36 protein-coding genes, 1 other RNA gene, 1 pseudogene and 1 other annotated feature are annotated in these 50,912 nt (G+C 54.3%); of the genes and pseudogenes, 19 read left to right on the top strand and 19 right to left on the bottom strand.

The annotated features are described in order from the left end of the window. Positions 1-1,510: mechanosensitive ion channel family protein (locus tag NMC31_RS21760; RefSeq protein ID WP_253899059.1), on the top strand; the 1,510-nt coding region annotated here is incomplete at its 5' end. A gap of 69 nt (positions 1,511-1,579) precedes the next feature. Further along, complete coding sequence (locus tag NMC31_RS21755) at positions 1,580-2,767, top strand: OmpP1/FadL family transporter (protein WP_253899058.1); 1,188 nt, start codon at positions 1,580-1,582, stop codon at positions 2,765-2,767. Positions 2,768-2,961: 194 nt separating this feature from the next. On the opposite strand, the pseudogene NMC31_RS21750 reads toward NMC31_RS21755, so the two are convergent. From NMC31_RS21750 to smpB, 7 genes and pseudogenes are all read right to left on the bottom strand, one after another. Continuing rightward, positions 2,962-4,170, bottom strand: a pseudogene (locus NMC31_RS21750) (integrase domain-containing protein). A gap of 203 nt (positions 4,171-4,373) precedes the next feature. Further along, positions 4,374-4,737: a transfer-messenger RNA gene (ssrA, locus tag NMC31_RS21745) on the bottom strand. Positions 4,738-4,854: 117 nt separating this feature from the next. After that, on the bottom strand, positions 4,855-6,018 hold the full coding sequence (locus NMC31_RS21740; protein WP_149461742.1) for an HlyD family type I secretion periplasmic adaptor subunit: 1,164 nt from the start codon (positions 6,016-6,018) through the stop codon (positions 4,855-4,857). A gap of 7 nt (positions 6,019-6,025) precedes the next feature. Further along, entirely contained in the window at positions 6,026-8,209 is a 2,184-nt protein-coding gene (locus tag NMC31_RS21735; RefSeq protein ID WP_253899057.1) for a type I secretion system permease/ATPase, read from the bottom strand. Next, positions 8,206-9,612 (bottom strand): TolC family outer membrane protein, encoded by a 1,407-nt coding sequence (locus NMC31_RS21730; RefSeq protein WP_253899056.1) that lies wholly within the window; start codon positions 9,610-9,612, stop codon positions 8,206-8,208. Before NMC31_RS21730 ends, NMC31_RS21735 begins: the two co-directional genes overlap by 4 nt. Before the next feature lie 77 nt (positions 9,613-9,689). Further along, positions 9,690-21,383, bottom strand: a complete 11,694-nt coding sequence (locus NMC31_RS21725) for a BapA/Bap/LapF family large adhesin (protein ID WP_253899055.1) — start codon at positions 21,381-21,383, stop codon at positions 9,690-9,692. Between the two features lie 828 nt (positions 21,384-22,211). Further along, a complete protein-coding gene (smpB, locus tag NMC31_RS21720; RefSeq protein ID WP_015963347.1) occupies positions 22,212-22,694 on the bottom strand; it encodes an SsrA-binding protein SmpB in 483 nt (160 codons plus the stop codon). A gap of 149 nt (positions 22,695-22,843) precedes the next feature. Here smpB and NMC31_RS21715 point away from each other — a divergent pair, with 149 nt between their 5' ends. Both NMC31_RS21715 and NMC31_RS21710 read left to right on the top strand, forming a co-directional pair. Continuing rightward, positions 22,844-23,281 (top strand): type II toxin-antitoxin system RatA family toxin, encoded by a 438-nt coding sequence (locus NMC31_RS21715; protein WP_015963348.1) that lies wholly within the window; start codon positions 22,844-22,846, stop codon positions 23,279-23,281. Next, a complete protein-coding gene (locus NMC31_RS21710) occupies positions 23,271-23,564 on the top strand; it encodes an RnfH family protein (protein ID WP_253899054.1) in 294 nt (97 codons plus the stop codon). The genes NMC31_RS21715 and NMC31_RS21710 overlap by 11 nt, the downstream gene beginning before the upstream one ends. A 63-nt stretch (positions 23,565-23,627) precedes the next feature. Here NMC31_RS21710 and bamE read toward each other — a convergent pair whose 3' ends face one another. The 3 genes from bamE to nadK all read right to left on the bottom strand — a co-directional run bounded on the left by bamE (position 23,628) and on the right by nadK (position 26,744). Further along, positions 23,628-23,969 (bottom strand): outer membrane protein assembly factor BamE, encoded by a 342-nt coding sequence (gene bamE / locus NMC31_RS21705; protein ID WP_015963350.1) that lies wholly within the window; start codon positions 23,967-23,969, stop codon positions 23,628-23,630. Positions 23,970-24,118: 149 nt separating this feature from the next. Next, on the bottom strand, positions 24,119-25,780 hold the full coding sequence (gene recN / locus NMC31_RS21700) for a DNA repair protein RecN (RefSeq protein WP_253899053.1): 1,662 nt from the start codon (positions 25,778-25,780) through the stop codon (positions 24,119-24,121). 85 nt (positions 25,781-25,865) lie between these two features. After that, entirely contained in the window at positions 25,866-26,744 is an 879-nt protein-coding gene (gene nadK / locus NMC31_RS21695; RefSeq protein WP_015963352.1) for an NAD(+) kinase, read from the bottom strand. Positions 26,745-26,867: 123 nt separating this feature from the next. On the opposite strand from nadK, the gene grpE reads away from it, so the two are divergent. Together grpE and NMC31_RS21685 are read left to right on the top strand one after the other, a co-directional pair. Continuing rightward, on the top strand, positions 26,868-27,461 hold the full coding sequence (gene grpE / locus NMC31_RS21690; protein WP_253899052.1) for a nucleotide exchange factor GrpE: 594 nt from the start codon (positions 26,868-26,870) through the stop codon (positions 27,459-27,461). 307 nt (positions 27,462-27,768) lie between these two features. Continuing rightward, the gene (locus NMC31_RS21685; protein ID WP_253899051.1) at positions 27,769-29,538 is read left to right on the top strand and encodes a sensor domain-containing diguanylate cyclase; all 1,770 of its coding nucleotides are present in this window, start codon (positions 27,769-27,771) and stop codon (positions 29,536-29,538) included. Positions 29,539-29,568: 30 nt separating this feature from the next. Here the strand turns inward: NMC31_RS21685 and NMC31_RS21680 are convergent, their stop codons facing one another. Together NMC31_RS21680 and NMC31_RS21675 are read right to left on the bottom strand one after the other, a co-directional pair. Next, positions 29,569-30,855 (bottom strand): HlyC/CorC family transporter, encoded by a 1,287-nt coding sequence (locus NMC31_RS21680; protein WP_149461725.1) that lies wholly within the window; start codon positions 30,853-30,855, stop codon positions 29,569-29,571. 20 nt (positions 30,856-30,875) lie between these two features. After that, on the bottom strand, positions 30,876-31,667 hold the full coding sequence (locus NMC31_RS21675; RefSeq protein ID WP_149461726.1) for a cytochrome C assembly family protein: 792 nt from the start codon (positions 31,665-31,667) through the stop codon (positions 30,876-30,878). A 213-nt stretch (positions 31,668-31,880) separates the two neighbouring features. Between NMC31_RS21675 and ffh the strand changes: the two genes are divergently transcribed. From ffh to NMC31_RS21640, 7 genes are all read left to right on the top strand, one after another. After that, the gene (gene ffh, locus NMC31_RS21670) at positions 31,881-33,242 is read left to right on the top strand and encodes a signal recognition particle protein (RefSeq protein WP_149461727.1); all 1,362 of its coding nucleotides are present in this window, start codon (positions 31,881-31,883) and stop codon (positions 33,240-33,242) included. Positions 33,243-33,472: 230 nt separating this feature from the next. Then, positions 33,473-33,721, top strand: a complete 249-nt coding sequence (gene rpsP / locus NMC31_RS21665) for a 30S ribosomal protein S16 (RefSeq protein WP_041686193.1) — start codon at positions 33,473-33,475, stop codon at positions 33,719-33,721. Positions 33,722-33,739: 18 nt separating this feature from the next. Further along, positions 33,740-34,288: a ribosome maturation factor RimM gene (gene rimM / locus NMC31_RS21660; RefSeq protein WP_253899060.1), complete on the top strand. Its 549-nt coding sequence runs from the start codon at positions 33,740-33,742 to the stop codon at positions 34,286-34,288. A 30-nt stretch (positions 34,289-34,318) separates the two neighbouring features. Next, the gene (trmD, locus tag NMC31_RS21655; protein ID WP_015963360.1) at positions 34,319-35,086 is read left to right on the top strand and encodes a tRNA (guanosine(37)-N1)-methyltransferase TrmD; all 768 of its coding nucleotides are present in this window, start codon (positions 34,319-34,321) and stop codon (positions 35,084-35,086) included. A gap of 44 nt (positions 35,087-35,130) precedes the next feature. Beyond that, entirely contained in the window at positions 35,131-35,478 is a 348-nt protein-coding gene (gene rplS / locus NMC31_RS21650; protein WP_002914145.1) for a 50S ribosomal protein L19, read from the top strand. 132 nt (positions 35,479-35,610) lie between these two features. Continuing rightward, a complete protein-coding gene (locus NMC31_RS21645) occupies positions 35,611-36,009 on the top strand; it encodes a DUF2946 domain-containing protein (RefSeq protein ID WP_253899050.1) in 399 nt (132 codons plus the stop codon). A 57-nt stretch (positions 36,010-36,066) separates the two neighbouring features. Next, positions 36,067-37,437 carry a PepSY-associated TM helix domain-containing protein gene (locus NMC31_RS21640; protein ID WP_253899049.1) on the top strand — a complete coding sequence of 457 codons (1,371 nt, stop codon included), beginning with the start codon at positions 36,067-36,069 and terminating at the stop codon, positions 37,435-37,437. Between the two features lie 3 nt (positions 37,438-37,440). On the opposite strand, the gene NMC31_RS21635 is transcribed toward NMC31_RS21640, so the two are convergent. From NMC31_RS21635 to yfiR, 3 genes are read right to left on the bottom strand one after another with little or no spacing between them, the layout of a single operon-like run. Next, positions 37,441-37,923, bottom strand: coding sequence for an OmpA family protein (locus NMC31_RS21635; protein ID WP_253899048.1), 483 nt, complete (start codon positions 37,921-37,923; stop codon positions 37,441-37,443). 16 nt (positions 37,924-37,939) lie between these two features. After that, positions 37,940-39,160, bottom strand: coding sequence for a diguanylate cyclase DgcN/YfiN (gene dgcN / locus NMC31_RS21630; RefSeq protein ID WP_253899047.1), 1,221 nt, complete (start codon positions 39,158-39,160; stop codon positions 37,940-37,942). Beyond that, positions 39,153-39,686 carry a regulatory sequestration protein YfiR gene (gene yfiR / locus NMC31_RS21625; protein ID WP_495553254.1) on the bottom strand — a complete coding sequence of 178 codons (534 nt, stop codon included), beginning with the start codon at positions 39,684-39,686 and terminating at the stop codon, positions 39,153-39,155. Before yfiR ends, dgcN begins: the two co-directional genes overlap by 8 nt. Before the next feature lie 472 nt (positions 39,687-40,158). Here yfiR and aroF point away from each other — a divergent pair, with 472 nt between their 5' ends. The 3 genes from aroF to NMC31_RS21610 all read left to right on the top strand — a co-directional run bounded on the left by aroF (position 40,159) and on the right by NMC31_RS21610 (position 43,322). Next, positions 40,159-41,229 carry a 3-deoxy-7-phosphoheptulonate synthase AroF gene (gene aroF, locus NMC31_RS21620; protein WP_149461732.1) on the top strand — a complete coding sequence of 357 codons (1,071 nt, stop codon included), beginning with the start codon at positions 40,159-40,161 and terminating at the stop codon, positions 41,227-41,229. A gap of 9 nt (positions 41,230-41,238) precedes the next feature. Further along, positions 41,239-42,360, top strand: coding sequence for a bifunctional chorismate mutase/prephenate dehydrogenase (gene tyrA, locus NMC31_RS21615; protein ID WP_253899045.1), 1,122 nt, complete (start codon positions 41,239-41,241; stop codon positions 42,358-42,360). Between the two features lie 89 nt (positions 42,361-42,449). Further along, the gene (locus tag NMC31_RS21610; protein WP_253899044.1) at positions 42,450-43,322 is read left to right on the top strand and encodes an SMP-30/gluconolactonase/LRE family protein; all 873 of its coding nucleotides are present in this window, start codon (positions 42,450-42,452) and stop codon (positions 43,320-43,322) included. Here the strand turns inward: NMC31_RS21610 and pheA are convergent. The 4 genes from pheA to bamD form a co-directional block, all read right to left on the bottom strand. Next, positions 43,319-44,479 (bottom strand): bifunctional chorismate mutase/prephenate dehydratase, encoded by a 1,161-nt coding sequence (gene pheA, locus NMC31_RS21605; RefSeq protein WP_015963369.1) that lies wholly within the window; start codon positions 44,477-44,479, stop codon positions 43,319-43,321. The genes NMC31_RS21610 and pheA overlap by 4 nt on opposite strands. A gap of 31 nt (positions 44,480-44,510) precedes the next feature. Further along, positions 44,511-44,636: a sequence feature (Phe leader region), on the bottom strand. Then, the gene (gene pheL / locus NMC31_RS21600) at positions 44,588-44,635 is read right to left on the bottom strand and encodes a pheA operon leader peptide PheL (protein WP_199538682.1); all 48 of its coding nucleotides are present in this window, start codon (positions 44,633-44,635) and stop codon (positions 44,588-44,590) included. (Overlaps the previous feature by 48 nt.) Positions 44,637-44,743: 107 nt before the next feature. Further along, complete coding sequence (raiA, locus tag NMC31_RS21595; RefSeq protein ID WP_015963370.1) at positions 44,744-45,082, bottom strand: ribosome-associated translation inhibitor RaiA; 339 nt, start codon at positions 45,080-45,082, stop codon at positions 44,744-44,746. A gap of 268 nt (positions 45,083-45,350) precedes the next feature. Continuing rightward, entirely contained in the window at positions 45,351-46,094 is a 744-nt protein-coding gene (gene bamD, locus NMC31_RS21590; protein ID WP_149461735.1) for an outer membrane protein assembly factor BamD, read from the bottom strand. A 131-nt stretch (positions 46,095-46,225) separates the two neighbouring features. On the opposite strand from bamD, the gene rluD reads away from it, so the two are divergent. The 3 genes from rluD to clpB all read left to right on the top strand — a co-directional run bounded on the left by rluD (position 46,226) and on the right by clpB (position 50,636). Beyond that, complete coding sequence (gene rluD / locus NMC31_RS21585) at positions 46,226-47,206, top strand: 23S rRNA pseudouridine(1911/1915/1917) synthase RluD (RefSeq protein ID WP_253899043.1); 981 nt, start codon at positions 46,226-46,228, stop codon at positions 47,204-47,206. Continuing rightward, positions 47,203-47,934, top strand: coding sequence for a purine nucleoside phosphorylase YfiH (gene yfiH / locus NMC31_RS21580; RefSeq protein WP_253899042.1), 732 nt, complete (start codon positions 47,203-47,205; stop codon positions 47,932-47,934). Before rluD ends, yfiH begins: the two co-directional genes overlap by 4 nt. Before the next feature lie 128 nt (positions 47,935-48,062). Beyond that, positions 48,063-50,636 (top strand): ATP-dependent chaperone ClpB, encoded by a 2,574-nt coding sequence (gene clpB / locus NMC31_RS21575; RefSeq protein ID WP_253899041.1) that lies wholly within the window; start codon positions 48,063-48,065, stop codon positions 50,634-50,636. Positions 50,637-50,912: the final 276 nt, after the last annotated feature.

Here is a 50,912-nt window from a genome sequence, read left to right as displayed (position 1 = left end):
TACGGTATATATCTTCCATCAGCCGATCGTCATGCTACAGGCTAAATTTGGCCTTACGACTCCGGAAGAACGGGTTTTACGTATTAGAAATACACTGCGAAATTTCACCCAGGAGGACGTTCAGGAGCCGCTTAAACTTGTGCCAGTCATACGTTATAACCAACCCGGCAAACTCATTGTGATGAACGACAAGCCTGTGATGCTATTGGCCCAGGGCGATCTTGATGAGGGGGACGATCTCACGCTTGATCAGGCTGCGAATCGAGTCCTGGCGCGAATGGAGGCACAGAGAACGGCATTACGTGACCAGTATAATAGTCGATGGTTGGCGCTTTCTGCGGTGAAATCTACGGCTGGTTTGCTTGCCCTGGTCGCATTTTGGTATGGATCTTATCGGTCATGGCGCTGGGTAAAACGCCTGTATCGGCGTCGGATTCTGGAGAACAGAAGCTGGATCCCCCAGAGCTGGCGACGCTTCATTGGCGCTATCGAAACGCGACTTTATGCGCTATTGACCATTTTACTTGGCATCATGGCGCTCTATGTTTGGTTGAGCTGGGCATTCAGCCTGTTTCCCTGGACTCGCGTCTGGGGGGCCTCCCTGGGGGATTGGTCCGTGCGTGTCCTCCAGGAGATTGCGATCTCAATGGTTTCTGCCCTGCCAGGGTTAATGATCGTGCTGATTATTTTCCTTCTCACTGCATTTATTTTGAAATTGCTTAAAGCCGTACTTAACCAGGTGGCGGAAGGGCGTTTACAACTACCAGGTATTCATCCGGAAACGGTTGGTGCAACCCGTAAACTCATCTCTGTGGTGGTCTGGCTTTTTGCGCTCTCTGCGGCATATCCCTTCCTGCCAGGAGCCAATTCATTAGCGTTTAAAGGTATCAGCGTCTTTTTTGGTCTGATGCTGACCCTGGGTTCTGCCGGGGTGATGAACCACGCGATGAGCGGGCTTGTGCTGATTTATTCCCGCGCGTTACGAAAAGGGGATGTGATTCGCGTGGCCGATAACGAAGGGCTGGTGAGTGAAATTGGCATGCTGGCCACCAAAATAATTACCCGCGAAAATTACGTGGTCACGGTGCCGAATGCGGTAGTAGTGAGTGGCAAAATTACCAACCTGAGCGCACAGAATGATGGCGGCGGCATCAATCTTACGGTTAGCGTGACTATCGGTTATGACACGCCCTGGCGGCAGGTGCATGCCATGCTAGAGCTTGCCGCCAGGCGAGCACTGGGAATCGACCAGGATCAACCTCCGCTGGTACGTCAGCTTAGTTTGATGGACTGGTACATCGCCTATGAATTACAGGTACGCCTGATACCCGGTCAATCATTAGCAGCAGCACGCAACGAACTTCATAGCCATATTCAGGATGTGTTTAACGAGTTCAACGTGCAAATTATGTCGCCGAATTTTGTCATGCAACCTGAGGGTTCCGTCACTGTTGCAAAAGAGAATTGGTACTCGGCTCCAGCTGTTCCTCCTGATGGCAATAAAAAATGAAAAGGCATAATTGATTTCAGCCTTTCGACAAGGGAACAGCATTTCGTAATGTAAATTGATAGGTGATACATGAAAAAATTGATACTGGTTTGCTTTGGGCTTGTTATTTCACAGACCACCCAGGCGAGCGCACTCTACTTCTATGAAATTGGCACAGAAGATACAGCTCTTGCAGGTGCTGGACAGGCCGCACGCGCGCAGGATGCGTCTACCATTGTAACCAACCCCGCAGGGATGACCCGGTTGCCAGACCATATGTTTACGGGAGGAATCCAGGCTATGGATGGCGATGTGTCGTATTCACTGGACAATGAGTCAGGACGCAAGAGCCCCGGGGATATCATGGGCTTTTTCCCGAATGCCAGTGCGTTCTATGCGCAGAAACTCAATGATGATTTCTATGCAGGTATGGGGCTTTACGGCAACTACGGTCTGGGGATTGATTTTGGTAACTGGGCAGGGGACAGGTTGATCAAGAAAAGTACCATGGTTGCGATGACGCTCAGTCCTTCATTGGCTTACAAATTAAGCGACAGAGTGTCTGTCGGTGGTTCGGTAAATATAAACTACGGGTTCCTGTCATTAACACGTAATATTGATGATAACGATGAAAAGGAAAAGGATCACGACTGGGCAATGAGCTATCGCCTGGGCTTGCTTATGCAACTGACCGATCTGACTCGGGTGGGTATCGCATGGACAAGTAAGACCGAATACGATTTTGATATTGATGGTAAAGCTCGCTTCCCAAATTTACCTAACGTTGAGTATGAGCTTCCTGTCTCAGCGCAAGTACGCGCACCTCAGCAAATAATGTTAAGCCTGGTGCATGATATTAATAAACAATGGTCGGTCATGGGCGATCTTGGTTGGCAAGACTGGAGCCAGTTTGGCGCCCCACAGATTACGGTGACAGGCCAGGAACTGGATAAAAAGAGCCGACTGAAGGATTCCTGGCATACCGCTCTTGGAGTTCAGTATCGCCCTTCTGAACAATGGCGCCTCAACGCAGGTGTTGCATATGACAGCACCATATATAACTCTCAAAGTAATGTTGCACTCACATTACCAACTGGCGATGAATGGCGTTTTGCCACAGGAGCACAGTATCAGATTACGCCGCAGAGCAATATTGGCGTCGCCGTATCTTACTTGCATATGCAATCATCTCACGTTCAGTCACCGGCTCTCTACAGTGGCGGTTACAGCAACCCATATTTATGGTTTGCCAATTTAAATTATAGTTATCAATTCTAATGGAGCGACTGGATAAAAAGGTATGAACTTGTGTGGATGTTCTTTCATAGAGTTTTTCTGGAACAATATTTTTCATACCAGTTCCCCCCTTACTTACGTAAGCAAGCCTAAGGTAGGAATGTCAGCTTCTCGCTCAAAGCTGACTATCAGACTTGATTATGTATTGTCAGTGAAACCGTCAGATTAAGTCTGAGCTAATACAGTTCAGATCTGAGTTGATACACGTTATGGATGAAAGTTGATATTATCATAGGTCGCCGTTGCTCAAGATAGTCACTGCGGTTGTAAGCTCGAGGTACCTCATTTTTGTCAACAGGAGCCAATGCTGCTTCAATAACATCAGGCGGAAATCCTTCCTCATTGAGTGCCGTACTAGCGATAGAACGTAAACCGTGTGATACGAGTACGCCTCCTAAGCCGACACGTTTGAGCGCTGCATTCACTGTTTGACTATTCATCGGCTGGGTTGGTTTGATGCGACTGGGAAAGATAAGCTTCCGGCCACCACTGAGTGACTTCATCAATTCCAGAATAGTGAGAGCTCCATCAGATAATGGAACTGTATGGTCCCGATTCATCTTCATTCGAGCTGCTGGAGTTTTCCACTCGCTAGCATCAAAATCGATCTCATCCCATCGAGCTTCAGCAGCTTCGGCAGGGCGGGTGATGGTGAGAAGCTGCCACATGAACAGGCATCGTGTGGACAGGCTGCTACTTGCCGTGCGCATAGTCTGCATTAGTTGTGGTAGTTGATCCGGGCGGATACCAGGCATGTTTTTCTTCTGCGGTTTCTCGAACGCTTTTCCGATATTTACACTGGGAACTGCATCAATCAAGCCTGTGTTCTGCGCATAAATCATGACTTCGTTAATACGCTGACAAAGGCGGCGAACAGTCTCTAATGCACCTCTTGCCTGAACCGGCTGAATTGCTTTAACCAGAGTATGAGCCTTAATCTCAGTGACACTGATATCACCGATTGCCGGGAAAACATCTCTCTCAAGCGAGCGCCAGATATCGTCGGCATAGTCCTCTGTTACGCTGGCTTTCTTCACATTCCACCAACGTTCGGCGACTAACAAGAAAGTGTTGGTTTTGGCCTCTTGTGAATTTCTGATCTGTTCTTTCTGATGCTCCTGCGGATCAATGTTTTTCGCCAATAAAACTTTATATTCGGCTCTGAGTTTACGTGCATCAGAAAGCGAGACGGCAGTGTAGGCTCCGAAGCTCTGTTTGGTTCTCTGCTTGGTTAGAGGCCGATAGTAACGGAATTGCCTGAGCTTACTGCCGCTGGACTTGATTAGCAGAGTAAGCCCATCACCATCATACAGCTAGTAATCGGCATCTTTAGGTTTGGCGGCTTTGATTTCCGTATCGGTTAACGGCTTGGTTTTTCTTGCCATGGGGAGTCTCCCTGCGTTTAGGCCCAACGAAAACAATAGAGCTTTTCGTTGGGCCTATCAATGGGCCTAAAAGGTTCGGATTTAATTAGTTTTCTTCGGACTTCGCGGGACAAATTGAAGGCGCAAAAAAGCCCGCAGGGCTTGCGCCGTGCGGGCTCTTAGGACTTCATCGGATGACTCTGGTAATCACCGATGGAGAATTTTGGTGGAGCTGGCGGGAGTTGAACCCGCGTCCGAAATTCCTACATCCTCGGCACTACATGCTTAGTCAGTCTTTACATTCGCACGCCAGCTGCGGACAGACACGCCACTAACGAACTAGCCTGATTAGTTTTAACGCTTCAACCCCAGGCAGGGCTTCCACGCGATCTCTTTTGGGTTTGACCTCTCTTTGATCCCCGTCTTAAGAGCGGAAGCTAGGGAGAGAGGGCTCAGAGCAGGTTATTAAGCTGCTAAAGCGTAGTTTTCGTCGTTTGCGACTATTTTTTTGCGGCTTTTTACGAGGCAAACCGCCCCTCGGCATGCACCTTGGGTTTCGCAAATCCCGTCGAATCCAGAATCAGCCCCAATAGTGTTGCAGCAAGTATAACAGAGTTGCTATGCGCTCTGCCACCCCCCTGCATAAATACTCTCTGCCTGCATCTCAAACAAAAATCCATTGCCAACAGGCAGATAGTCGTTCATTTATCGCTCACGCAGCGCCTCTTTCGCCCGGTTAAACGGTTTGATCAGGTAGTCGAGGATGGTTTTTTCACCGGTTTTGATATCCACGGTGGCGATCATCCCCGGCACGATGGAGAAATGGTGTCCGACTTTGTTCACCAGATAATCCTGGTGGGTGCGGATGAATACGCGGTAGTAGAAAACTTCCGGCTTGGCTTTGTCCTGGATGGTGTCCGGGGAGATGGTCTCCACTTCGCCCTCCAGCCCGCCGTAGATGGCATAATCATAGGCGGTGATTTTCACCAGCGCGCGCTGGCCGGGGTGGATAAAGGCGATGTCGCGCGGCGAGAGACGCGCTTCAATCAGCAGGCGGTCGTCGACCGGGACAATTTCCATCAGGTCACCGTTAGGCGGGATGACGCCGTTCAGGGTCGTGACCTGGATATTTTTCACGATGCCGCGCACCGGCGAGCGGATGGTCAGACGGGTGACGGAGTCTTCGCGGCCTTTGATGATGGCCAGCAGCATATCGACTTCGGCGTTCGCTTTGGAGAGCGCTTCTCGGGCCTGCACGTAATACTGCGAGCGCAAATCGGTGAGTTTCAGGCTGAGGTCGCTGCGCTGGCGCTGTAGTCGCAGCACTTCCACGTGGCTTGCCGCGCCGCTTTTTTCCAGCCGCTGGGTGATGGCCAGCTCTTTGTTAACCGAGACCATCGCGTCTTTAATCTCTGCTTCCGAGTCCGCCAGCTGCGCGCGGCGCGAGCGGTAGAGCCGGGTTTCACTGGCGAGCAGATCGGGCCAGGCTTTCAGTGAGTCGGGGAAGACGAGAGGCTGGTCGTTCACCTCGGCGTAAAGGCGAACGCTGGAGGCCAGCGATGCGCGATAGCGTGCGGCGCTTTCGCCCACGTTGGACTCTGAACGCGTTGGGTCCATGCGGGCGACGATTTGCCCGGCCTGCACTTTGTCGCCTTCACGCACGGAAAGTTCCGCCAGAATGCCGCCGTCGAGCGACTGTAAAACCTGCTCGCGCGAGCTGGGCACCACTTTCCCAGTACCGGTCGAGACTTCATCGAGCGTGCCAAACCATGCCCAGATGCCGAGCAGCACGAATAACACGGTGCTGATAATAATGATGCGGCTGGCCCCGGAGAATTCCCGTTCGCGGCTGATGTCCGGGTCATCCATCACCACATCATGCTGATTGGTTTTCATTTTTCCACTCCCGTCCGGTTGCCGGTGTGCCAATACGGTTGCCGCCCAGCGCCTGCGTTTTGGGCGCATCCATCACCACTTGCCCATCTTTCAGCACCACCACACGCTCCACCAGTTCCAGCACCGGTACGCGGTGAGTGGCGACAATCAGCGTGCGGTTGCCGAGCCACTGATTCAGCCGTTGAATGAACTCGCGTTCGGTGTGGTCGTCGAGGGAGGCGGTGGGTTCGTCGAGCAGGACGATATTGGGCGAGCGCAGCAGCATCCGCGCCAGCAGAATCGACTGCCGCTGGCCGCCGGACAGGCCCGCGCCGCCTTCCATAATCGGGTGGTCGAGACCTTTCGCCAGTTGGCGTACAAAGCCCGCTGCGCCGCATACTTCCAGAGTGGCAAAGATGTCGTCATCGCTGGCGCGCGGCGCGCCAAGCATCAGGTTCTCGCGCAGGGTGCCGAAGAACAGGCGCGCGTTCTGGCTGAGCATGCCGACGTTGCGGCGTAAATCGGCCATATCAATCTGCGCAATACTCAGGGAGTCGAGCCGCGCTTCGCCGCTAATCAGTTCCACGCCGCCCGCCATTGCCTGAAGCAGGGTTGATTTCCCCGCGCCGTTACGCCCGAGCAGGGCGATGCGTTCGCCCTGTTGAATCTCAAGGCGGCCGATTTTAAGCGGCACGTTCTGGTCGTCGTTGTGATAACGAAACTGTGCGTTTTCAAAAAGATAGTGGCCGTGGAAAATATCGCGATGCACCACGCTGTCGTCGCGCTGGGTCTCCGTGGGGAGCTGCATAATGCTGTCGAGGCCCGATTTGGCGGCTTTCACTTGCTGCCAGCGCGCCAGCACGCCGCACAGGTTTGCCATTGGGGCGATCATCCGTGAAGCCAGCATCGACGCGGCAACCACCGCACCGGTGGTCATTTCGCCCTCGATAACCATCGGCGCGCCGAACAGGATCACCGCGCTGTAAACCAGACTTTGTACGGTGATCCCCCAACTGATCAGCCCCTGGGAGATCTGGCGGGTGCGCAGGCCGGATTCGGCGGTAATGCGAATATAGCTGTTCCACTGTTGCAGGAAGCGGTTCTCGGCCTGCATCAGTTTGATATCTTCCAGCCCCTGAACGCTCTCGACCAGCACCGCGTTGCGCAGCGTTGATTCATGCGCGGCCTGGTTGGCGAGCACCGCCAGCTTTTTCTGCAACAGAATACCGGGCAGCACCATCATCACGGCGGCGACGGGTGCGATCCACGCCAGTTGCGGCGAGATGATCGCCAGTACGATCACGAACAGGAAAAAGAAGGGGAGATCGACGATCGTCGAGATCGTCGACGAGGTGATCATCTCGCGGATCTGCTCCAGTTCGCGCAACTGCGAAATAAAGCTGCCGGTCGATCGCGGGATAGCGCTATTACGCAGGCGCAGCGCGTGGCTGAACACCCGGTCAGAGACGCGCATGTCGGCGCGTTTACCGAGCACGTCCATGATGTGTCCGCGCGCCACGCGCAGCAGGAAGCCAAAAATCACCGACAGCAGCACGCCGAATGCCAGCACATAAAGTGTTGGGTAAGACTGTGCGGGGATCACCCGGTCATAGACCTGCATCGAGAACACAATGCCGCCGAGCGACAGCACGTTTACCAGAAAGGCGGCGAACATCACCGGGCCGTAGGGGCGGATGTCCTGTAAGACCAGCGATTTCAGCCAGTCGGGGCTGAAGCGGGAAATATAGTTATCGACCCGACTATCACGCATCGCGGATAGCGGACGCAGGGCGGCAAGGTAATCAATTTTCCCAAGCAACTCTTCCATCGACAGGCGGTTGATGTGCGAGGTGTCATCGACAAACCGCACCTCGACGGTGCTGTCGCCATCGAAGCGTTCGACGATCACCAGCTCGCCGTTATTCAGCGCAGCGACAACCGGAAGACGCCAGCTGTTGAGAGTTTGCGTGTTGGCTTCCAGCAGGCGAAATGACAACCCACCCTGACGAGAGAGTTGGGTCAGCGCGGGAAGCAGGCTTTTGTCATGAAACCACGGGGCATTAGCCTGAATAGTGCCCGGCGAGCAGGCGATGCGGTAGTGGTTGGCGATATGGCTTATCGCCAGTGCCCAGCGTTGCAGCGTCTGTTCGGTTAAAAAGGTGTCGGCGGTATCGGCGTTGTTCATGGCTGGATCTCCACTGACTGAATGCTGCGATTTTCCAGGCGGAACGCGTTGCGCAGGCGTCCGGTGTTGTAGAGGCAGTTCAGCTCAAGCTGATGAAGCTGATTCAGGGTTTGCAGCTCGGAAAAGCGCGCCTGATACACTTCCTGCTCGGCGTTCAGTACGTCCAGCAGTGGGCGTGAGCCCAGCTCCAGATACTGTTGTTGGTAGAGTTCGCGGGTGCGTGCGCTGTATTCCTGCTGACGGCGCTGTACTTGCAGCGAGCTCATCAGGCTCATCACCTGACTTTGAGACTCCAGCAATTTTTGCCGCACTTCCAGACGCACGCGCTGGATGGTCGATTGCGCCGCGCTCAGCGCATAGTTGGCAGCATTGCGTCGGGCGGTCATTGCGCCGCCCTGGTAGATAGGCATTTCCACCTTTACCCACGCCGAATACTGCGTGCGGTCCAGCACTTCATGGCTGGGGTATTTGTCGTTCAGATAGTGTTGAACCTGCGGTTCCAGTGAGATGGTTGGCGTCATTTGCGCATTGGCGTAATCGACATTGGCCTGCGCGACGTTCGACTGCGCCCACGCCGCCAGCACCGACGGTACCAGGCGGTCGTCCGGTTGCGCGATATTGCAGCTTTGCGCCAGTTTCTCGGGGAAGTCGTTGCTGATGCCGTTGAGGGTATTCCAGCCAAGCCAGCTCATCAGCGTGGCCTCGGCGCTGTCACGGGTCGCTTGATATTGAATCAGCTGTGAACGTGCGGATTCAATACGCGCATCCGTTTGCACCGCGTCAGACTGCGACGCCGCACCTTCATCGCTTCGCTGGCGAATCAGCCCGCCGATGTGGTTGAGCGCGGTGAGCTGCTCTTCGGCGACATCCACCATTTGTTGCCAGGTTTGCACCTGCACCATGGCGACGGCGGTGCTGTAGCCCACGTTATCAATACTGACCAGTACGTTCGCCTGCTCCTGCGCGACGCCCGCGCTTTCGGCGCGCACCTGGCTTGCTACTTTGCCGAAGTCATAGAGCATCTGGGAGAGCGATACCACCAGCGACGGGCTGAAACCGTGGTCGACATAGTTATTGGCGTAGCCGTTGTTCATGCCTGCGCTTATCTGCGGATAGTATTTTGATTTAGCGACATCGACCTGCTCATTCTGCGCGAGCAGTTTGCCCACGGCTTCCTGAATAGAAGGATGCCAGCTTACCGCGCGATCGACGGCGTTATTCAACGTTAGAGTACCCGGCGCGGCAGGGTCGAGCGGCAGATCCACTTTGCCGGATAACGACGGTAGCTCCTGTTGTTCGTGCAAGGTTTGCGAAGAGATAAACCGTGGCGTCTCTTCGGCATAAAGGGAGGCTGAACAGAGGCAGCTCGCCAGCCCCCATGCGATAGGTGTTAACTTTCCCATTGTCGATCCCTTTTAAAATAGCGCAGGTGTATTTGTTATTACCCCGGGCGTCTTTGCGCCCGGGGTTTTGTTAACTATCAGGTCACAATGTGGTTCTGTTCGATCAGCTCATTCAGGGTGGTTTGTACGTTCTCCAGGGTGATTAAGGTGGTTGAACTATGGGCCGTACCCGTACCATCACGGTCAATCGAGATAACCGTGTTATTGCCGCTGGTGGTCACACTCAGGTAGTTACCGAGTGACGATTCCTGACCGTTCCAGCCAACCAGCAGGTCGCCAATATCGATTTTATCGCCCTGAGCGAGCGAGAAGTTGTCCCAGCGATCGGCCCCGTTACCTCCTCTGTTATCGGCATTATTCAGCAAGTCATAAATTAAAGTGTCACCGTAGGCCGAGCCGTGGATCACATCTGACTGCGACGTGCTGGTGAACTGCGGGTTCATGTTGATCGTTAAGGTTGCGCTGTCTGAATGGCCTTTTTGATCGTTCAGCGTGTAGGTGAAGGTCTCCTTCGTGGTGATATCGCCCGGATGCAGCCCCGCTTTCAGGGTATAGGTGTACGAACCGTCAATGGCGATGCGCAGTGAGCCGTAGGTACCCTGAATCGTCGCTGCACCGTTGCTGTCAACGGTAGGGTTGAGCGTTTGCGTGCTGTTATTCCCGCTGACGGTCAGCACGGTTTGCGCGGACGCTATCTGATCGACCGCACCTGCGGAGTCGTGGCCGTTGTAGATGTTGCCGGTCACCGTGTGCGTATTGTTGTTGATCAGGAAGTTATCCAGATCCCAGACGTTGGCGTTGATCGTTGGCGTTACCGTTACCGAACCCAGCAGTGCAGCGGAGCTGAGGTGGGCGTTAAATACCAGTGTGTAGCGTCCCGCATCCAGTTCCAGCCCGCCAAGCGTCAGCGTTCTGGAGTTGGTCAGGGTGTACTGGCCCTGAGCAATCGGCGTGCCCTGGTAGATAAGCGTTGATCCTTCGTAAATTGCCCAACTGTTCACACTCAGGTTGATGTTGGTCAACTGATTGATGGCGAAGGTTACCGAGATGCTCTTCAGCGCCGTGCCTTCTGCAACGTCAAAAGTCGCACTGCTGGAGGCGTCGGTAGTTCGTGCGGCAATGGTTGCCGAGCCCGCGCTAATTGCCGGAGATACTGAAGAGTACTGCGCCGTATCCAGGACCATCGCGCTACTGGTGTCATTTACCGCATCGACCGGTTTCGCTGTCGGCTGCACGTTCAGCGAGGCTGTGCTGGTATCGCCATTGGCCGCGGTGACCGTATATACGAAGGTGTCTGGTGTTTTGATGCTGTCGGCACCAAGACCGGATTTCAGGGTGTAGGTGTAATGCCCCTGCGCATCAATGGTCAGCGTGCCGTACAGGCCGTTAATGGTCGTGGTGCCATTGGCTGCCACCGCCACGCCGTTCACTTCGGTAACATGGCCGTTTGCCGCACCGGCATCGTTATCCAGCACCTCGCCCGTGGTGCTGGCGCCCGCGCTCTTCACGCTGTAGGTGTGGTCGGCGTTAACGCTCAGCGTAAAGCCGGTTGCCACGGTCAGGCCGGAAACCGCATTCAGCGTGAACAGATATTTACCATCTGGCAGGGTGATGACCAGATCCTGCGCCGTGGAGCCGCCCAGCAGCGCCGCCTGGAGCCAGCTCGGGACGTGACGATACTGCTCGTAATTACCGGTTTCCGGATTATAGCGATAGACATACAGGTCAAAGACCGCGCCAACCGCTACGCCACCGACGCTGGCGCCCAGTGAGAGCGTGCGCGTAGTACCAGCATCCACGTTATAGATAATCGGGTTCTGCATGTTGTTCAGCAGGCCGACGTCAATCACGTTCCCCAGGTTCAGCCCGACGAGCGTAAAGCCGGTGGTGGAACTCGGGCCGTTATTGATTGCGGCAACCGAGGTATCAAATTGCAGGCTGGCGCTGTCATCGGCGGCGGTGACTGAACTTGGTGGTACGGTGGAGCCCAGGGTGATAACCAGGTTGGCCGAGGAGCTGTTCGCCCCCTGGGTGATGGTATAGACGAAGCTTTCTGAACGTCCGACCACGGAAACGCTGTTGTTGGTCAGCGTATAGGTGTAGCTACCGTCCTGGTTGATATGCAGGGTGCCATATTTACCTGCGATATCCGCGCCGCCCGCGCCCACAACTGTCGTCACATTATTGGCGTTGGTGATGGAAGTGACCTGTGTGCCCGCCGGGGCCACATCGCCACCGTTATTCGGGTCGACATCAGTGATGACGTTACCGTTTTCAGTGGCACCGGCAGTCACCGTCCCCGCGCTGGTTTTCACCAGTGACACATCCAGGCTGGTGTAGGAACCCACCGCCAGCAGGCTGGTGTTGAAGCTGATAACGCGATACTGGCCGCCATCAAGATTATCCAGCGCCAGACGTACCCCAGAGGCCCCCAGCGTCAGCAGGTTGGCGAACTGCGGCAGAGAGGTATCGATGACGGTAACCCAGGCCTGCAGGTTGGTGTCATATTTCTGAACGGCAATTTCAAGCGAGTTCAACAGTGACAGTACGGCCCCGGTCGCCGCCGCTTCAATCACGGCGCTACCGCTGCCGCCTGCATCGATATTAAATGTCACCTGCGCGGTGTCATCACCCAGAACAGACGCCACGTTCCCCAGCGCGCCCACCAGCAGGAAGCCGTAATCGCTGTGTTCTTCGCTGGTCACCGTCGCGGTGGTATTCAGTTCCAGGTTCACCACGTTATCGCTGGCGGCGACAGGCAGTGTAGGCGCGGTCGCCAGACCCTGCGTTGAGCTGTTGCCTGCGGCATCGGTGGCAATTGCCGATACCTGCTCGCCGTTGATCAAGCGTGTTGGCAGGCCAAGCGTCCAGTTGCCGTTCGCATCGGTTGTGACGGTTAGCGGTGTCGCCTGGCCCGGTACGGTAACGCTTACGGTGCTGTTGGCTTCCGCCGTGCCGCTGACCGTAAAGCCATCAGCGCTGACGGTCGCCGTTGGCGCACCTGGCGCGAGGGTATCTACTGTAATGTTGATGGCGGTCGACGGGCTACTGGTGCCGTTCGGGTTGGTTGCCGTGGCGGTGATGGCGTGCAGCCCCTCCGTCAGCGGCGTGGTTGGCGTGTAGCTCCATACACCAGCATCATTGGCAACCACGGTCGCCAGCAGTACGCCGTTGTTGTAGATGTTAACGGTCGCCCGCGCCTGCGCGGTGCCGCTGATATCCGGTCGGCTATCGTTTGTGCTCTGGTTATTCCCCACGTTCCCCTGGATCGTGCCGACGTCATCATAAATCGTGGTGATGACTGGCGTGGCAGGTAAACCGGTGAACGGCGCGGTGACGTTTGCCGGTTGGCCAGGGTTACCCGCGACGTCAGTTGCGTAAGCCTGCAACGTCTGGCCGCTGGTCTGGCTTGGGGTCAGGATGGCGGTAAAGTTGCCAAGTCCGTCGGCGACGCCGGTGCCCAGTACGGTGCCGGTGGAACTCAGAATGGTGACGGTGCTGCCCGCTTCCGCATGGCCCGTTACCTGAGTACCGGTAGCATTTACGACCAGGTCTGTCGGTGCCGCAGGCGGCGTAAGATCGACATTCACGGTGGTGACCGTCGAGGCGGCGCTGGTATTGCCTGCCACATCGGTCGCTCTGGCGGTGATGGTATGCGCGCCTTCCGTCAGCGTCGGCGTAGTAAAGCTCCAGTTGCCCGCGCCGTCGGCCTGAGCGGTACCAATCACCACGCCATTATCGAAGATGCTAATGGTCGAGTTGGCTTCTGCGGTACCGGTGAGCGTCGGTGTGGTGTCATCGGTAGGCTGCCCGATTCCGACAGTCCCCGTAACGCTGCCCTGGTTATCCGTAACGGTAGAGATAACCGGCGCGTTTGGCGCGGTGGTATCGACCTTCACATTCCACGCGCCAGAGACGGCTCCGGTATTCCCTGCTGGATCGGTTGCCGTTGCGGTGAGATCGTGTGAGCCAGTGGTCAAATCCCGCGGCGGCGTGAAGGTCCAGGTGCCGCCCGTCCCAACCGTAGTGGTACCCAGCAGCGTGCCGTTGTCATAGACGGTGATGGTCGCACCTGCTTCACCGGTTCCGCTTAAGGTCGGACGCGCGTCATCAGTGACCTGTCCGTTGGTTAATGGCCCGGTTACCGTGCCGACATCATCCGCCGCTGCGGTAATGGCTGGCGCAGCAGGCGGCGTAAGGTCGACATTCAGCACAAAGTTGCCCGACGCCGGGCCGGTGTTGCCTGCGGCGTCTGTCGCCGTGGCAGTGAAGATATGGCTGCCTTCCGCCAGCGCCGGATTCGGCGTAAAGGTCCAGCTATTGTTGCTGCCCACCACGGCGGTGCCAATGATATTGCCGTTGTCGCGAATGGTGATGGTCGCACCCGCTTCACCGGTACCGCTCAGGGTTGGCGTGGTGTCATCGGTTGACTGATTGGTCAACAGCGGCGACTGAACGGTGCCAACGTTGTCCGCGGCCTGAATAATAACCGGCGCGGCAGGCGGCGCAGTATCGACAATCAGCGTAAAGGCGGGAGATGTTACACCAACGTTGCCCGCCGGATCGGTGGCGATGGTGGTGAAGGCGTGGCTACCGTTGCCTAACGCCGTCTGCGGCGTGAAGGACCAGTTGCCGTTTTCGTCGGCGATAGCGGTGCCAATTTGCACGCCGTTATCGAGTACTGCGACGCTGGCAAAGGCTTCCGTCGTCCCGTTCAGCGTCGGGGTGTTGTCATCGGTAGTATTGCCGCTGACCAGTGGGGCGGTAATACTGCCAACGTTGTCCGTTGCATTAACGATAATCGGTGCAGCAGGGCCTGCGGTATCGACGACGAAGTTAAGCGCCGGCGACGGGGCGCTCACGTTCCCGGCGCTGTCGGTGGCGGTGACGGTGAGTTGATGATTACCATCCGCCAGGTCGGCGGTGGGGGTAAATGTCCAGTTGCCGGAGGCGTTGGCTTTCACGCTGCCGATGACGTTGCCGTTGTCCAGAATCTGTACCGTAGCATTGGGCTCTACGGTGCCGCTCAGGGCAGGGCGGTTCTCATTGGTTTGCTGGCCTTCGGTGATGGCTCCCGTGGTCGGGGCAACGCTGTCCTGGGCGGTAATGGCCGATGGCGCATCAGGTGCCGCCGTATCGACTACGACGGTAAACGGTGCGGTGGCGGTGCTGCTGTTCCCGGCGACATCGGTGGTGGTCAGCGTAATGGCGTGTGGGCCTTCCGACAGCGGATCTGTCGGCGTCCAGGTCCAGTTTCCGGATGGCGGGACCAGAACGGTGTCTACCTCGACGCCATTGTCAAAGATCGTCACCGTAGAGCCCGCTTCAGCAGTGCCGCTGAAGGTGGGCTGGGTATCATTGGTGGCCTGGTTGTTCAGCAGAGGTCCCGTTACCGGACCCTCATCATCGGTCACACCCGTCAGCACCGGGCGGTTTGGCGCGACGGTATCCACAACCAGCACAAACGGAGCGCTTGGCGCGCTGGTGTTGCCTGCCCCATTGGTGGCGGTCAGCGTCAGGCTGTGGTTGCCTTCTCCCAGCGGCGTCGTTGGGGTGAAACTCCATGCGCCACTTACTGCGGTTGTACGGCCAATTTCGACGTTATTATCATAAATGATAATGACCGATCCCGTTGCTGCCGTGCCGCTCAGGGTTGGCAGTGTATCGTCGGTGCGGTCATTGTTGTTAAGTTCACCGGTAACCGTGCCAACGTTATCCAGCACGGTGTCCAGCGTAGGCGCTGTTGGTGTAGCGGTATCAATGGTGACGGTCCAAGTGTTGGACTCCGCGGCGGCGTTACCTGCCGCATCGACAGCGACGGCGGTAAAGGTGTAGTTACCCGGTTGCAGGGCGGTGCCCGGCGTGAACACCCAGTTACCCTGGGCGTTAACGGTGGCAGAACCGATTAAATCATCGCCATTATAGATATCGACACGGGCGCTGCCCGTTGCCGTACCGCGCAGCGTTGGTTGGGTATCATCCGTTGCGCCGCCGTTCTGTATCGGCCCGGTGACGGTGCCGACATCGTCAGTAATGCTGGTGATGGTGGCGGCCGCAGGTGGGGTGACATCAACAATCAGATTGATCACTGAGGATTCCGCACTGAATTGACCGCCGATTTCCGCGTGGGCGGAAAGGGTATGTGGGCCTTCAGTCAGTGGCGGATTAGGCGTATAGGTCCATGCGCCATTCTCATCCGTCTCAATGGGGTCTGACAATTGCCCATCAATGGTGACATAAACAATTGAACCCACCGCGGCAGTACCGGTAATCACCGGAGACGGGTCATCGGTGCTGTCACCACTACTGAGCGAACCTTGTTGCGGGCCAACGTTATCTTCAATGTTGATGATGATTGGCACAGCCGGCTCGGTCGGCGGCACGACGCTAATTTGCGCCGGTGGACTGTTATTCCCCGCCTCATCCTGAGCGGTGACGCTGATCAGGCTTCCACTCGCCGGGACAGGAGAGAGGGTGGTTTGGAAGTAACCCAGTCCGGTGGTATCCGCTGTACCGATTACGTTTCCGTCTGCGTCGCGAATGGTGACAGTACTGTTTGGCTCGGCTTGTCCTGTAATGGTTTCTCCATCGTTACCAAGCTGAATATTGGTTGGTGCATCCGGCGCGTCGGTGTCGACGCGCAGGGTAATGCCATCGGATTCAGGCCCGACATTGCCCAGGTCGTCGACGGCCTGGAAGGTGATGACGTTATCACCATCTTCGAGCGCATTGTCTACGTCCGGCGTAAAGGTCCACTGCCCGGTGCCGTTAACGTCCGCGCGGCCAATCTCAACGCCGTTGGCGAAAATAATTACTACGCCATTCGCTTCGGCGGTGCCGGTGAAGGTAGGGCGATTGTCGTCCGTCAGGCCGCCACCTTTTAACTCGTTGTTAATACTGCCAACATCATCGGTAATGCTGTCGATTACCGGCAGATCCGGGCCGGTAGTATCTACCGTCAATGTGAAGTTACCGACAGGTTGGGTCGTGTTACCCGCGGCGTCTGTCGCGGTGAGCGTAATCGTATGGGGCCCATCGGTGAGCGCCGTTGGCGGCGTAAAGGTCCAGTCGCCGTTGACATCGGACGTGGTGGTGCCCACCGCCACGCCGTCCACCAGAATGGTAATCAACGTATTGCCATCGGCGGTGCCGGTCAGCAGCGGCGTGGAATCCACGGTGCGATCGCCGCTATCTAGCGGAACGGTAGTTGTATTGGTGTTATCTTCCACGCTGACCAGTACAGGATCTGCAGGCGCGGAGAGATCGACCCGGATTTCAAACTCATCCGACGGATCGCTGACGTTACCTGCCGGATCGGTTGCCGTCACATGCAGTTGGTAGGTTCCCTCCGTTAACGCGTCATCCGGCGTCAGGCTCCAGCGGCCATCTTCGCCCACAACCGTTGTGCCCAGCACCGTATTGCCATTGTAGAGGGTGATGGTATCGCCTTCGTTACCGGTGCCGCTGAAGGTCGACTGAGGATCGTTAGTCTCATCACCAGAGGCCAGTGGGCCGGTGTATTCATCCACGTTGTCCGTCACTTCACCAATCACCGGTTTGGTCGGCGCATCAACGTCAATATTGATGGTGAACGGTGGGGAGGCCGGGCTGACGTTACCCGCGGCATTGGTGGAGGTCACGGTGAAGATATGTTCCCCGCCTTCCAGCGCCGTTTCAGGGGTAAAGTTCCAGACGCCGCCTTCTACCGTAGCGGTGCCAATCTCTTCGCCATTATCGTAGAGGGTGATTGTTGCCCCTTCTGGCCCGGTACCGTTCAGCGTCGGCCGGGTGTCGTCGGTCACCTGATTATTGGCCAGGTCACCTTTATACAGGCCGAAATCATCGGCAATGGAGGTAATCGCCGGGGTGACGGAGGCGCTGGTGTCGACCGTTAAATTAAACGGTGTTTCCACCCCAACGTTGCCTGCACCATCGACGGTAACAAAACGCAGATCATGCTCACCTTCTGCCAGCGGGAGGGTCGGCGTCAGAGACCATTCACCGTTACTGCCAACCGTTGCCGTGCCGAGCAGCGTCTGTCCATCATAGATTTTGACCTGCGTATTGGGCTCCGCCGTGCCGGAGAAAGTTGGGCGACGGTCATCGGTGGTGTCACCGCTATTCAGTACTCCCTGATAGGTTCCAACATCGTCGGTGACCAGAATAATACTCGGCGCATCCGGTGCCTCAGTATCAACGGTGAAGGTGAAGGGGGTGTCGTTTGCAATCGTATTCCCGGCAGCATTTTCTGCGCTCAGGGTCAGGTTATGCGGGCCTTCTCCCAGAGGTTCAGTCAGCTGTAAAGTCCAGGTGCCGTTGGTATCGACAACAGCAGTGCCCAGCAGATTATCGCCTTCGAAAACAGAGATCGTCGAGCCGACCGCGCCCGTGCCGTTAATCTGCGGCAAATCATCGTTGGTGGACTGTCCGTTGTTCACAAAGCCAGTGCTCGGGTCTTGATCGTCCGTCAGGTGCGTGATAACCGGCAGCGTCGGTGCGGCGGTATCGACGATGATGTTGAAGGCGTCCGATTTATCGCTGGTGTTGCCGCTTTCATCGGTGGATGTCAGGGTGAAGGTATGGCTACCGGGGCTCAGATCGCTTTCTGGCGTGAAGGTCCACACGCCCTGATCGTCAGCCACGGCTTCGCCAATTTTGACGCCATTGTCGTAAATGGTGATCGTCGCGTTCGCTTCCGTTTCGCCGCTGAAGGTCGGACGCGGATCGTTCGTGGTATTCCCGCTGGTGAGTGCGCCTTCGCCTTCCGGCACATCATCAATAACATTGCCGAAGACGGGAATCGACGGTGCAGTGATGTCTGGCGCATCGACCGTCGCGCTATCACTGTCGTTCCCGGCGTTATCCGTGGCGATTGCCGTCAGTTGCTCGCCATTTTTTTGCGGGGTAGTCAGTACTACTTCGAATTTACCATCGCTGCCTGCGGTGGCGTTGCCCAACGGGTTGCCGCCAGCATCAGTAATAGCGACGGTGCTGCCAGGCTCTGCCGTACCGGTCACTTTTGTTCCGTCCTCGGAAACCAGCAAGTTATCGGGTGCATCCGGTGCAATCAGGTCAGGGGCCTGAATGCCGCTCGGCGGACTGGTATTACCGGCGCTGTCGGTGGCGGTGACGGAAAGAATCTGATTGTTATCCTGCACAGGCGTCAGTGTGATGCTGAAATTGCCATCGCCATCTGCGGTATCTGAACCGAGAATATTCCCGTTCGCATCTTTGATGGTGACGGTGCTGTTGGCTTCTGCGCTGCCGGTTACTGTGCTGCCATCCTCAGAAATGATTAACCCTGTTGGCGCATCGGGTGCGCTTAAATCGACGGTGAAGGTTTGTTGCCCGGCTTCGAGGCTCACGTTGCCTGCGCTATCGGTTGCAGTGGCCGTCAATGTGTAGACGCCATCGGTCAGCGGCGTACTCACTGTCAGAGTCCAGTTACCCTGTGCATCGGCCTTCACGGTGCCGAGTTCAATGCGTTCGCCATTGAGCGTCGCCCACAAGGTCACCGTGCTTCCGGCTTCCGCTCGTCCGCTAATCGTCGGCGTCGAGTCGTTAGTGATCCCACCGTTCGCGACGTTGACGTCATTGCCCGTAACCGAAGAGTATGTCGGGGCGTCGGGCGGCGTGGTATCCACTTTGAGGATGAAATCAGGTGATTTGCCGCTGATGTTGCCTGCGGCATCTTTTGCTGTGGTATTGATGACCCAGTTGCCATCCGTTAACGGCGTAGAAGGCGTGAAACTCCAGTTGCCCGACTCATCCGCCTTGACGGTGCCAAGAACGGTATTATTGCCATAAATAGTGATGGTGCTGTTGGGCTCCGCGCTGCCCCGGAAAGTCGGCGTGGTGTCATCAGTCGATTGACCACTGGTGATTTTGCCGGTAATGGTCGGATGATCGTCCAGAACTTCAGCGATAGCGGGGGCGTTCGGCGCGGTTTTATCTGGCGAAAGCGCGGTTGCCGGGTCACTGACATTACCCGCTTTGTCTGCCGCTGTGGCGCTAAGTTGTTCGCCGGTGATTTGCGCGGGGCTGAGCTTAATCGTAAAGCTGCCGTTGCTGCCTGCGGTACCCGTACCGATAATCGTTCCATCGGCATCTTTAATGACGACTGTACTTCCCGCTTCCGCTTTGCCGCTAATGGATGCGCCATCGGCAGCGGTGACCAGATCGGTTGGGGCGGCAGGCTTGATGGTATCGACGGTAAACCCAAATCCGGTTACGGCGCTATCCGGCGCAGACGCGCCCGTCGCCACGATGGAATGGTTGCCATCCTTCAGCGGCGTTGTTGGGGTGTAGCTCCAGTTGCCGTCGCTGCCGACCTGAACGGAGCCGATTTTTACACCGTTATCGAAAATATTGATGGTGGTTCCGGCTGTACCGCGTCCGCTGAAGGTCGGCCGTGAATCATCGGTACTCTGCCCCGAAGTGAGCGCACCGGTGATGGAACCCACGTCATCAACCACGCTGCGCAGCAGGTTAACGGGTTCTTCAATCACGTTGGGGGCGGTGATATTCGACGGCGAACTTTGGTTACCTGCGGCATCGGTTGCTGTTACTGAGAGACGCTCGCCATCGGTTTGCGGCGAGGTCAGGGTTATCGTGAAGTTGCCGTTACTGTCGGCTTTCCCGGTCCCCAGCACATTGCCTTCGCTGTCGGTGATTTTTACTGTGCTTCCGGCTTCCGCTTTCCCGGTAAGCGTCGTACCTTCGGCGTTTATGTTCAGGTCACTCGGTGCGCCCGGTGCGGTGGTATCGTGCGCGGTGACGCTGGTGGTGGGGCTGGTATTTCCGGCGGGATCTTTCGCTTCCGCCGTAAGATGCTCGCCGTTGGTCTGCGGTTTGTTCAGGTCAACGGTAAATTTCCCATCACTGCCGGCGGTGCCAGTGCCAATAACGTTGCCATTGGGGTCGCGGATGGTGACGGTGCTACCGGGCTCGGCATTCCCGGTGACGGTTTTACCATCGTTTGAAACGGCAACGTCGGTTGGCGCATTGGGCGGTGTGGTATCCGGCGCGGTGATTGGGGTGGATGGCCCGGTGTTATTCGACGGATCTTTCGCCTCAACCGTCAGGTGTTCACCGTTAGACTGCGGCTTATCCAGGCCCACGGTGAACTTGCCGTCATCACCGGTTTTGCCGGTACCGATGATGTTACCGTTTGGATCGCGAATGATAATGGTGCTGCCCGGTTCGGCGTTGCCGGTGACCGTTTTGCCGTCCGGGGAAATCGCAAGATTCGTTGGCGCATCGGGCGGGGTGGTATCAACGGGCGGTTGCGGATTGCCCGGGTCGGTTCCGCCATTGCCGCCATCATCATGATGATGACTGCCACTGCCGTTACTGTTGGATGCGGCGATGCCAATCCCTGCAGCCGCCGCAGCCCCGCCCAGAATCCACGCCCAGGCGGCTCCACCGCTTTCGTTGCCGCTTTCTCCGGCAACCAGCAGTTCATCAATGCTGCTGATTTGCTGGAAGTGGAATGCGCCATCCGTATCCTGCACCCACCACAACGCGCCGTTGGCATCTTCCAGGACAAGCTGGCTCTGCCCTAAATCTGAGGTGACGTAGAAGTTTTTTACCGTCACGGTTTCACCGTCTTTCAGGGTGATAACCAAATCCTGATTGGTACGCTGCATCGAAGCAATATCGGCGCGATCGACCTTAATTTTAACAATCGATGGGGCGGTCAATGTCACACTGTCGGTTTCAGCCGTGGTGGCGACGGTAGTCATTTTTGAAATAATCGATACAGAACGCATGGTGTCACTCCATTCGAGGTGAACAGGTTGATCGCAATGGCGATATTCGGTTATTCAGCAGCTCAGGACTTTCACGCCGGCATATTTGTAGTGATATTCAACTCGCCAGAAATAAAGACAAAGCGGTAGCGCTCACTATCGAAATAGTGATTAGGAATATTCTTAAAATATGAACAGGCGAATAATTAAATAATTTCTATATGAAATTTAATTCCTTGCTCTAAAGGGTCTTTTAAATGTTGAGGTACTGATGTTGATATAGCCAGATATAAGATAATTCGCAAACGATGGATAAACCGAAAGCTTGCTAACTATCAGTTAAACCAGCATTTTATGAAAGGTTAATAGCGCTTTAGTTCGTGTGGTTTTTGGCATGAAAAGCAGGTTGACCATTTTTTAACACCATGAATTTGTATGTTTTTATATTTTCTCTGCCGCAGAGTGACAGTTTGTGATTTTAGGTAAGTCACCGGAAACTGGTGCAAAAAAACCGACAAAAAGCTGGTTTTAGGAAATGTCTGAATTCATATTCCAGGGCTTTTTCATTATTAATTTGATGAAATTCCTGAGTGGAAAATATGATATATCCGTGATCGCGCGCGTAATTGATGCCTGAGCGGGATTATTTTTTATTGATGGTTAAGAGATTTAACAATATAAAATATATTATGAAATTACGTTATGAATTAATCAGAACAGAGAAGTTGCTGAGAAGAATATATTCTTTGAAGGGGGCGAATTAACTGTTGTGATTCAGGAAGGTACATTGGCGGGGGAAGTTTTATGACAAACACCCGTACCTTTCCAGGCTACGGGTGTATAACGTTTTTAGCGCCCGGCGTTTTTCATGATGCGAGCTTTGTCCAGCTTCCACTCGCGATCTTTCACATCGTTACGCTTATCGTGTTGCTGCTTACCTTTTGCCACGCCGATTTTGACTTTGCACCAGGCATTCTTCCAGTACAGTGACAGGGCAACGACCGTGTACCCGTCGCGGTTGATCTGGCCGATAAGGGTATCCAGTTCACGCTGATTCAGTAACAGCTTACGGGTACGCGTGGGGTCGCAAACGTAGTGGGATGACGCGACCGTCAGCGGCGTGAAGTTTGCGCCAAAGAGGTAGGCTTCGCCATCTTTCAGGATCACGTAGCTATCGCCAATGTTGGCTTTACCGGCACGCAGGGATTTTACTTCCCAGCCCTGCAGCGCGAGGCCCGCTTCGTACTCTTCTTCAATAAAGTAATCGTGGCGGGCGCGTTTGTTCAGCGCAATGGTGGCCGATCCAGGTTTGTGTGCTTTTTTCTTAGTCATAATATCCTGAAGTCATCGCAGTTCGTACACATCTGCCTCAAGCTCCCGCGAGGCGCAATGCGCTATCTTAGCACGAGTTGCCGCGGAACGTTTTTTTTAACCGTAGATAAATGATACTATTTAGCCCGAGTTCGAACATGGAAATTGCTATGCCTCAGATTAGCCGTACTGCGCTGGTGCCCTATAGCGCGGAGCAAATGTATACCCTCGTCAACGACGTTAATGCTTATCCTGATTTCTTACCTGGCTGCACCGGAAGCCGCGTGCTGGAGTCGGGCCCGACGCAAATGACGGCGGCAGTGGACGTGTCGAAGGCCGGTATCAGCAAGACGTTCACGACGCGGAATATCCTTACCAGCAACCAGAGCATTTTGATGCAACTGGTGGATGGGCCATTTAAAAAACTGATTGGTGGCTGGAAGTTTATCCCGCTCAGTCAGGATGCCTGTAAAATCGAGTTCCATCTTGATTTCGAATTTACCAATAAGCTGATTGAGATGGCGTTTGGTCGTATCTTTAAAGAGCTGGCGCTGAACATGGTTCAGGCATTCACGATGCGCGCCAGAGAGGTTTACAGTGCCGGGTAAGATTGTGGTTGAAGTGGCCTACGCGCTGCCGCAAAAACAGTATTTGCAACGTGTGACGCTGGAAGAGGGCGCCACCGTTGAGCAGGCGATTCTGGCGAGCGGCATTCTGACGCTGCGTGACGATATCGATCTTGCGAAGAACAAAGTGGGTATCTATAGCCGCCCGGTGAAATTACAGGACGCAGTGCAGGATGGCGACAGGGTTGAGATTTATCGCCCGCTGATTGCCGATCCGAAAGAACTGCGTCGCCAGCGAGCGGAGAAGTCAGCCGGCAAAGCCTGATGCCACACTTCAGCCGCCAGAAACAAAAAAAGCGCTCAGTGAGCGCTTTTTTATTGCCTGAACTTACTCGCCGGTCAGCGCAGGTTTGTTATCAATGTTGGTCAGCACACCGCTGCTATTGAAGGTGAGCGTCAGCGTCTGCTGCGTCACTTTTTCATGACCCGGCTGCTGGCGGAACACGTAGAACCAGGTATTAGTGCCGAATGGATCGGACATCATAGGCGTACCTAATGCATAAGCGACCTGTTGTTGGGTCATGCCGATGCGGATTTTTGAAATATCGTTAGGTGCCAGATAGTTTCCCTGATTGATGTCAGGACGGTATACCACTCGCTCCAGAGTGGAACAGCCTGCGGTCAACATCAGAAGAACCGCTGCGGCAGCAGTCAGCGTTTTACAGCGCATAGTGATTTCATTCCTTTTCGGGCCCGAGCAGTACGCGGCTCATATGTAATATGCCGATGATAATAGACCTGACGTCAGTTTAAAACCTTTTGCTGCCAGGTCACACGGCGTTTTTATTGTGAACTCAGACTCCTGGGATGCGAAAAAGTTTACGCTGCCAGCAACTCTTTCGCGTTTGCCAGCGTGTTTCGCGTGACTTCGCTGCCGCCGAGCAGGCGTGCCAGCTCCTGCAAACGCGCGCGTTTATCCAGCGGCTGCATGTGCGTTTCAGTCATTTCACCGTCGGTTTCTTTGCTGACAAAGAAGTGGTGATGACCACAACCGGCCACCTGCGGCAAGTGAGTGACACACATGACCTGCGTGGATTCGCCAAGCTGACGCAGCAAGCGCCCGACAACGGCGGCGGTCGGGCCGCTGATACCCACGTCCACTTCATCGAAGATGAGCGCCGGGGTTTCCATTTTACGCGCGGTAATCACCTGAATAGCCAGCGCGATACGCGACAACTCACCGCCGGAGGCCACTTTAGCAATAGGCTGGAGCGGCTGGCCCGGGTTGGTGGTGACGCGAAACTCAATGCGGTCTGCGCCGTCGGCCGTGAGGTGCTGTTCTTCAAAGCTGACGTCGATAGTAAAGACGCCGTGCGGCATAGAGAGCGCATGCATGCTGTCGGTGATAAGACCCGCCAGTTCCTGTGCGCTATTGAGGCGCAAAGTATGGAGATGACGCGCGGTTTCCAGCGCCAGTTCATGGTGGCGAGCCACCGCGTGTTTTAGGGTTTCCAGCGAGTCGCTTTGATCGTCAAGCTGCTGCTGCTCATCAAGCAGCGACTGATAGAAGTCGGGCAGCGCTTCGGGTGAAATATGGTGTTTACGCGCCAGCGCGATTTGCCGCGACAGGCGTTGTTCCAGTTCATACAGGCGATTCGGGTCGAGATCGAGGCGGTCACAGTAGTGACGCAGTTCATCGCTGGCTTCGCTTAGCTGAATGGACGCTTCTTCCAGCATATCGAGTACGCTGGCGAGTTTGTTGTCCATGCTGACCAGCTCAGTGGTGAGCTGTTTTGCGGTGTAGAGCTGGCTTAGCAGGTTGGCGTCTTCACCGTCGGCCAGCAGCGCCAGCGCATGCTGGCTGGTGGAGAGCAGTTGCCCACTGTTCGCCAGACGCTTGTACTCTTCGTCGATTTGCTCGTATTCGCCCGGCTGCGGGTTGAATTCGATTAGCTCTTTAAGCTGATAATGCAGCAGTTCGGCGCGCGCGGCGCGTTCCTGACTTTGCTGCTGATGCTGCGCTAAATCGCGGCAGCTTTGATGCCACAGATGATAATGCTCAGCCATCTGGCGCGTAAGGGTGGATTCGCCGGCATAGCCGTCGAGCAGGGTTTTCTGATGTTCGGGTTTGACCAGAAGCTGGTGCGCGTGCTGACCATGGATTTGAATCAACAACTGGCCCAGTTCGCGAAGCTGCGACAGCGGTACGGCGGTGCCATTGATAAAGCCGCGTGAGCGCCCGTCGCTGCTGATAACGCGGCGTAGCAGACATTCGCGGCCATCTTCAAGCTGGTTTTCTTCAAGCCAGCGCAACGCGGCGGGCGTGTCTTTCAGGGCAAAGCGAGCACAGAGGTCGGCACGGCTGGCGCCCGCACGCACCATGTCGCCTTCCGCGCGGCCACCCAGGCACAGACCGAGGGCATCGATAGCAATAGATTTACCGGCCCCGGTTTCACCGGTGATGGCCGTCATGCCACCGTTAAAGTCGATTTCAAGTTCACGAACGATTGCAAAGTTGCTGATGGTCAGTTGTGCCAACATAGCTGCTTTCCTGTATGAAAAACCATAACTGTGTTTTCATACAGTATAAACTGGTTTTTTATACAGTAAAGTGCTGTCGGCAAATTTAAAACAATTTTTTTGACCAGCCGAGCTTGGTGCTTAATGTATTGAAATAGCTGTAATCTTTCGGGTGTATCAGATTCAGGTGATAATCACTGCGACGAATCAATACATCTTCCCCTTCCTGAATCGGCAAGGCAATCTGGCTGTCACAGCTGATCTCCAGGTCATTACGGCGATGCGAGAAACGCAGTCGGATGGTGCTGCTGCTGTTAATCACCAGCGGACGCGCCGAGAGCGTGTGCGGGAACATGGGCACCAGGGTGATGGCATCCAGCGATGGCGTCAGAATTGGGCCGCCTGCCGAAAGGGAGTAGGCGGTAGAACCGGTCGGCGTCGAGATAATCAGGCCATCGGAGCGCTGCGAGAAGGCAAAGGTTTCATCAATATACACCTCGAACTCAATCATATGCGCCACTTTGCCCGGATGCAGAACCACTTCATTAATGGCGGTGCTGATGCGCTTTTGGCAATCCTGCTGGCATACCTGCGCTTCCAGCAGGAAACGTTTCTCGGTGATGTAATTGCCTTCCAGTACGTCGGCTAATTGTTGATGGGCGTTGTCCGGGTCGAGGTCGGTCAGGAAGCCGAGGTTGCCACGGTTAATACCGATCACTTTAATATCGTAGCGTGCCAGGGTGCGCGCCGCGCCCAGCATATTGCCATCGCCGCCCACGACCACCGCAAGACAGGCCTTCTGGCCAATTTCTGCCAGCGTGCCGGTTTGTACGTTCTCTAGCTTCAGCTCTTTAGCAATCTGGCGTTCAACAATCACTTCGTAGCCTTTGGTGCTCAGCCAGCGATAGAGCATTTCATGAGTGGTCAGGGCGGTCGGATGGCGAGGGTGCCCTACGATACCGATACACTTGAAATGATTGTTCATTTTCTGAAGGTCCTTGTGCCGAAGATTGATGACAATGTGAGAGCTTCCCTTGAAACGCGGAATCTTATCCCCATAATAAGCCAAGTTAGCGAGATGATTGCGAAAAAAAACGCGGAGAAATTCATGAGCAGTAAAGAACAGAAAACGCCTGAGGGGCAAGCCCCGGAAGAAATTATCACGGAACAGCATGATGACGTTGAAGCTGTAGAGTCTGACGCGTCTGCTGAGCAGGTGGATCCGCGCGATGAAAAAATTGCGAATCTGGAAGCACAGTTAGCGGAATCCCAGACGCGTGAGCGTGACGGTGTGTTGCGTATCAAAGCGGAAATGGAAAACCTGCGTCGCCGTACTGAACTCGACATCGAAAAGGCGCACAAATTTGCGCTGGAAAAATTCGTCAACGAACTGCTGCCGGTACTGGATAGCCTGGACCGCGCGCTGGAAGTGGCGAACAAAGACAATACCGATATGGCGGCGATGATCGAAGGTATCGAACTGACCCGTAAATCCATGCTCGATGTGGTGGGTAAATTCGGCGTTCAGGTCGTTGATGCGATCGACGTGCCGATGGACCCGAACGTACACCAGGCGATTGCGATGGTGGAATCTGAAGACATCGCGCCGGGTAAGGTACTGATGGTAATGCAGAAAGGCTATACGCTGAACGGACGTACCATCCGCGCGGCGATGGTTTCCGTCGCGAAAGCGAAAGCGTAACCGCCCAGTCGCACTGTTCCAGAAGCCCTCTTCATGAGGGCTTCAGATCGATGACAAAGTGCGATTTGTTCTTGCCGGATGCGGCGTAAACGCCTTATCCAGCCTACAAAATAATGCAAATTCAATATATTGCCGAAACCAGGTAGGCCTGATAAGCGTAGCGCATCAGGCAATGTTGCGTTTGTCGCCAGTCTCAAGCCCTCCTCGTGAGGGCTTTTTTACTTTCGAAGGCTTAGGCCTGATATTTGTCCGCCGTTGCGGGCGTTTTATACTGCCTCTTCACAGGCTCACATGAAGAGGGACATTTATGCTGGAGTCGGATGTAAAGACCCGTGCGCTTCCCCCCGATGAGGTGGGGGTTTTAGTACGTCAGGATAAAACGCGCGACGATGTTCTTCGTCATTTCTTGCAACTCACCACATCACTTTTCCATATGCCAGCGGGTTACATTTCTGTGCTGGATGACAAGACGCGCAATGTGATTGTATCGCATCAGATTTCGATGGCACCGAAGCCAAGACAGTTCACATTCTGCCAGTATGTTGTAGATACCCAAAAGCCGGTCATTGTCCCCGATACGCTGCAGGATGCACGTTTTTGTGAGCACCCAATGGTGGTGGGCGACCCTGGGTTACGCTTTTACGCGGGGATGCCGCTGACCTTTAAAAATGGCTGCACAATGGGAACCTATTGCGTGGTCGATACGGTTCCTCGCGATTTAACCTGCGAAGAGTTGACCTCATTGACCTTCATTGCAGAACTGGTTTCCAGCTTTATTGAGTCATGGCTGGATGTCGCATTGACCGATCTCAATAGTGGCCTGCCAAACATGCATCAGTTGATCAATGATTTGCAGGATGAATCGTTTGCGGAAGAGTGCCCCGGCAATTCGTTGATGGTGATTGAGTGCATTGGTGTGACGCAATCTGATGATATCGCCCGGGTGATGGGCACCAGTCGGCTTAACACGCTGGTGAAGGATATTAGTCAGGCACTGCTGCGGGTGTTGCAACTTTCGCGGTGCGAAAAGCTGTATATGCTGAGTGCCGGGCGCTTTGCGCTCTATTCAAAACCACTCACACCGTCCGATCGCCAGCGTCGTGAACAGCAGTTAATGGCCCTGCAGGCGCATCTCTCTGATGCTGTCACTATTGATTTAAAGATTTATGTCGGCGAAACGGCGATTACATTGCCTATCTGTTCCGGACATGAAATTCTGCGTCAGGCTGAGAGCGCGCTGTATGAAGCCCGGCACAACCGGCTACGTTGGGGTATTTATAATCAGGACGACGATTGCCGTCGTAACGAAGACTTTTATCTGCTCAACGACCTGACCGAGGCTATTCGTAAAGATCGCGGGCTCTATCTGGTCTGGCAACCGAAGGTGTCGCTTCCTTCCGGGCACCCCGTCGCGCTTGAGGCTCTGATCCGCTGGAATCACTCGGAGCGCGGGATTATTCCCCCAGGAAGTTTTCTGCCGCTAATTGAGAACACCAGCCTGATGGTTGAGCTCACCGATTGGGTCATTGATCACGCTATTAGCCAACTGGCTGAGTGGAAAAGGAAAGATATTACATTACCTGCCTCGATTAACATCAGCGTGCTGGATCTCAAGCGCGAAAACTTTACCCGGCGCTTGCTGGAGAAAATGACACAGGCTGGGTTGATGAACAGCATGCTGGGTGTTGAATGTCTGGAAACGGAAAAACTGTTGGCCAGTTCTCAGGTGCTGGAAGAGTTACGTTTGCTGCGTAAGTATGGTTTTACGGTCTCACTGGATGATTTTGGCGCGGGTTACAGCAACCTCAATTATCTGCTGCGTATTCCGCTCGATACAATCAAGCTGGATAAATCACTGATTGACGATCTACTCAAAGAGCCTTCGCGACGCGTCATTGTGCGTAACGTTATTCGCATGCTGAAAGAGCTGGGTTACCGGGTGCTGGCGGAAGGGGTGGAAGATGAATCTACCGCGCGGATTATCAGTGACTATGCCTGCGATGAGGCGCAGGGCTATTTCTTTGCGCGTCCTAAAACGGCGGCACAACTGGAAGCGTGGCTGGAGAAGTGGATGTAACAACGGCCCCGAGGGGCCGTTTTAGTGTTATCAGGACTGCACGCTCTCTCGCAAGGGCTTCACTGGCATTACCTTGACCTGTTTGATCATGTTGTCCTGTACGTCGAGAATATCAATATCGTACTGGTCAATGCGCACGCGAGTACCGGCCGCCGGGATCTCTTCCAGCGCTTCGAGGATCATGCCATTAATGGTACGCGCTTCGTCTTCCGGCATATGCCAGTTAAAGGCTTTGTTGAGTTCACGGACGTTGGCGCTGCCTTCAATGATGACCGAGCCGTCATTCTGCGGCGTCACTTCTTCCGCCAGGGTGGGGGACATCGATGTGGTGAAGTCGCCGACAATCTCTTCGAGAATATCTTCGACCGTTACCAGCCCCTGAATATCGCCATATTCATCAACCACCAGGCCGACTTTCTTTTTATTACGCTGGAATTTTACCAGTTGAACGCTGAGCGGCGTGCCTTCCGGCACATAGTAAATTTCATCGGCGGCGCGCAGCATCACCTCTTTAGTGAACTCTTTTTTCTCCTGCATTAAGCGCCAGGCTTCGCGCACGCGCAGCATGCTGATGGCATCGTCCAGCGAGTCGCGATACAGCACGATGCGTCCGTGTGGAGAATGGGTGAGCTGACGAACAATCGACTTCCAGTCATCGTTGATGTCGATACCGACGATTTCATTGCGCGGCACCATAATGTCATCGACGCTCACTTTTTCGAGATCCAGTACCGACAGCAACATGTCCTGATTGCGGCGCGAGATTTGCGATCGTGATTCATTCACCAGAGTACGCAGTTCATCTTTGCTCAACGAGCTGCTCATCACGGTGTCGGTTTTTATCCCCATCATGCGCATCAGCAGGCGGGTGATCATATTGAGCAGCCACACCAGCGGCATCATCAGAATTTGTAACGGGGCGAGCAGGACACTGCTGGGGTAGGCCACTTTCTCCGGGTAGAGCGCGGCAATGGTTTTTGGCAATACTTCAGCAAATACCAGTACCACAAAAGTCAGGACACCGGTGGCAATCGCCACGCCCGCATCGCCATAAAGACGCATCCCGACAATGGTGCCCAGCGCGGAGGCCAGAATGTTGACCAGGTTATTGCCAATAAGCACCAGGCTAATTAAGCGATCTGGTTTACGCAGCAGTTTTTCAACGCGCTTCGCCTGGCGATTGCCTTGCTTGGCAAGATGGCGCAGACGATAGCGGTTGAGCGTCATCATGCCTGTCTCCGAACCGGAGAAATAGGCGGAGATGACCACCATAATGATCAGTGTGACGATCAGTGTGGTGGTGGAGATATGTTCCAAAAGGTGTTCCTTAGTTGTGTCTAGCCGACAAGCTGTTGAATGACCCGGCTACCGAAATAGGCCATGGTCAGAATGCCCGCACCAGCGACGTTAAACCACACGACGCGGCGTCCACGCCATCCTTCATGATAGTGGCCCCACAGCAGCACGATGTAGACAAACCAGGCCACGATAGAGAGCACGGCTTTGTCGATGTTTTCCATGCTAAAGAGGTTATGCATGTAAAACAGGCCGGTGCACAGGGTCAGTGTAAGCAACACCACGCCTACCTGCGTGATATGAAACATTTTACGTTCAATGCTCATCAGCGGCGGCATTTCGTGGCTGAAGGCCAGCTTTTTGTTTTTCAACTGGTAGTCAATCCACGCGAGTTGAAGGGCGTAGAGCGCGGCGATAATCAGCGTCGCATAGGCAAACAGCGACAGGCCGATATGCACCATCATGCCCGGCGTGGCCTCCAGATGGGTGATGTATTCATTTGGGACAAAGGTCGCAAACGCCAGATTAATTAACGCAAAAGCGTACACAATCGGCAATAGCAGCCAGCCACGATTGCGTGAGGCGACAATTGTCATCACCGTACAAATCATCAGACTGACCAGCGAACCCACATTGAGCAGGCTCAGATTTTGACCATTCTCGCCGCCGGGTAAAATGCGTGCTTCCAGCGCGAAAGCGTGGCAGATCAGCGCGATAACGGCAGAAAGAATAGCCATACGCCGCCAGCCGCTGTTTTTTTGCAGCAAACCGGGGATGATCAGCGCCAGGCTGATGGAGTAGGCGACAAGCGCGAGCAGGGCAAAAACGGGCATAGAGTGTGTCGGCAATCGTCAATAGAGTGTAAGAAGGGCAGTATATACGCAAAATCAATCGAGTTGTATCAAGGCGCGGGGCGTTGGGTAAAACATCGGGCGCTTTGCGCTAAACCGCGGCATCACAACTCGGGCGCTGTCGTGTTATACTCCGGCAAATTTCTAATTTTGTGTCGCACAGCGACCAACCGTTTCCACCTTAGGCGAGAGACAATGTTTGATAATTTAACCGATCGTTTGTCACAGACGCTGCGTAACATCAGTGGCCGTGGCCGCCTCACCGAAGACAACGTTAAAGAGACGCTGCGCGAAGTGCGCATGGCGCTGCTGGAAGCTGACGTCGCGTTGCCGGTGGTGCGTGAGTTTATCAACCGCGTAAAAGAGAAAGCGGTTGGTCATGAAGTTAACAAAAGCCTGACGCCGGGTCAGGAGTTCGTCAAAATCGTCCGTAACGAACTGGTTTCGGCGATGGGTGAAGAGAACCAGACGCTGAATCTGGCCGCACAGCCGCCAGCTGTAGTGCTGATGGCGGGTTTGCAGGGGGCCGGTAAAACAACCAGCGTCGGTAAGCTCGGTAAATTCCTGCGCGAGAAGCACAAAAAGAAAGTGCTGGTGGTGTCTGCCGACGTTTATCGCCCGGCGGCGATCAAACAGCTTGAAACGCTTGCTGAACAGGTTGGTGTGGATTTCTTCCCGTCTGATGTCGGCCAGAAACCTATCGACATTGTTAATGGCGCACTGAAAGAAGCGAAGCTGAAATTCTACGACGTGCTGCTGGTGGATACCGCCGGTCGTTTGCACGTAGACGAAGCGATGATGGACGAAATCAAACAGGTGCATGCCGCGATTAATCCGGTTGAAACCCTGTTTGTTGTCGATGCCATGACCGGTCAGGATGCCGCAAATACCGCGAAGGCCTTCAACGAAGCGCTGCCGCTGACCGGCGTGGTACTGACCAAAGTCGACGGTGACGCTCGTGGCGGTGCGGCGCTCTCTATTCGTCACATCACCGGCAAACCGATTAAATTCCTCGGTGTCGGCGAGAAAACCGAAGCGCTGGAGCCGTTCCACCCGGATCGTATCGCTTCCCGTATTCTCGGCATGGGCGACGTGCTGTCGCTTATCGAAGATATCGAAAGCAAGGTTGACCGCGCGCAGGCTGAGAAACTGGCCTCCAAACTGAAAAAAGGCGATGGCTTCGACCTGACCGACTTCCTGGAACAGCTGCGTCAGATGAAAAACATGGGCGGCATGGCCAGCCTGATGGGCAAACTGCCGGGCATGGGCCAGATCCCTGACAACGTAAAAGCGCAGATGGATGACAAAGTGCTGGTGCGTATGGAAGCCATCATCAACTCCATGACCCTGAAAGAGCGCGCGAAGCCGGAAATCATTAAAGGTTCCCGCAAACGCCGTATTGCTGCAGGTTGCGGCATGCAGGTTCAGGACGTCAACCGCCTTCTGAAACAGTTCGACGACATGCAGCGCATGATGAAGAAAATGAAGAAAGGCGGCATGGCGAAGATGATGCGCGGGATGAAAGGGATGATGCCCCCAGGCTTCCCAGGCCGCTAATACGCGTCATAATTCGAGCCGCAGATGCGTTCGCTCACCCCGGTCACGTACTAATGTACGCTCACGGGGATTTGCTAACTTGCCGCCTTCCTGCAACTCGAATTATCTAGCGTATTGTAGTTTTGAATTGATTTTTGCCCAAAAATGAGTAAAATTTTCGGGCTTTTAATATGACACCGGGCCCCTTCCCTCGATGGGGCCCGGTTGTTCTATTCACACAAGAGGATGTTATGGTAACTATTCGTTTAGCTCGTCACGGCGCTAAAAAGCGTCCGTTCTACCAGGTTGTTGTGACTGACAGCCGTAATGCACGTAACGGTCGCTTCATCGAGCGCGTTGGTTTCTTCAACCCGATCGCTAGCGAAAAAGAAGAAGGCACTCGCCTGGATCTGGATCGCATTGAGCACTGGGTTGGCCAGGGCGCAACTATCTCTGATCGCGTATCTGCGCTGATCAAAGAAGCTAAAAAAGCAGCTTAATCTGTCACGGTGGTCATGATGAGCAAGCAACTCACCGCACAGGCACCTGTTGATCCCATCGTATTGGGCAAAATGGGTTCTTCCTACGGTATCCGTGGTTGGCTCAGAGTGTTTTCCTCCACCGAAGACGCCGAAAGCATTTTTGACTATCAGCCCTGGTTAATCCAGAAGGCGGGTCAGTGGCAGGTTGTTGAGCTGGAAAGCTGGCGCCACCACAATCAGGACATCATCATTAAGCTGAAAGGCGTTGATGATCGCGATACTGCGAATCTGCTGACTAATTGCGAAATTATCGTCGATTCATCGCAGTTGCCGAAACTGGAAGAGGGTGATTACTACTGGAAAGACCTGATGGGCTGCCAGGTAGTCACAACCGAAGGTTACGATCTCGGTAAAGTCATCGATATGATGGAAACCGGTTCGAATGACGTTCTCGTCATTAAGGCAAACCTGAAAGATGCGTTTGGTATCAAGGAACGTCTCGTACCGTTCCTCGATGGGCAGGTTATCAAGAAAGTCGATCTCACTACTCGTTCAATTGAAGTAGATTGGGATCCTGGTTTTTAAACCACCGGATAAACGGTAAAAGACGGCGCTATGTGGATTGGCATAATTAGCCTGTTTCCTGAAATGTTCCGCGCAATTACCGATTACGGGGTAACTGGCCGGGCAGTTAAAAATGGCCTGCTGAGCATCCAGAGCTGGAGTCCTCGTGACTTCACGCATGACCGGCACCGTACCGTGGACGATCGTCCTTACGGCGGCGGACCGGGGATGTTAATGATGGTGCAACCTTTACGGGATGCCATCAATGCAGCAAAAGCCGCGGCAGGTGAAGGCGCAAAGGTGATTTATCTGTCACCTCAGGGACGCAAGCTTGATCAAGCAGGCGTCAGCGAACTGGCAACGAATCAGAAACTGATTCTGGTGTGTGGTCGCTACGAAGGTATTGATGAGCGCGTGATTCAGACCGAAATTGATGAAGAATGGTCAATCGGCGATTACGTTCTCAGCGGTGGTGAGTTACCGGCAATGACGCTGATTGACTCTGTTTCCCGGTTCATTCCGGGTGTACTGGGTCACGAAGCATCGGCAACGGAAGATTCCTTTGCTGACGGGTTGCTGGATTGCCCCCACTATACGCGTCCTGAAGTGTTAGAAGGAATGGAAGTACCGCCAGTATTGCTGTCGGGGAACCATGCCGAGATACGTCGCTGGCGTTTGAAACAGTCGCTGGGCCGCTCCTGGCTTAGAAGACCTGAACTTCTGGAAAACCTGGCTCTGACTGAAGAGCAAGCAAGGTTGCTGGCGGAGTTCCAAAAGGAGCACGCACAACAGCAACATAAACATGATGGGCAAGCGTAATACGCGCCCGATATATCAGTTTACCCAGGATAAGAGATTAAATTATGAGCAACATTATTAAGCAACTTGAACAAGAACAGATGAAGCAGGACGTACCTTCCTTCCGTCCGGGTGATACCGTGGAAGTGAAAGTATGGGTTGTTGAAGGTTCCAAAAAACGTCTGCAGGCATTCGAGGGCGTGGTTATCGCTATTCGTAACCGCGGTCTGCACTCTGCATTCACTGTTCGCAAAATTTCCAACGGCGAAGGCGTTGAGCGTGTCTTCCAGACTCACTCTCCGGTTGTTGACAGCATTGCTGTTAAACGTCGTGGTGCTGTGCGTAAAGCTAAACTGTACTACCTGCGTGAACGTACTGGTAAGTCTGCTCGTATCAAAGAGCGTCTTAACTAAGATTCGCGTAAGCGACATCCTGTTAGAAAAGGGCTGGCCGAAAGGCTGGCCCTTTTTTTTCGCGTCTGGCACTCCGTGTTAACTGTTTTGAGATAATTCATTTACAATACACGCTCCTTATCGGAGGGTATTGTGAGCAGCAATCGGTTTCATGGTGTAGCGCTAAAACGGCACGCGGCCTGGTTCGCGTTGTTCGCTATTGCGTTGATTATCGTGGCCCCGCTTATCTCCGTGTCGCTGCAAAAAGATCCGATGAGCGCGATGCCTGGAATGCACCATGCAATGAGTATGGATGCAGAGCATCACTCCTCTTCCCAGAGTATGCCAGTCGACCATGCCGAAGCCTGCGGCTACTGCGTTTTACTGGCGCATGTGCCGGGGCTGATTCTGACGCTGGTTATTTTGCTGTGTGGGCTGCTGTTGCGCTGCCGTGTCAGGCTGGCGCGGCCTGCGGTTAAACACTGGCACTATTTCCCCTGGCTCTTTCCTGATACCCGCGCGCCGCCAGGCCTGTCTGCTTTTCCCTGTTAAAAAATAATAAATGGCGTCAATGCGCCACGACTCTTTTCGTCTGCATTAAGGAAAAGTATGACAACCTGCACCTCACGGGCGGCATGGGTACACCTGCTGCGTCGCCTGCATTTTTTTATTGGTCTGTGTGTTGGGCCGTTTATCTTCGTGGCGGCGTTAACCGGCACGTTGTATGTCGCTACGCCACAGCTGGAAAATAGGCTCTACCAGCACGCACTGCACGGCACGATGAGCACCGAGCGACTTCCGCTTGCCGATCAAATCGCGGTTGCGCAGCAGGCCTCCGGTGGTGAACTTCGTCTGCATGCGGTTCGTCCGGCGTTGACTGCCGGGGAAACCACCCGAGTGATGTTCGCCGAACCTTCGCTCGGCGAGTCTGAAAGCCGTGCCATTTTCATCGACCCGGTGACGCTGGCCGTCACGGGCGATATGACCGTCTACGGCACCAGCGGTATATTGCCGCTGCGTCAGTGGATTGATTACGCCCACCGTTCATTACTGTTGGGTGATGTGGGGCGACTCTACAGCGAGCTGGCGGCATCATGGATGTGGGTGGCGGCGCTGGGCGGTATTGCGCTGTGGGCCGTTACCCGACCAAAACGCCGTGTTAATAACCGCTTCCAGAACACGCGTCGTGTGCACGTCACGCTTGGCTGGCTACTGCTGGCGGGGATGCTGCTCTTCTCCGTAACCGGGCTGACCTGGTCACAGTGGGCGGGTGGCAACGTCGATAAAATGCGCGCGGCATTCGGCTGGATGACGCCGCAGGTGAATACGCAGCTGCACGGCAAAAAGGAAATGGCAGACCCGCATGCGGAGCATAAAGGCCATATGGCAGCAATGCCTGGCATGTCGCCGCCGGTTATCGCCGGAGAAAAGTTTGATTCCGTACTGGCTGCGGCACAGCGAGCGGGTATTGATGCGTCTTTACTGGAGATTCGCCCGCCGCGCAGTGAGGATCGCGCCTGGACGGTAACGGAAATTGACCGTCGTTGGCCGACCCAGGTGGATGCCGTTGCGGTAGATGGCACATCGCTTGCGATCCTTGACCGCACGCGTTTTGCTGATTTCCCACTGATGGCGAAGCTGACCCGCTGGGGTGTCGATTTCCATATGGGGATTTTATTGGGTTTGCCTAACCAACTGCTGTTGATCGCTTTCGGGTTGGCGCTGTGCGTGGCAATCCTGATGGGATATCGACTCTGGTGGATCAAGCGTCCGGCGCAGGCAGTAGCAGATCCGCTTCAGACCTTGTCTCAGAGCTGGCTGGCGTTATCCTGGGTCGGTCGCCTTATGACGTTGGGGGTTGCTGTCCTGTTTGGGTTCGCGCTACCGGTGATGGGCGTGAGTCTGTTGCTGTTTGTGGTCATTGACTGGCTGCGCTGGAGGAGTCATCAGGGAGCGACGCAAACGCAGCCAGTACAATAAACCTTAAGGGGCGCTGATCACCACCGCGACGCGGCGGTTTTCGGCGCGCCCTTGCGAGGTTTTATTGCTGGCAACCGGGTATTTCTGCCCCAGCCCCTGTGTGGTCAGGTTGCTGCGCGGGATGCGCGCGCCTTCTGCCCAGCTATCGGCGACGGCGTTGGCGCGTTTCAGGGAAAGGGCTTCGTTATAGCTCGCTTCCCCGTAGTTATCCGTGTGTCCGTCCATGCGCAAATGCGTGATCCCGGTTGATGCCAGGCGTGCGGCCATGGTGTGAATTTGCTGCTGGCTATCAGCACGCAGGTGGAAATCGTTTTTGTCGAACAGAATGGTATCAGAGAGGCCGAGTGACCAGTCTCCATTGGTTTCGCTAAAACCGTATGATTTCATGGCGGCAACCTGCTCTGGCGTAAATTTCCCCTGCGGGGCCTGGCAGCCTGCCAGCAGAGTGGTCGATAGCAACGCGGCGACGATGTAACGCTTTAACATTCTCTTTCCTTGCTTCTCATAATGAGTTTTTGGAACGCTGATTTTTCATGACATACATGTTCTTATCGGCAAGTTCCTGTAAATCTTCGACGGAATTATGTTCCCACGTTAAGGCATAGCCGACGCTCAGTGACAGCGGCACATAATGCCCATTGCGTAAATCAAAGGGGCGAATGAACTGCTGCGACAGCGCGGCGCAGATCCGCTGGACTTCATCTTCGCTGTTCACACCCGATAAAATAACCGCAAACTCATCGCCGCCCAGACGATACGCCGCATGGCGATTCCCGCTGAACTCCATCAACCGCTTCGCCGCGTCGATCAACACGCAATCGCCTGCGGCGTGGCCCCAGGTATCATTGATGCGTTTAAAGTTGTCGCCATCGAGGAACAGTAGCGCCGAGCTGGCTTTCATCTGCGGGTTATCCATCAGCGAGGCAATGCGGCTACGAAACGCTGCGCGGTTGGGCAGACCGGTCAGCGCATCATGCAGCGCGGTGCGCAGGAGCTGGGCATTTTTGGCCTGTAGCTTGAGCTGCCACTCCTCCATTTCGTCCAGCAGGCTGTTGAAATCGAGAGCGAAACGGTGAAATTCATCAATGCGTTCGGCGCTGACGCGGCGAGAGAAGTTACGATTTGTGCGCACATCATGTACCACATCGGTAATGCTTTGCAGGGCGGTGACGACGCCTTCGTGCAGATGGCGCGTTATAAGCAGGGCGACCGCCGATGCAAAGACGATACAGGCGGTCAGAACGCCAAGGGATAACCAGATAAAATGGCTGATCAAACTGTCGCGGGCCGTTAAGCGTAACTCACCAATGGTCTGACCGTTGTAAATGATGGGCTGCGTGACAGGTAAAGGGAATAACCATTGGCTGACTAATCTGTTCAGCGCGTCCCGCTTTGCAGACGCATTGTAGTGCCAGTACGCAAAGCGCTTATTGTCGGTGCTTACCACTTCCGCAGTGGCGAAATGCCCCTGCTTGCCCAGCATCGTCAGTGTTTCATTGGCGGCGGTATTGTCCTTAAAGACCAGTGCGGCTTCGAGGCTATGGCTCATGGTCGAACCGGTCAGCTCAAGATTTTTCTGCGCGTACTGCTTCAGCGTCACAATGGATGCGGCGCACAATAGTAGCCAAATCAGCGTCATGGTAATAAATACGTTGGTGACGCTAATACGCCGTAGCGTGCGCTTAAACGTTGGGCGCGGTGGGGTTGAATAGTCCTTATTCATGATTCTTATTCCGTGCGAGCATCAAAACATCCGGATTGACCCTGACACCGCTACGAGAAAGGGAATCGAGGTTTACAGCGAATGTCACTTTATCGGTATTGAATAGCAGACAGAAGGAACTGCCAATACGACATTCGGCGTTTTGTTCGGAAATTAATAATGTTGGCCTCGCGTTAAGCATATTTTGTAATTCCACCTGTTGTTCAGGTGATTCCGAGCCAAAATAGACAGCAGCACAGCCAGCGCTAAGAACATCCTGGCGGGAATGCACCATTACCGGGTGATAGGTAACGGGCGGCCCTTCAGCTGTGCTCAGCGCATCGCGATAACGTGCGGTGCTAAAAATGCAGAGCGTTGGCGGCTGCACAGGCTGCGGCCAGCGGGTGTAACTAATGATACCGGAAACCATTGAACGCACCGATTTCTCTCTATCAGTTAGTGCAGCGGCAAAAAGAGATCTACTAAGAGAAAAAAATATCAATACCAGCAAAAGCGGGTATAAAAGTTTTAAGACCGGGTTGCTCATCGGAATCCGCCGTAAAGCTTTGATTTTTGCGTCCATAATATCTCAGTGCAGACTATCATTTTTCACCTGACCCGTCATTAGATCGTGAAATGGATTACGTATTAGTTAAGTTAAATCTCAGATGAATGATTTGGTGGCGATCACATGCCTGGAAATAAATATATTAAAAGTAAGGATATCTCTTAGTTAATTGATTTTTCAGGCACTCAGTTTGCAATTACAGAGATGTTAAGCAGACATGGCATGCGGGTGAGCCAGTTATCGCCGCGATCGCGGTTATCAGAGGGTTAACATCAGTGGGTGTTGGTTGTAATGATATATTTACAGTTTGAAGCGTTTAAATTTGCCTGAGATAGGTTGGTGTAAACTAATATTTACGTAATTTGGATTGAAATCTTTACTTTTTATGATATTGTTATTTCACCTCACCGAGGAAACCACTATCGCAAACGAGCTATACAGGTAAGCCACCATGCAAAAAGACGCGCTGAATAACGTACATATTACCGATGAACAAATTCTGATTACCCCAGAACAACTGAAAGCGGAATTCCCGCTGAGTGCTGAACAGGAAGCGCAAATCGCGCAGTCACGTAAAACCATCTCTGACATCATCGCCGGGCGCGATCCTCGTCTGCTGGTTGTCTGTGGCCCGTGCTCGATTCACTGCCCTGAAACGGCCATCGAATATGCTCGTCGATTTAAAAGCCTTGCCGAGGAGGTCAGCGATAGCCTCTACCTGGTGATGCGCGTCTATTTTGAAAAACCACGTACGACCGTTGGCTGGAAAGGTCTGATCAACGATCCGCACATGGACGGCTCGTTTGATGTGGAAGGCGGCCTGAAAATTGCGCGTCGTCTGTTGGTGGAACTGGTTAACATGGGCCTGCCGCTGGCAACAGAAGCGCTGGACCCGAACAGCCCGCAATACCTGGGCGATCTGTTTAGCTGGTCTGCAATCGGTGCGCGTACCACCGAATCACAAACTCACCGTGAAATGGCCTCGGGTCTTTCTATGCCGGTAGGCTTTAAAAACGGCACCGATGGCTCACTGGCGACCGCGATTAACGCCATGCGCGCGGCTGCCATGCCGCACCGTTTTGTGGGGATCAATCAGGCCGGCCAGGTTTGCTTACTGCAAACGCAGGGTAACCCGGATGGTCATGTGATTCTGCGCGGCGGTAAATCGCCGAACTACGGGCCAGAAGATGTTGCCCAGTGCGAAAAAGAGATGGAACAGGCGGGACTGAAACCGTCGCTGATGGTAGATTGCAGCCATGGTAATTCCAATAAAGACTACCGCCGTCAGCCTGCGGTGGCGGAATCCGTTGTCGCTCAGATCAAAGACGGTAACCGTTCGATTATCGGCCTGATGATTGAAAGCAACATTCACGAAGGCAATCAGTCTTCTGAACAGCCGCGCGGTGATATGAAGTACGGCGTTTCGGTGACCGATGCCTGCATCAGTTGGGAAACCACCGATGCGCTGCTGCGTGAGTTAGACAAGGATTTACGTGGCCATCTGGCAGCACGACTGGCGTAAGAGGATTGTATGGTTGCTGAACTGACCGCGCTGCGCGATCAAATTGATGAAGTGGATAAGGCGTTGCTGGGTTTACTGGCACGTCGCCTTGAACTGGTGGCTGAAGTTGGCGAGGTCAAAAGCAAATATGGCCTGCCGATTTATGTTCCCGAGCGTGAAGCGACGATGCTTGCCTCGCGTCGGGAAGAGGCCGCATCGATTGGCGTTCCGCCCGATTTGATTGAAGATGTCCTGCGTCGCGTGATGCGTGAGTCGTACTCCAGCGAAAACGACAAAGGCTTCAAAACGCTGCATCCTGAGCTGCGCCCTGTCGTTATCGTCGGCGGTGGCGGGCAGATGGGGCGTTTGTTTGAAAAAATGCTTAATCTTTCCGGCTACCAGGTTCGCATTCTCGAACGCGACGACTGGTCGCGCGCACAGGAGATTGTTGCCGGTGCGGGTATGGTGATCGTCAGCGTGCCGATTCATGTCACCGAGCAGATCATCGCGAAGCTGCCGCCGTTGCCTGCCGACTGCATTCTGGTTGACCTGGCGTCGGTGAAAGCCGGGCCGTTACAGGCGATGCTGGAAGCGCATCCGGGCCCGGTTGTCGGTCTACACCCGATGTTCGGGCCAGACAGCGGCAGCCTGGCGAAACAGGTGGTGGTGTACTGTGACGGGCGTCAGCCGGAAGCGTACCAGTGGTTCCTTGAGCAAATTCAGGTTTGGGGGGCGCGTCTGCATCGCATCAGCGCTGTCGAGCATGATCAGAACATGGCCCTTATTCAGGCGCTGCGCCACTTCGCGACCTTTGCTTACGGCCTGCATCTGGCGGAAGAGAATGTGCAGCTGGAACAGTTGCTGGCTCTCTCTTCGCCTATCTATCGCCTGGAACTGGCGATGGTTGGCCGACTGTTTGCCCAGGATCCGCAGCTTTACGCCGACATTATTATGTCTTCCGGCAATAATCTGGCGCTGATTAAGCGTTACTACCAACGTTTTGGTGAGGCCATCAGCCTGCTGGAGCAGAATGATAAACAGGCATTTATCGACAGCTTCCGCAAAGTGGAGCACTGGTTTGGTGATTACGCACAGCGCTTCCAGAGTGAAAGTCGCACCTTGCTGCGCCAGGCCAACGACAGTCGCGCCTAAGAGCGTCGTCACACATAGCGGCAATAAATTCTGTATATACTTAAAAGCCAGAGGGGGAACCCGCTGGCTTTTTTATAGGGATGAGACGCATGACTGAGCCACAACCGTTATTTGATTATGCCGGACACCTGCCGGAATGCCCCACCTGGAGCGAGTCGGAACAGGCGCTATACTGGGCCGATATCCTGGAATACGAAATCCATCGCTATCATCCGCAAAGCGGCGAGCATCAGGTTTTGCAGTTTCCTGAAGAGGTCGGCTGTTTCGCATTGCGCGAAAAGGGTGGGTTTATTGTGGCGCTACGCAGCGCCATCTGGCTGGCGGATAAGCATGGTCTGCTGGTGCGCAAAATTTGCGATAACCCCAGCAACCCGGCGCTGGCCCGCTTCAATGACGGCGGTACGGACCGGGACGGCCGTTTCTACGCCGGGACATTCTGGGGGCCGGGCGATTACAACGGCGCGTTGCTGGTACGAATCGCAAATGATTTGACGCCAAAAGTGGTGCAGTGTGATATCCACGGTGCCAATGGCCTGGCGTTCAGCGCGGATAAACGCTGGATGTACACCTCGGATACGCCGAACGCGGTGATATATCGGACGCCGCTTGATGACGACGGCGAACCGGGTAGGCGTGAAATCTTTCATCTATTTGCGGCCGGGGAGGGGATTCCGGACGGCGCGGCGGTCGATGAAGAAGGCTGTTACTGGAGTGCGCTGTTTGATGGCTGGCGTATTGCGCGTTTTTCCCCGCAGGGTGAACAACTGGAAGAGTACCGAATGCCGGTGCGCTGCCCAACCATGGTCTGTTTTGGCGGGCCAGATATGCGCACGCTTTTTATTACCACCACGCGGGAAAACATGTCGGCGGAAGAAGTGGCGCAGTATCCCCTTTCCGGTGCCATCTTCACCCTGCCCGTCAGCGTGGCAGGAATGAAGAAGTTACCGTTTATTGAGCGTTAAGCTGGATCAACCGGAACGACGTTCTCGCTCGGATAACAGCCCAGCACTTTCATGGAGCGGGTAATTTTGCCCAGCTCCTTGAGCGCTTTTTGCATCGATTCCGATTCCAGGTTGGCCTGAATATCGAGATAAAACATCTCTTCCCACGGGTTGCCATGAATCGGGCGGGATTCCAGTTTGGTCATGATCAGGTGATGGTTGCGCAGCACCAGCAGTGCTTCTACCAGTGCGCCCGCCTGTTGACCAGTCGCCATCAGCAATGTGGTTTTTGCCGGAACCTGGTCTGAGACATCAATCGCTTTACGCGCCAGCACGATGAAGCGGGTAATGTTTTGCGTCTGATTGGCTTCAATACGTTCCAGAACCTGCAAGCCGTGCAGCGCGCCGCCGGCTTCGCTGCCTAGCGCAGCCACACGCGGTGAATTGGCCTGCGCCACTTTCTCCATCGCTGCCGAGGTACTTTCGGTGTACTCAATTTTCCAGTGCGGGTAGCGGGCAAGGAATTTGCTGCACTGCTGGAACGGCTGCGGATGGCTGTAGACCGTGTCGATAGTGTCGAGATCCGTCGATCCGGATACCAGTACGCAGTGATCGATAACGATCGTCATTTCACCCACGATTGAGAGGCTGGTGTGTTGCAGCAGATCGTAGACGTCGTTAATGGCACCTGAGCTGGTGTTTTCAATCGGCACCACGGCGTAATCAGCCTGGCCCGTTTCCACATGATTAAAGATATCGGCAAATTTCGCGCAGCCGCTTTCAATAAATTGCTCGAAATGGCGTGCGGCATACTGGCGCGCTGCAAGGTGTGAATAAGAGCCCTTTGGCCCCAGGAAGGCGATACGCGCAGAGTGCGGATTGATTTTATTAAGATGCTGCTGAAGCAACGCCTGCTGCGTGAGGACGGAATCTTCGATGATAAGCTGGAACAGGCGGGTGATGTAGTGAGCGTCAAGATGGTGCGTTTTACCCAGCGCAATCAGACGTTCCAGCAGGTCACGCTCGCGGTCAATGTCGCGAACCGGGCGATGGGAGGCCAGCTTCGCTTTGCCGACTTCCACTGCCAGACCACGACGCTCGGCCAGCAGCGTCAGTAATTTTTCATCCAGCGCGCTTATCTTGTCGCGCAGAGCCAGTAACGGGTTTTCCGCTGTCATAGTTGTGCCTTTATTGTTATCAATCTTGCCAATAAAAAAGGCCCCCCGGAGTGGGAGGCCTTATTGTTCGTCTTCGCATTCTTTATCTTACGACGAAACGCCTCCCGTTCAGGGGAAGGTAAAAAAGAATGCGAAGAAAAACAGAACAGATTTCACGAATGATGATTCCTTACAGTGTGTCAGGTAACAGTACCTGCTCCGTTTTCCTTCTGTCAATAAAAAACGCGCCCGAAGGCGCGTTGGCGATACACTCAAAGTTCAGTTTTACTCTTCTTCAACTTCTTCGAAGCTTGCGTCTTTCACCGATGTTGTGGCGCGACGGGCTTCCCCTTTGTGTTGCACCTTATTGAGCTGCCGTTCCAGCTTGTTGATCAATTCGTTGATTGCAGCATACATATCTTCATGCTTGGCGCTGGCAACCAGAAGCCCGTTCGGCGTGTTCATGGTAGCGTCAGCGATAAAACCCTGCGGCTCCTTGGACAGGATGATGTGCGGGTTAATAATATGAGTTTGCCATTTTTCTAATTTGGCTAGACGGTCTGCGACATGTTGGCGGATGGCCGGAGTAATTTCCATTTGTTTGCTGGTAATGTTCATTGTCATAAATTTTACCTCTTGTCTTTCCGTCTTGGTGATTCCAGCATACCTTTCCTAATGTCAAAATGTGTGATTTAAATCACGTTTTTTTGTCACTTTTTGTCAAGGAAACTGTTTTGTGAGGCAGGGCAGGAACAGGCGATCTTTTCCTTGTCGAAAGGGAAAAAGGCGGTCATATTTGATGAGATGACTTGCCGCTAAAGCGGTTCAGCGGGCAGGTGAAACGGATAAAAAAACGGCAGCCCGAGGGCTGCCGTTTTGCTTGCGTTCGAAATCAGGATTGCGTGCTGCTGCTGTTTGCCGCAATGATTTTCGCGACTTTGTCAGCCTGCGCCGTCATTTGCATCTGACGGTACGCGTTTTCCATTTTCGGTAGCGCATCGCGAGTGGCCTGTGTATCCGGGAAATCGCGCAGCATGTTTTCAACGCGGTTTACCACGGCAACCCATGCGCCACGGTCAGTGTAGTAATCAACGACCGACAGCTCGTACTTGGCCAGGCGATCTTTCAGGAACACCAGACGTTTGTTCGCATCCGTGACGTACTGGCTGTTCGGATAGCCGCGAACCAGTTTAGAGAAGTCATTGAAGGCGTCACGCGCGTGCTGCGGATCGCGGTCAGAGCGGTCAACCCCGAAGAAGCCTTGCAGTGCACTGTCATCCAGCGCCATGTTGGTCAGGCCACGCATATACATGACATAATCAATGTTTGGGTGCGTCGGGTTAAGACGAATAAAACGGTCGATGGCCGCCTGAGCCAGTGGAAGATCGGCATTTTTATAGTACGCGTAGATCAGATCCAGCTGTACCTGCTGAGAGTACGGACCAAACGGATAACGGTTATCCAACGCTTCCAGTTGCGTTATCGCTTGTTTCCAGTTACCGTCCTGCAACTTTTGTTGAGCGGTCGCGTAAATCTCATTTGGCGGATTATCAGGTACTTCTTCCTTTGAACCCGAGCAACCCGCCAAAAACAGGCTCAACGTGGCGGCTGCCACCAGATATTTCATGCGCGTCATGACGTTTTGACTTTCCTCAAAATGTTTTACGGGAGATTCTCTGTTCCTGCTCCCGGTTAAGACCAGCTACAATAGCACACTATATTAAACGGCAAAGCCGTAAAAACCCAACGTTAACGAAGAAGCTGTATATGGCACAACGAGTAGAACTCACCGCAACGGTCTCCGAAAACCAACTTGGTCAACGCTTAGATCAAGCTTTGGCCGAATTGTTCCCTGATTATTCGCGATCTCGCATAAAAGAATGGATTCTTGACCAGCGCGTGCAGGTTAATGGTCAAATTTGCGACAAACCGAAAGAAAAAGTGTTGGGGGGCGAGACCGTCGCCATCAACGCGGAGATTGACGAAGATATCCGTTTTGAACCTCAGGATATTCCACTGAACATCGTCTATGAAGACGATGACATTATTGTCATCAACAAACCGCGTGACCTGGTGGTGCACCCTGGTGCCGGTAATCCGGATGGCACAGTGCTTAACGCGCTGCTGCATTATTATCCGCCGATTGCCGATGTGCCGCGTGCGGGTATTGTCCATCGTCTGGATAAAGACACCACGGGCCTGATGGTTGTGGCGAAAACCGTTCCGGCGCAAACGCGTCTGGTGGAATCGCTGCAACTGCGTGAAATCACCCGTGAATATGAAGCGGTGGCGATTGGTCACATGACAGCGGGCGGTACGGTTGAAGAGCCGATTAGCCGTCACCCAACCAAACGTACGCATATGGCGGTGCATCCGATGGGTAAACCCGCGGTCACGCACTATCGCATCATGGAACACTTCCGTGTGCACACGCGTCTGCGGCTGCGTCTTGAAACAGGACGTACGCACCAGATCCGCGTGCACATGGCCCATATCACGCACCCGCTGGTGGGCGATCAGGTTTACGGCGGGCGTCCGCGTCCACCAAAAGGCGCGTCGGATGAGTTCATCTCCGCGCTGCGTAAATTTGATCGTCAGGCACTGCATGCCACCATGCTGCGCCTTTATCATCCAATCACCGGTATTGAAATGGAATGGCATGCGCCAATTCCGCAGGATATGGTCGATCTTATCGACGCGATGCGCGCCGATTTTGAAGAACATAAGGACGATGTGGACTGGTTATGACATCATTGATTATCCCGCAGTGGCCGCAGCCGAAGCGCGTGGCATCCTGTAGTTCCACCCGTAAAGGCGGTGTGAGTCAAGCGCCTTACGATTCGCTGAATCTGGGCGCGCATTGCGGTGATAATCCAGACGATGTCGAAGAGAATCGCCGCCGCTTGTTTGCAGCGGGCGGCTTACCAGCTAATCCCGTCTGGCTTGAACAGGTTCACGGTAAAGATGTACTGCGCTTAAGCGGCGGGCCGTATGAATCAAAACGTGCCGATGCCTCATACAGCAATACGCCGGGCACCGTTTGTGCGGTGATGACCGCCGATTGTCTTCCGGTACTGTTCTGTAATCTCGACGGAACAGAAGTGGCTGCGGCGCATGCAGGCTGGCGCGGGCTGTGTGAAGGCGTGCTGGAAGAAACCGTTGCCTGCTTTAACGATCGCCCAGAAAATATCATGGCGTGGCTTGGCCCGGCGATTGGCCCAACGGCGTTTGAAGTGGGGCCGGAAGTGCGTGACGCCTTTATGGCGAAAGACCTTCAGGCAACTGCCGCGTTTCGCGCGGCGGGCGAAAAGTACTATGCTGATATTTATCTACTGGCGCGTCAGCGTCTGGGTAATGTCGGTGTGCAGCGCATCTACGGCGGTGACCGCTGTACCTTCAGCCAAAACGATGATTTTTTCTCATATCGTCGTGACCGTACTACAGGTCGTATGGCAAGTTTCATTTGGCTGATATAACCTAAAGAATCAAGACGATCCAGAAGGCTGACTTATTTTTCGCATTAAACAGGTCATTAACCTTGAATAATTGAGGGATGACCTCATTTAATCTCCAGTAGCAAAATTGACCTGTTATGGGAGGAATTATGCGTCTGGATCGTCTTACTAACAAATTCCAGCTTGCTCTCGCCGATGCCCAGTCTCTCGCACTGGGGCACGACAACCAGTTTATCGAACCACTTCATTTAATGAGCGCCTTACTGAATCAGGAAGGGGGTTCGATTCGTCCTTTGTTAACCACTGCCGGCATTAATGCGGGCCAGCTTCGCACGGCTATCGATCAGGCATTAAGCCGATTACCGCAGGTGGAAGGCACCGGCGGCGACGTCCAGCCTTCGCAGGATCTGGTGCGTGTGCTGAATCTTTGCGACAAACTGGCGCAAAAACAGGGCGACAACTTTATTTCGTCAGAACTGTTTGTTCTGGCCGCGCTTGAGTCTCGCGGCTCACTGGCCGACCTGCTGAAATCTGCAGGGGCGACGACCGCCAACATTACTCAGGCGATTCAACAGATGCGCGGAGGGGAGAGCGTGAACGATCAAAATGCCGAAGACCAACGTCAGGCATTGAAAAAATATACCGTCGACCTGACCGAGCGTGCCGAGCAGGGCAAGCTTGACCCGGTCATCGGTCGTGATGAAGAAATTCGCCGCACCATTCAGGTGCTGCAACGTCGTACTAAAAATAACCCGGTGCTGATTGGTGAACCTGGCGTTGGTAAAACAGCCATCGTCGAAGGGCTGGCGCAGCGTATCGTGAATGGTGAAGTGCCGGAAGGGCTGAAAGGCCGCCGCGTACTGGCGCTGGATATGGGCGCGCTGGTGGCCGGGGCGAAATATCGCGGTGAGTTTGAAGAACGTCTGAAAGGCGTGCTGAACGATCTGTCGAAACAGGAAGGCAACGTCATTCTGTTTATCGATGAGCTGCACACCATGGTGGGCGCAGGTAAAGCCGATGGCGCAATGGACGCCGGGAACATGCTGAAACCGGCGCTGGCCCGTGGTGAACTGCACTGCGTGGGCGCGACCACCCTTGATGAATATCGCCAGTACATTGAAAAAGATGCGGCGCTGGAACGTCGTTTCCAGAAAGTGTTTGTGGCAGAACCGTCCGTTGAAGATACCATCGCGATCCTGCGTGGCCTGAAAGAACGTTATGAGCTGCATCACCACGTGCAAATCACCGACCCGGCTATTGTCGCGGCGGCAACGCTTTCCCATCGTTATATTGCCGACCGTCAGTTGCCGGATAAAGCGATTGACCTGATTGATGAAGCGGCGTCCAGCATTCGTATGCAGATTGACTCGAAGCCGGAAGAACTCGACCGCCTCGATCGCCGTATCATTCAGTTGAAACTGGAACAGCAGGCGCTGAAGAAAGAGTCTGACGAAGCCAGCCTGAAACGTCTCGACATGCTGAATGATGAGCTTGAAGACAAAGAACGCCAGTATTCAGTATTAGAAGAAGAGTGGAAGGCAGAGAAAGCTTCGCTTTCCGGTACGCAGACGATTAAAGCAGAGCTTGAGCAGGCGAAAATCGCCATTGAGCAGGCGCGCCGCGTGGGTGACCTGGGGCGGATGTCTGAACTGCAGTACGGTAAAATTCCGGAACTGGAGAAACAGCTGGCGGCGGCGACCCAGTCCGAAGGTAAAACTATGCGTCTGCTGCGTAACCGTGTAACGGATGCGGAAATCGCCGAAGTGTTGGCACGCTGGACCGGGATCCCGGTTGCGCGCATGCTGGAAGGCGAGCGCGAAAAACTGCTGCGTATGGAGCAAGACCTGCATAGCCGGGTGATTGGTCAGAACGAAGCGGTGGAAGCGGTATCGAACGCGATTCGCCGTAGCCGTGCCGGGCTCTCCGATCCTAACCGTCCAATCGGTTCGTTCCTGTTCCTGGGGCCAACCGGTGTTGGTAAAACGGAGCTGTGTAAGGCGCTGGCGAACTTTATGTTCGATAGCGATGATGCGATGGTGCGTATCGATATGTCCGAGTTTATGGAGAAACACTCCGTGTCTCGTCTGGTTGGTGCGCCTCCGGGATATGTCGGTTATGAAGAAGGCGGCTATCTGACCGAAGCCGTACGCCGTCGCCCATACTCAGTCATCCTGCTGGATGAAGTAGAGAAAGCGCACCCGGATGTGTTTAACATTCTGCTGCAGGTGCTGGACGATGGTCGTCTGACCGACGGGCAGGGGAGGACGGTCGACTTCCGTAATACGGTAGTGATTATGACCTCTAACCTGGGTTCTGATCTGATTCAGGAACGCTTTGGTGAGCTGGATTACGGTCATATGAAAGATCTGGTGCTGGGCGTGGTCAGTCAGAGCTTCCGTCCGGAATTCATCAACCGTATTGATGAAGTGGTTGTGTTCCATCCGCTGGGTGAAGCACACATAGCCTCAATTGCACAGATTCAGCTGCAACGTCTGTACAAACGTCTGGAAGAGCGCGGTTATGAAACGCAGATCTCCGATGAGGCGCTGCATCTGTTGAGTAAAAACGGTTATGACCCGGTATATGGCGCGCGTCCGTTGAAACGCGCTATTCAGCAGCAAATTGAAAACCCGCTGGCGCAGCAAATCTTATCCGGTGAGCTGGTTCCTGGGAAAACGATACGTCTGGACGTTAAAGACGATCATATTGTGGCAGTGCAGTAAGTCACAAAAATGCAAAAACGGGCCCTCAGGGGCTCGTTTTTGTTTATAAACCAGGGAAGAATAAGTAAATTGAATGAAAAGTGAGCGATTGAGAAGTTTTTTGTATTTTATGCTTGCGAGATCTCAATTACTCCCTATAATGCGCCCCCACTGACACGGAACAACGGCCAACATGCCGCCGGGTCAACAGAGTGAAAATAAACCTTGACTCTGTAGCGGGATGGCGTATTATGCACACCCCGCGCCGCTGAGAAAAAGCGAAGCGGCACTGCTCTT

The organism is Pseudocitrobacter vendiensis (assembly GCF_943590815.1).
Lineage (GTDB): Bacteria > Pseudomonadota > Gammaproteobacteria > Enterobacterales > Enterobacteriaceae > Pseudocitrobacter > Pseudocitrobacter vendiensis.
The sequence above is the reverse complement of the archived record's forward strand: the minus strand, read 5'-3'. Positions and strand labels throughout refer to the sequence as shown.

Bases quoted from the DNA above. Each gene is read 5' to 3' on its own strand.
- nadK (WP_015963352.1), bottom strand. From the start codon at position 26,744: ATGAACAATCATTTCAAGTGTATCGGTATCGTAGGGCACCCTCGCCAT.
- recN (WP_253899053.1), bottom strand. From the start codon at position 25,780: ATGTTGGCACAACTGACCATCAGCAACTTTGCAATCGTTCGTGAACTT.
- NMC31_RS21715 (WP_015963348.1), top strand. From the start codon at position 22,844: ATGCCTCAGATTAGCCGTACTGCGCTGGTGCCCTATAGCGCGGAGCAA.
- NMC31_RS21685 (WP_253899051.1), top strand. From the start codon at position 27,769: ATGCTGGAGTCGGATGTAAAGACCCGTGCGCTTCCCCCCGATGAGGTG.
- aroF (WP_149461732.1), top strand. From the start codon at position 40,159: ATGCAAAAAGACGCGCTGAATAACGTACATATTACCGATGAACAAATT.
- bamD (WP_149461735.1), bottom strand. From the start codon at position 46,094: ATGACGCGCATGAAATATCTGGTGGCAGCCGCCACGTTGAGCCTGTTT.
- grpE (WP_253899052.1), top strand. From the start codon at position 26,868: ATGAGCAGTAAAGAACAGAAAACGCCTGAGGGGCAAGCCCCGGAAGAA.
- NMC31_RS21755 (WP_253899058.1), top strand. From the start codon at position 1,580: ATGAAAAAATTGATACTGGTTTGCTTTGGGCTTGTTATTTCACAGACC.
- dgcN (WP_253899047.1), bottom strand. From the start codon at position 39,160: ATGAATAAGGACTATTCAACCCCACCGCGCCCAACGTTTAAGCGCACG.
- rimM (WP_253899060.1), top strand. From the start codon at position 33,740: ATGAGCAAGCAACTCACCGCACAGGCACCTGTTGATCCCATCGTATTG.
- rluD (WP_253899043.1), top strand. From the start codon at position 46,226: ATGGCACAACGAGTAGAACTCACCGCAACGGTCTCCGAAAACCAACTT.
- yfiR (WP_495553254.1), bottom strand. From the start codon at position 39,686: ATGAGCAACCCGGTCTTAAAACTTTTATACCCGCTTTTGCTGGTATTG.
- ffh (WP_149461727.1), top strand. From the start codon at position 31,881: ATGTTTGATAATTTAACCGATCGTTTGTCACAGACGCTGCGTAACATC.
- pheA (WP_015963369.1), bottom strand. From the start codon at position 44,479: ATGACAGCGGAAAACCCGTTACTGGCTCTGCGCGACAAGATAAGCGCG.
- NMC31_RS21725 (WP_253899055.1), bottom strand. From the start codon at position 21,383: ATGCGTTCTGTATCGATTATTTCAAAAATGACTACCGTCGCCACCACG.
- rpsP (WP_041686193.1), top strand. From the start codon at position 33,473: ATGGTAACTATTCGTTTAGCTCGTCACGGCGCTAAAAAGCGTCCGTTC.
- NMC31_RS21735 (WP_253899057.1), bottom strand. From the start codon at position 8,209: ATGAACAACGCCGATACCGCCGACACCTTTTTAACCGAACAGACGCTG.
- yfiH (WP_253899042.1), top strand. From the start codon at position 47,203: ATGACATCATTGATTATCCCGCAGTGGCCGCAGCCGAAGCGCGTGGCA.
- tyrA (WP_253899045.1), top strand. From the start codon at position 41,239: ATGGTTGCTGAACTGACCGCGCTGCGCGATCAAATTGATGAAGTGGAT.
- raiA (WP_015963370.1), bottom strand. From the start codon at position 45,082: ATGACAATGAACATTACCAGCAAACAAATGGAAATTACTCCGGCCATC.
- clpB (WP_253899041.1), top strand. From the start codon at position 48,063: ATGCGTCTGGATCGTCTTACTAACAAATTCCAGCTTGCTCTCGCCGAT.
- trmD (WP_015963360.1), top strand. From the start codon at position 34,319: ATGTGGATTGGCATAATTAGCCTGTTTCCTGAAATGTTCCGCGCAATT.
- NMC31_RS21640 (WP_253899049.1), top strand. From the start codon at position 36,067: ATGACAACCTGCACCTCACGGGCGGCATGGGTACACCTGCTGCGTCGC.
- NMC31_RS21635 (WP_253899048.1), bottom strand. From the start codon at position 37,923: ATGTTAAAGCGTTACATCGTCGCCGCGTTGCTATCGACCACTCTGCTG.
- bamE (WP_015963350.1), bottom strand. From the start codon at position 23,969: ATGCGCTGTAAAACGCTGACTGCTGCCGCAGCGGTTCTTCTGATGTTG.
- NMC31_RS21740 (WP_149461742.1), bottom strand. From the start codon at position 6,018: ATGGATGACCCGGACATCAGCCGCGAACGGGAATTCTCCGGGGCCAGC.
- NMC31_RS21675 (WP_149461726.1), bottom strand. From the start codon at position 31,667: ATGCCCGTTTTTGCCCTGCTCGCGCTTGTCGCCTACTCCATCAGCCTG.
- smpB (WP_015963347.1), bottom strand. From the start codon at position 22,694: ATGACTAAGAAAAAAGCACACAAACCTGGATCGGCCACCATTGCGCTG.
- rplS (WP_002914145.1), top strand. From the start codon at position 35,131: ATGAGCAACATTATTAAGCAACTTGAACAAGAACAGATGAAGCAGGAC.
- NMC31_RS21610 (WP_253899044.1), top strand. From the start codon at position 42,450: ATGACTGAGCCACAACCGTTATTTGATTATGCCGGACACCTGCCGGAA.
- NMC31_RS21730 (WP_253899056.1), bottom strand. From the start codon at position 9,612: ATGGGAAAGTTAACACCTATCGCATGGGGGCTGGCGAGCTGCCTCTGT.